This is a genomic window from Streptomyces sp. NPDC048254, assembly GCF_043201895.1.
Taxonomy (GTDB): Bacteria; Actinomycetota; Actinomycetes; order Streptomycetales; family Streptomycetaceae; genus Streptomyces.
On the sequence record NZ_JBICZJ010000008.1, the window covers coordinates 1 to 54,425 of the forward strand.

Genomic DNA, 54,425 nt, shown 5'->3' on the forward strand with positions numbered 1-54,425 from the left:
CGGCCCCACCCACACAGACCCCAGCAACCCCGCACACACACCTCGCCACGGCCCCACCCACACAGACCCCAGCAACCCCGCACACACACCTCGCCACGGCCCCACCCACACAGACCCCAGCAACCCCGCACACACACCTCGCCACGGCCCCACCCACACAGACCCCAGCAACCCCGCACACACACCTCGCCACGGCCCCACCCACACAGACCCCAGCAACCCCGCACACACACCTCGCCACGGCCCCACCCACACAGACCCCAGCAACCCCGCACACACACCTCGCCACGGCCCCACCCACACAGACCCCAGCAACCCCGCACACACACCTCGCCACGGCCCCACCCACACAGACCCCAGCAACCCCGCACACACACCTCGCCGCAGGCCCGCACGAAGGCCTCGCCACAGGCCCGCACCCACGGCTCGCAACGGCCCCGCACGCGCAGCCGACCGCAGGCCCGCAGCCGCGGCCGACCGCAGCCCCGCACCCCCGGACCGCCGCAGCCCCTCACGCACGGATCGCATGGAACAACAGCTCGCTCGACTCGGCCCACCGGTCCACCACGTCCGTCCGGCCGTGCAGCACGTCCGAGATGTGCTGGGCACCGAAGAAGGCCGAGACCAGCACCCGTGCGGCCACCGGCGGCGAGACCCCCTCCCGTAGCTCGCCCGCGTCCACGGCGGCGACCAGCAGGGACTCCAGCAGCTCCGTCCAGTCGACGTACGGCGTCGGCAGTTCCGCGTCGATGTGCGGGCGCTCGATCTGCAGTCGCGCCCCCGCCTGCACGATCACGTCGTCGCGGAAGGCCAGGGCCGCACGCTCCAGCAGCCGGGCGGCGGTGCCGAGCGGCCCGCGCCCCTCCGTCACGACCTGCTCCAGCAGCGCCGGCCACCGGGCGTAGTGCTCCTCCACCACGGCGATCGCGAGGGCCTCCTTGGTCGGGTAGTGGAAGTACACCGCTCCCTTGGTCATCTCCACCCGGTCGGCCACGTCCTTGACCGAGGTATGGCGGAATCCGTGCTGTGCGAACAGCTCGGAGGCCGCGGTCAGCACCAGCTGCCGGGTGCGTGCGGACCGGTCCTGTTTGGGATCGGGCCCTCTTCTGGTGACGATCTTCTTGTGGGCGAACGAGGAATACGCCGACTGCGGCTCCAACAAGGCTCTGTTCCTCTGCGTGTGACGGCTTCCACCGGTTTGGCCCGGCTTCCACGGATGCGGACATGACGTGTACGGCCCGGCGGACGGTTGTGTCCGGCCAGGTTGGCCCAAAAACGTTCTCTACAAGAAACCTTCCGGAAGGTATCTTTCTTCACGTCGCTTCCCGCGGGGGCGGGACGGCAACGGGGTCCCAGCCCCGCTGCCGCAACTTGGGGAGGAAGCAGAACATGCATTTCGTACCACCACTCACCCTGCCGTCGGAACCCCACAGCCTCCAAGAACCCTGGAGGAGTCTCGGTTTCGACCGCCCGGTGCCACGCGAGACGGTACACAAGTACGCCACCGCCGAAGTCCTGCTCACCGATGCGGTACGCCTGGACGCCGAGCGGTTCGCCATCGCCTCCGCATGGCACCGCGACCACTTCCTGGACGACCTGGGCGGCCCGACGTCCGACCCGGTCCTGCTGGCCGAGACGGCACGGCAGGCGGCCATCCACCTCTCGCACCGCTTCCACGAGGTGCCGTACGGCCACCACTTCGTCCTCGGCGAACTCGCCGTCGAACTCGACGGACCGCTGCCCGCACCTGGCGCGGCCGCACCGCTCGCCCTCGGCCTCGACACGCACTGCGAGCACACCGAGCGGCAGCCACGCCGGACCAAGCTGGAGCTGAACGCGGAGGCGTACACGGAGCACCGGCGGCTGGGACGGGCCCGGGTGCGCTGGGAGGCGCTGGAGCCGCGCCGCTACGCGTTGCTCAGGAAGCGCGGCGCCGCGGGCTCCGGCGCGGATCCCGCACCGGAGCCCGTCAGGGCCGTACCCCTGCCGCCGGCCCGGGTCGGTCAGCGTCAGGACCGCGACGTCCTCATATCCGCCGACCCGGCGCGGCGCCACCGGTGGTGGCTGCGGCTGGACGCGGAGCACCCGGTCCTGTTCGACCACCCGTCGGACCACATCCCGGGCATGGCGCTGATGGCCGCGTTCCGGCAGGTGGCCCTCGTCACCGCCACGGACGCGGCACAGTACGTGCGGTCGCTGGTCACCCGGTTCACCTCGTTCGGCGAGCTGGACCTGCCGGTGTCGGTGACCGCGGAGCACCTCGCCGGCACGGCCGGCACCGGGCGCGCGGTCACGCTCCTCCTCCGGGCGGAGCAGGCCGGCCGCGAGCTGGCCTCCGCCCGCGTGGAGTGCGCGCTGCCGTGCGCCGACCGTCAGCTCGCCGGAGCGACATGCTGACCGTGCACACGACGAACGGCACCACGGTCCGGCCGGGCCCGGGACCGGCCGGTCTGACGGCCCTCGCCCGCCGCGAGGCGCCCCGGACGGAGGAGACCCGCAGGCTGACGCCCGAGGTCGCGGCCGCCATCGGCGCCGCCGGCTTCCCGCGCCACTTCGTGCCGGGCCGCTGGGGCGGCGCGGAGGGCGGGTTCGGGGCGCTGCTGACCGGCGTGGCGGAGGTCGGGGCGGCCTGCGGGTCCGCGGCGTGGTGCGCCGCCCTGTATGCCGCGCACGGCCGCCTCGCCGCCTATCTGCCCGCCGAGGGACAGCGCGAGCTGTGGGAGCGGGGCCCCGACGCCCGGATCGCCGCCGCGGTCGTACCGCCCCAGGGCAGTGCGGTGGCGGTGGACGGCGGCTGGCGGCTGGACGGCGAGTGGCGGCCCGCCAGCGGGGTGGACCACGCCGACTGGGTGCTGCTCGCCTCCTGGACGCCCGGCGCGGCCGACCGGGAGCACCGGATCTTCGCCGTGCCGCGCGCGGAACTGACGGTGCTGGACACCTGGCACACCTCGGGGCTGCGCGGCACGGGCAGCAACACCGTGGCGGCCGACGGGGTCCTGGTCCCCGAGCACCGGTCCTTCACGCTGGACGCGCTGCTGCGCGCACGGCCCGACGCGGCCCGCTGCCACACCGTGCCCTACCCCATGGTCGCGGCCCTGATCTTCGCCGCTCCCCTGCTCGGCATCGCCCGGGGCGCGCTGCGCGCCTGGACCGGGGAACGGTCCCGCGCCGCGTCCCCGCACCCGGCGGCACACACCGTACTGACCGAGGCGTCCACGCGGATCCACACCGCGGGGCTGCTCCTCGGCGGCGCGGCCGGGCGGGCCGACCACGCGGAGATCACCCCGCTCGCGGTGGCCGAGAACCGCAGGGACGCGACGGCCGCGGCCGTGCTGTGCCGGGAGGCGGTGGACGGCCTCTTCCGCGCCTCCGGGCTACGGGCCCAGGCGCCGGACCACCCCGTGCAGCGGGCCTGGCGGGACGCGACGGCCGCGGCGGGCCACGCCACCCTCGATCCCGACGCGGCGGCCCGGGCGTACGCGGCCGTGGTGCTGGCGCCGGAGCAGGGCGGTCCGCTGTGAGCCGTGCGCGGGAACGACCGCCCGTCGCCTTCTTCGACGTGGACGAGACCCTGCTGGCCACGAAGACCATGCTCGACTTCTGGGACTTCTGGGCCGCTTCGGGCGCCTGGCCGCTCCCCGCCCGCATGCCCGACCTGCGGGCCCGAGCGGCGGCCGGCGAGGACCGGCACACGCTGAACCGGGAGTACTACCGCCGGTTCGCCGGGGTGCCCGCGAGAACACTGGCATCGGTGGCGTGCCGTTGGTACGACGCCCACCGCCGGGGCCCGCGGGCGTTCGTGACGGCCGCGGTCGAAGCCGTCGAGCGGCACCGGGCCCGCGGCCACGAGGTGGTGCTGGTGTCCGGCTCGCTGCGCCCGCTCCTGGAGGCGGTGGCCCGGAACTTCGGCGCCGCCCAGGTGTGGTGCACCGAGCAGGGCGTGACGGCCGGCGGGCTGCTCACCGGTGAGGTGGAGCGGCCGATGATCGGGCAGGCCAAGGCCGGCGCGGTGGCGGCCGTCGTCGGCGAGCGCGGGGTCCGTGCCGAGGACTGCTGGGCGTACGGCGACCATGTGAGCGACCTCGCCATGCTCCGGTCGGTCGGGCACCCGGTGGTGGTCGGCGGCTCACCCGCGCTGGCGGTGGAGGCCGGGCGGGCCGGCTGGGCCGTGCTCGGCGGGGACACGGGACCGCGCCGGGCGGTCCCGTGCGCCGGACGGTCCGTCGTCACCTCGGGAAACGGCCGATGACCGGCCGGTTTCACCCTCCTCAAAACATTCCTTCGCGAGGGTATGTTTATGCCTTCGCCGAGACTGGAGGGCCCCCGCATGGTCAAGCAGGAAAGGGCGCGGCGCACCCGGGAGAAGGTCCTGGACGCCGCCGCCGAGGAATTCGCCGTCCAGGGCTACAGCAGGGCCACACTCAACGCCGTGGCCGCGCGGACGGGGATGACGAAGGGAGCCCTCTACGGGCACTTCGCATCCAAGGAGGTCCTCGCCGGCGCCCTGCTGGCCCAGTCCCACGAGGTGTGGGAGGAGATGCTGCTGACCCGGAACGCCCCCGGCGTCACCGCCCGGACGGCACTGGAGTCCCTGGTCCTGGACCTCGCCCATCGCCTCAAGGCGGACGTCCGGCTCCGGGCGGCCATGCGGCTGGCCACCGACTGTCCGAGCCTGACCCGCGAACTGCCGGACGTCTCCGAGGACGTACGGCGCGACCTGGTCGAACTCGTCCGGCGCGCACAGCAGGAGGGCGGGATGCCCCCGCATCCGCCCGAGCTCGTCGCCCAGTTGCTGCTGACCGCGATGCACGGCGCGCTGCACGTGTCCTTCGGGCCGAAGGGGTGCACCGACGCCGCGGCCTGGGAGGCGGTGTGGCGGCTGCTCCTCGACGTGCTCGCCGGCGATCTGCGGGCGCTGTCGGGCGAGCCGGAGGCGGAAGGGGACGCGCACGGCTGATGAGCAGTGCGTTGCGGAGCCGTTAAAAATACCTTCCCGAAGGGATGTTTCTGCGATGCTGAGGTGGTCCCGGTCCGTCCGGACCCCTTCGGCACGGTGCCGGACCGGCCGGATCACGGTCACGACACGACATGTGAAGGCTTGAAGGCTCGACACGTGAAGGGGGAAAGCGAATGACTGTGCTGGACGAACGGGTCGGGCCGTTCCCACTCGGCCGGATCGGCACCGGGGACGTCCTCGGTGACCTGTCCCACGAGGGGGTACGGCGCGCCGTCACCCACGCCGAACATGTCGACGACTTCGACATGCGGCACCTTCGGTATTTCCTGACGGTGGTCCGGGCCGGCACCGTGTCCGGTGCCGCCCAGGAATTGCGCATATCCCAGCCGAGCCTGAGTCAGCAGATCAAACGGCTGGAGCAACGAATAGGCGCCCCGCTTTTCATCCGCAGTTCACGCGGTGTCGAATTGACCACGGGCGGTCGGGCGTTTCTGCGGGAAATCCAGAGCATTCCCGGCCAGCTGCGGTCCGCCATCGCGGCCGCCGCGCCGTCTCCGCTGGTCTGGCCGGTGGGCGTGTGCGGCGGGGTGCCCGCCGAGGTGCTCGCCGAGGTACAGCACGGCCTCACCGGGCAGCACACCGACCGCACCGGGGGCCGTACCGAGCCGGTGCTGCGGATGCGCTCGGTCAGCGCGGCGGACCAGCCGGAGCTGCTGCACCACGGCGAGATCGCGTTCGGCATCGTACGGCTGCCCGTGGCCGTGCCCGGTCTGGTCCGGGCCGTGGTCTGGGACGAGCCGCTCGGCGTGGTCATGGACGCCGGCCATCCACTCACCCGCCGCCCCCACCTGACCTGGGCAGACCTCGCGGCCCAACGGCTCCTCTGGTACGACGAGGGATGCGCGCCCGGCTACGCGGACACCGTGCCGGCCCAGCTCGCGGCCCTCGGCTGGAACGCCGTGCTGCACCCCATCGACCAGGACCAGCAGGCCCTGTTCGTGCACGCGCTGCAGACCGCCGGCGAGGTGGTGGCGCTGCGGCCGAGGCTCGCCGTCCAGGGCGACCCCCAGCTCGTCTGGCGGCCACTGCCCACCACCTCGGCACCCCGCGAGCGGCTGGCCGTCACCGCGCTCACCGACAGCCGCTCGGCCCGCCATCTGCGCACGGTCGCCGCCCGGCGCGGCTGGCCGTTCCTCACCTGACCACCGTTTCCCACCCCCCTGATCGGCCCGGAGCCCCCACGGCTCCGGGCCGATCCTTTTACCGGACCGTACCCGGATTTCACCGGACGCCGACCGGAACGTTTTATTCCGGGCGCCTGGGAGTGAATTGCACCACGCCCATAGGCCTGGTCCTATGACCACCACGCGCTTTCCGTCTTGGACACCGGAGAAGACCGGTACCTAGTCTTTGAAACACGAAACCAGTGGACGTGGAAATTATTTCGCGAGCCCTTTGTCTCGCTCAATTCTGATCCGTTCACCGGCCGCGCCGGGAAACAGAGGAGAAGCGTGATCTCGACCAAGCTGACCGAGCTGCTGGGAATCGACCATCCGATCGTCAGCGCCCCGATGGGCGGCGTGTCCGGCGCGCGGCTCGCCACCGCCGTCACCCGCGCCGGCGGGCTGGGCCTGGTGGGCGTCAGCTACGGCGACGCCGCCTTCATCGACGAGCACGTGGCCGCGACGGCCGAGCAGGGCGGTGTCTGGGGCGTCGGCTGTGTGATGTTCACCTTCGACGAGCGCCCCGGTCTGTGGGACAAGGTGCTCGGCTACGCGCCGCCGGTGATCGCCCTCTCGTTCGGCGACGCCGACCAGGTGCGCCGGTACGTGGGCTCCGCCGCGGAGAGCGGGGCGCAGGTGGTGGTGCAGGTGCACGACACCGGGCAGGCGGCGGTCGCGCTGCAGGCCGGGGCATCCGTGCTGGTGGCCCAGGGCGCCGAGGCCGGCGGCCACCACAAGACCCAGGCGACGCTGCCGTTGGTCCCCGCGGTCCTGGACCTCACCCAGGGCGCGGTGCCGGTGGTCGCGGCCGGCGGATTCGCGGACGGACGGGGCCTGGCGGCCGCGCTCGCCCTCGGCGCCGACGGCGTGATGATGGGCACCCGGTTCGCCCTCACCGAGGAGTCCATGGGCACGGCGGGCTTCAAGGCCGCCCTGGTGTCCGGCGCCACCACCGACCTCGTCAACACCCGCTCCTTCGACGTCGTGCGCGGCATTCCGTGGGACGAGATGTACACGGCGCGGTCGGTGAGCAACGCGTTCACCCGCGCCTGGACCGGACGGGACGCGGAACTGGCCGGGCGGCGGGCCGAGATCGAGCCCGAGTGGACGGCGGCGGTCGGCCGCGACGACACGGGGCAGCGGGCGCTGTTCGCCGGCGAGGTGCTCGACCTCGTCGACGAGGTGCGGTCGGCCGGGAGCGTGGTCCACGACACGGTCGGCGAGGCCGAAACGATTCTCCGCCGACTCGCCGGGAGCATCACGCCCGCGCGCTGAACGCCGGTCCCCCTCTTCTCGGCTCTTGTCGGCCCGCACGGGCACGTCCCGGACCGCCGGACAGGCGGCAGCAGAAACGGAGTTACCAGTGATCCACATCCTCACCCTCACCTACCTCGTCCCCCGTGACACCGTCACCGCGCACATGGCCGGGCACAAGGCCTGGCTGCGCGAACACGCCGACCAGGGGCGGATCCTGCTGAGCGGGCCGCGCCCGGACGGCGGCGCCGTCATCGTCACGGCCGACCTCGACGAGGCCACCGTCCGCGAGATGGTCGAGAGCGACCCCTGGACCCGGCTCGGCGTCGCGTCGTACGACACCGTCGCCTTCGAGGGGCGCAACGCGAGCCCCGGTGTGGTCACCGCGGCCGTGCCCGACGAGAGCGTGCTGCTCATCAACGTGGCCACCACCGACGACGCACCCGCCTCGGTCGACGCCCTCGCCTCGGCCGTGCACCACGTCGCCGCCACGGCCGACGGCTTCCGCGGCTCCCGCCTGCTGACCAGCGTCGACGGCGACGCCATGGTCAACTTCGCGGCCTGGACCGACGAGAAGCGGTTCAACGCCATCTTCGACGACCCCGAGTTCATGCGCCGCTACGAGGCCTTCGCGAAGACCACGACCGGCGCCAAGTACCGCCTGTACCGGACGAGCCGGGTCATCACCCCGAACCGCTGACCGGCCCCCCTCTTCAGTTCACCAGCACCGTCACACCCATAGGAGACAGCATGCCCACCTCGTCCACGCCCGCCGGGTACGACCTCGTCGTCGTCGGGTTCGGCGCCGCAGGCCTGTCCGCCGCGCTGTCCTTCGCGGAGGCCACCGAGGGCCGCGAGCGGCCCGTCCGGATAGCGGTGCTCGAACGGGCGGCCGAGAAGGACCGCGGCGGCGCCACCCGCTGGACCGGCGCCTTCCTGCGGATCGACCAGGAGCGGCGGTTGGACACGGACTGGGCCGAGCACGTCGGCCGGGTCTCCGGCGGCCTGGCCGACGTCGACTACTGCCGCACCGTCGAGCGGGAGGCCCCGGGGACCCTGGCCTTCGTCGAGAAGCACGGTGTCGAGATCGCCTTCGCGGACTTCCCGCTCCCCCACACCTTCGAGGCCGGCACCCCGTCCATGACCCCGCCGGCCAGCCCCCGCGGCGGCGGCGCCTCGATCGTCGAGCACCTGGGCGCCGCCCTGGAGAGCGACCCCCGCGTCGAGATCCACTACGAGACGGAGGCGCTGCGCCTGACCACCGCCGAGGACGGCTCCGTGGACGGCGTCGTGGTCCGCGGCTCCGACGGCCGCACCCGCCGGCTGTCCGGCCGTGCGGTGGTCCTCGCCTGCGGCGGCTTCGAGGGCAACGCCGAGATGCTCACCCGCTACCTCGGCGACCGCGCCTGCGACCTCCCGCTGATCGCGCCGGGCATCGCCAACAACCGCGGTGACGCGCTGCGCATGGCGCTGGACCTCGGCGCGGACACGGCCGGGCAGTTCGACGGCATCCACGCCGAACCGGTCGACCGCCGTACGACGAAGGCGGACTCGGTGCTCTACGGCTTCCCGGCCGGCATCTTCGTCAACGGCCGTCTCGAGCGCTTCTTCGACGAGGGGCGCGACACCTGGGACAACACCTTCGAGCACATCGGGTACGAGATCTGGAAGAACCAGGACCAGGAGGCGTACTGGATCGCCGACGCCAAGACCCTGGCCATCCCCGGCATCATGAACTCCCTGCTCAGTGACGTGCCACCGGAGCAGGCGGACACCCTGGAGGAGCTCGCCGGGAAGCTCGGGATCGACCCGGAGGGCCTGGAGAAGTCCGTCGCCGAGTTCAACGCGGCCGTCGCCCCCGGGGAGTTCGACCCGACCCGCCTGGACGGCAAGCACACCGTCGGCATCACCCCGCCGAAGTCCAACTGGGCCACCCCGCTGGACACCGCGCCCTTCGTCGGCGTCCCGGTGACCGCCGCGATCTGCTTCACCTACGGCGGTGTCCGCACCGACCTCGACGCCCGTGTCGTCACCCCGTCCGGCACCGCCATCCCCGGCCTGTACGCCGCCGGCGAGGCCACCGGCCTCTTCTACCACGCCTACCCGCCGGCCACCTCGGTCCTGCGCTCGCTCATCTTCGGACGGCTCGCCGCCCACCACGCGGCCGCCGCCCAGCGGACCGTCTGACCCCACCCCACGTCAGCAGCTTCTGGAGACTCCATGAGTATCGTCAACATCGACGTCACCCTCCGCGACGGCGGCTATCGCAACGGCTTCGCCTTCCCGCTCGAGTACGCCCTGAAGCACGCGAAGCTGAGCGTCGAGGCCGGCTTCGACTGGATCGAGATCGCCTACCGCAAGGGCTCCCTCGCCCCGATACCCAACCTCGGGCTGACCGGCCGCGGCGACGACGAGTTCATCGCCGCGATGGCCCAGGAGATCGGCCCGGAGCGGGTCGCGATGATCCTGCACCCGAAGAACATCACCCGCGCCGACCTGCCCGCCATGTACGCGGCCGGTGCCCGCCTGGTCCGGATCATCCTGCCCGCCAAGGGCTACGAGACCGGCCTCGACTACATCCGCCAGGCCAAGGAGACCGGCTTCACGGTCGGCGTCAACTTCGCCCGGATCAGCCAGTGGCCGGGCCGGGACGTGGTCGAGGTGGCGACCGCCGCCACCGACGCGGGCGCCGAGTTCGTCTACCTCGCCGACTCCAACGGCAGCCTCTCCCCCGTCGACACGACCGACCTGACCACCCTGACCAAGTCGGTCACCGGCGGCCCGGTGGGGCTGCACGCCCACAACAACCTGGGGCTCGCCCTGGCCAACGCGATCAGCGCGGCCGCGGCCGGCGCGACCTGGATGGACTCCTCGATCCAGGGCATGGGCAAGGGCCCCGGCAACCTCATCGCCGAGCAGTGGCTGGCCCACCTCGACCGGACCGACCCGGAGTCCGCCGCGCGGCTCGACCTGGCCCCGGTCCTGGAGCTGGCCGACCTGCTGCTCGCCAACATCCCCGAGGGCACGCCCTCGCTGCCGCTGCCGGACCTGGTCCTGGGCCGCTACGACCTGCCGGTGGAACACCGCAAGGACCTGCTCGGCGAGCACGGCGAGGCCATCGCGACCGCGCGCAACCTCGCCGGCGTCCGGTGACCCACGCCGGACCGGTCGTGCCGACGGCGGTCTTCGGACCGGAGACCGCCGTCGGCGCGCCCCACGCCCTCGTCCTCGCCCCCGTCACACCGCGCTGGGACGAGGGGGCGTTCTTCGCCCCGGTCATCCGGACCCTGGCCGGCGCCGGGCTCCGGGTGACCGTGGTGGACACGCTCTCCCTGTGGGACGAGGAGGCGGACTCGATGGCCGCCTTCGTCGCCCGATGGCGCGCGCTGCTGCCGGACTTCGGCCGCGTCGACCTGCTCTGCGGGAACGCGCTGGGCGGCGCGGTGGCCCAGGCCCTGCTCCCGGACTGCGCGCCCGACACGGCCGCGCTGCTCGTCTCGGGCCCCGCCCGCACCGACCCGCTCCTGGAGGAACGGCTCACCCGGATCGCGGACCTGGCCGCCTCCGGCCGTCCCGGCGCCGCACTCGCCCTGCTCGACCAGCGCGTCCTGCCGCTCGGCGCACCCGGCGCCGATGTCACCGCCGCCGCCACCGCGGACGCCGACACAGCTCCCGTCGACGTCGAGGCCGACACCGCCGCGGGGCGCAGGCTGGCCGCAGGGATGCGGCTGCTGTGCGGGATCGACGTCACCGACGCCGTACGCAACCATCCGGGCCCGCTGCTCCAGATCGTGGGCAGCCACTCCCAGCTCGTCACCCGGCGGCACACCGCCGCCGCCCCGCACCACAGGGTGCACGTCGCCCCCGGGGCCGGCATGCGCCCCCACGCCGAACAGCCCACCGAGGTAGCCGCGTTGATCGAGGCCTACCTGTGGGAGAAGGGACTCCGATGAAGTCGGCTCCGAGGAAAAGCGTCGCCGTCCTGCCCGGTGACGGCATCGGCCCCGAGGTCGTCGCCGCCGCCCTCGACACCGTCGAACGGCTCGGTCTCCCTCTGGACTTCCGGTTCGGGGAGATCGGCTGGGAGTGCTGGCGCCAGGAGGGCGACCCGGTCCCCCAGCGGACCTGGAAGCTCCTGGAGGAGACCGACACCTGCCTGCTCGGTGCCATCACCAGCAAGCCGCTGCGCGAGGCGGAGGCCGAACTCTCGCCGCCGCTGCGGGGCACCGGCCGGAAGTTCGTCTCCCCGGTCATCCAGCTGCGCCAGCGGCTCGGCCTGTACGCCAACATCCGCCCGGTCACCGACCTGGACCACGGCCGGTTCGACTTCACCGTCATCCGGGAGAACACCGAGGGCCTGTACGCCGGGTTCGACGTCCACGGGCTCGACGACGCGCTGTGGAACGCGGTGCGCGAGCACCCCAACGCCGAGGCCTCCGGCCCCGACGAGAGCAGTGTCACGCTCCGGCTGCAGACCCGGTTCGGCATCGACCGGCTGCTGCGCTTCGGCTTCGCCCACGCCGAGGCCCACGGGCAGCGGCGGCTCACCGTCGTGGACAAGCCGATGGTGCTGCGGCAGAGCGGCAACCACCTGCGCGAGCGTCTCGAACTGATCTCCCGGGACCACCCGGACATCGAGACCGAGATCCTCAACGTCGACGCCGTCGCCCTGTGGATGGTCCGCAGGCCGGAGCGGTTCGGTGTGCTCGTCGCCGAGAACATGTTCGGCGACATCCTCTCCGACCTCGGCGCCGGCGTCATGGGCGGACTCGGACTCGCGCCGAGCGGCAACATCGGCGACCACGGCAGCTACTTCGAGCCGGTGCACGGCAGCGCCCCCGCCATGGCGGGCCGGGACCGGGCCAACCCGATGGCGATGCTGCTCACCGTCGCCCAGATGCTGGACCACCTCGGCCTCCCCGTACCCGGTGCGGAACTGCGCGACGCCGTCCGCACCGTGGCCCGCGCCCGTACGACGGTCACCTACGACCTGGGCGGCAACGCGGGCACCCGCGAGGTCGCCGAGGCCATCACCGCCGAACTGCCGGGCGGTAAGGCGGAGTCGGCATCGTCCGAACTGCCGGGCGGGGACGCCGAGTCGGTGTCGCCCGAACTGCCGGACACGGACGCCGAGTCGGTGTCGCCCGAACTGCCGGACACGGACGCCGAGTCGGCTGTGGACGCGGGCAAGGTGCCCGTCGTGCCCGCGGACGTGGTGGACCGGCTGGCCGCGCTCGACACCGCCTCCGTCTCCGACGCCCTGGACAGCCTCGGCATCCCCGGAGTGCTCGCCGGGATCAGCGCGCGCGTGCCCGGCGCCCGTACCGCGGGCCTGGCGTACACCGTCACCTACCAGCCGGTGGACCGATCCGACGGGAGGTTCCGCAACGCGGCCAACTACCTGGACGACGTGCCCGACGGCTCCTTCGTCGTGGTCGACAACGGCGGCTCCACCACCTGCACCAACTGGGGTTCGCTGCTCACCGCGGTGGCCCGGAGCCGCGGGGTGCGCGGCACCGCCCTGCACGGCTCGGCCCGCGACCTCGCCGAGATCCGCGCCACCGGATACCCGCTGTTCAGCACCGGTGCCACCATGGTGAGCGGCAAGAACCGGGTGGAACTCGCCGCCACCGGACGGCGGATCACGATCGGCGAGGTCACCGTCCGCCCCGGTGACGTGATCGTCGCCGACGACAACGGCGTCCTCGTCGTACCCGCCGAACAGGCCGCCGAGGTCGCGGACCGCGCGGAACGCGTCGAAGGGACCGAGTCGGCCATCGCCGAGGCGGTCGGCACCGGCCTGCGCCTGGACGAGGCCCGCCGCCGGTTCGGCTACGCCAAGCCGTGGGAGGGCCCCGCCGACCCCGAGTCCCGTGATGCGTGACCTGGTACGACGGGTGGTGGACGTCCACTACCACGCGGGGCCCGACCTGTACCGGCGCCGGCTGACGACCGCCGGCGCCGGGCGGGCCTACGCGGAGGTCGACGGCTGGGCGGTGATCAAGAGCCATCTGGGGTCGACGGCGGCGAGCGCCTGGGAGGCCCGGCAGGAGGGTCTGCCCGTCTCCGGCGCGGTCGTCCTCAACGACCTGGCCGGCGGGGTCCGCCCCCGGGTCGTCGAGCAGGCCGTCTACGCCCACGGACCGGACAGCCCCGCCCGGCTGGTCGTCCACCTCCCCACCCTGGTCGGCCCCGGGCACCGGTCGGCGCTGCGCCGGGAGCCGTTCCACCCCCGGCTCGACCCCGAACACTGGCGCGCCGACCGCGTCCTGGACGGCACCGGCCGGCTCCGCGAGCCGGTGCGCGAGGTACTCCGGGCGGCCCGCGACCTGCCCGTCGTCCTCGCGAACGGGCACTGCGACCGGGACGAGACCCTACGAGTGATCGACGAAGCGGTACGCCTGGAACTCCCCCGGCTGCTGCTGACCCACGCCACCCACCCCATGTCCGGCCTCACCCCCGCCGACCTGGCCCAACTGGCCCAGGTCCCCGGACTGTACGTCGAACTCACCGCCCTGACCCTGCTGTTGGGCCACCGCGACACCCGGCACCTGGCCGAGGTGGTGCGCACCCATCCCCGGGTGGTGTTCAGCTCCGACCTCGGACAGCCGGACCAGCCGGACCCCGCCGGCTGGCTGGCCACGAGCCGACGCTGGTTCGGCGAAGCCGAGTTGACGTCCGATCAGTTCCGCGCCGTCACCTCGGTCAACCCCGCGGCGCTGCTGGCGCCCTGACCGGCGACCGCCCACTCCCCGGGAGTACCCGCACGCCCGCATCCCGAACGGCCGCCCTGCGCGCCGACATCCGTCGGCTGGGTGACCTTCTCGGCGAGACCCTCGTCCGGCAGGAGGGCCCCGAGCTGCTGGACCTCGTCGAGCAGGTGCGCCGCCTCACCCGCGAGGACGGCGAGGCCGCCGCCGAACTGCTGGGCCGCACCGATCCGGAGACCGCCGCCAAGCTGGCCCGCGCCTTCGCCACCTGCTTCCACCTCGCCAACGTCACCGAACAGGTGTACCGGGGGCGGGAGTTGAGGGACGCACGAGCACGCGAGGAGTCGGCGCTGGCCCGGGTGGTGCGCGAAGGAGCGGACCAGGCCCCCGAGTTGCTCGCCCAGGCGGACGGCCACCTCAACGTCCGTCCGGTGTTCACGGCGCATCCCACACCCCTGTCCTCAAGCAGACCTTCGGCATCCGCGACGCCTACCTCGACCCCATCTCCTACCTCCAGGTCACCCTCCGCAAGCGCCAGCGCGACGCGGCCACCACCGGCGCCGAACCCGACCCCCTCCTCGCCCGCGCCCTCCTCCTCACCGTCAACGGCGTCGCAGCCGGCCTGCGCAACACCGGCTGACCAGCCCCGTAAACGCCGCCATCGTCGGGGAAGCCGAATCCCCCCTCCACCACAGGAGTTCCGCCATGCCCCATAACCCCGGCCTCCCGCGCCGCAGGGTGCTGCGCACCGCACTCGCGACCACGGCGGCGCTGTCCGCCCCGCTCGTGGAAGCCACGCCCGCACTCGCCGCCCGCCCCCGGATCGGCAGGCTGAGCGACCAGTCCGCCGTGCGTTCCTTCACGTTGGGGGACACCAGGCTCACCTACGTCGTGGACGCGGCGATGGAGCTGGACCCGGCCGGCTTCCTCCCGGCCGTCCCCACCGACTACTGGCGGGAGCACCCCGAGGCGCTCACCCGCTCCGGCCGGATCGCCGCCTCGGCCGGCGGTGTGCTCGTCGAACGCGGGCGGCACAGACTGCTGATCGACGTGGGCCTCGGAAGCAACGTCCTGTCGCCCACGCTCGGCGTCTCCCGCGGGGGCGCCCTGCTGAAGACCCTGCGGGGGCTCCGGGTGGCCCCGGAGTCCGTGGGCACCGTGGCCTTCACCCACCTGCACACCGACCACACCGGAGTGGGCTTCGTCCCGGACCGGCAGCAGGAGCTGCACAAGGCGTTCCCGTGCGCCGACTACCTGGTGGCGGCGGCCGAATGGGGCCCGTTCTGGCGGGGCGAGATCAAGGTGGGGGCGCCGTCCTGGGACGGCTTCATGGTGCCGATGTCCCGCGTGCTGCGGCAGTTCGAGGACGGCGACGAGGTGTGGCCGGGCGTCACCGCTCTGATCACCCCGGGCCACAGCCCAGGGCACACCACGTACGTCATCTCGGCGTCACGCGGCCGCCGGATCCTGGTCCTCGGGGACGCCTTCCACACGCCCGCGCAGCTGACCCACCCCGAGTGGCCCTCCGGGCCTGACGTGGACGTCGAAGGGGTGCTGAAGGCCCGCAGGACGCTCCTGGAGCAGCTGCTGGCACCCCGCACCTACGCCTTCGCGTTCCACTTCGGGGACCAGGCCTTCGGCCGCGTCGTGCGGGACGCGGCCGGAGACGTCCAGTGGCGGCCGGCCCCGGCCCGGGCACTCCTGCCCAGCCCGGTCCGGCTCGCCTGACCTACCGCTGATCCACCGCGCTCTCAGCTCTCGTCGGCGGTCAGCCGCAGCGAGATCGAGTTGATGCAGTACCGCTGGTCGGTCGGGGTCGCGTACCCCTCGCCCTCGAAGACGTGCCCGAGGTGCGAACCGCACCGCGCGCACCGCACCTCGGTGCGCACCATCCCGTGCGTGCGGTCCTCGACCAGCTCGACCGCGTCGGTATCCTTCGGGTCGTAGAAGGACGGCCACCCGCAGTGGGACTCGAACTTCGTGGTGGAGGTGAACAGCTCCGCACCGCAGGCGCGACACGAGTACACGCCCTTGGTCTTGGTGTCGGTGTACTCACCGACGAAGGCCGGCTCGGTCGCCGCCTGACGCAGCACGGCGTACTCGGCCGGCGTCAGCTCCGACCGCCACTGCTCGTCCGGCTTGTCGACGTCGTACGACATGACTCTCAGCCCCTCACTTCGCCAGGCGTTCCAGGGTCCTCGGGCCCAGGTCGGTCACATCTCCCGCGCCCATGGTGAGAACCAGATCACCGGGCTTCGTCATTCCCGCGACCACGGCGGGGACCTCGTCCTTGTCGTGCACGGCGGTGACGTCGGCGCCCGCGGCCCGCGCCGCCTCGATGATCAGCTCGCTGGTGACGCCGGGGATCGGGTCCTCGCGGGCCGGGTAGATGTCCAGGACCACGGACGCGTCCGCGAGCGCCAGCGCGTCGCCCATCTCCTTGCCCAGCTCCTGGGTGCGGGAGAACAGGTGCGGCTGGAAGACGACCAGGATCCGGGCGTCCCCGGCGGCGGCGCGCATGGCCTCCAGGTCGGCGGTCATCTCGGTGGGGTGGTGGGCGTAGGAGTCGATCACCTGGACGCCGGCCGCCTCGCCCTTCAGCTGGAGGCGGCGCTTGACGCCCGTGTACGCGGCCAGCGCGGGCGCCAGCTCGGCGGCCGGGACCCCGAGGGCCACGCCCGCGGCGAGCGCGGCGACGGCGTTGTGCGCGTAGTGCCGGCCGGGCACGGAGACCGTGAAGGTCAGCTCGGTCCCGTCCAGCGCGACGGTGACCTCGCTCTTCAGCCCCTGCGGTACGACGGACAGCACCCGGACGTCGGCGTCGGCGGCGTCGCCGTAGGTCACCGTCCGCACCTTCCCGGCCAGCCGCCGGGTCAGCTCGCGCGCGCCCTCGTGGTCGGCGTTGATCACCAGCGTGCCGCCGGGCACGATCCGGCCGGCGAAGGTCTCGAAGGACTCGTAGATCTCTTCCATCGAGGCGTAGTTGGCGTGGTGGTCGAGCTCCACGTTCAGGACGATGGCGACCTCGGGCGCGTACTTGTGGAAGCTGCGGTCCGACTCGTCCGCCTCGGCGACGAAGATCTCGCCCTCGCCGTGCAGGGCGTTGGAGCCGGGGGCGTCCAGGTCGCCGCCGATGGCGTACGACGGCTCGCGGCCCAGCGCGGTCAGCGACACGGCCAGCATCGAGGTGGTCGTGGTCTTGCCGTGGGTGCCCGCGACGGCGATCGGCCGCGCGCCGTCCATCAGGGCGGCGAGGGCGTCCGAGCGGTGCACCACGGGGATGCCCAGCTCGGCCGCGCGCGCCAGCTCGGGGTTGTCCTTGCGGATCGCCGACGACACGACGACACAGCTGGCGTCGTCGGCCAGGTACTCCGCCGCGTGCCCGATGTGCACGGTGGCGCCGAACGCCCGCAGCGCCTCGACGGTGGCCGACTCCTTGGCATCGCTCCCGGCCACCTCCGCACCGCGCTGGGCGAGGATCTTGGCGATCCCCGACATACCGGCGCCGCCGATCCCGATGAAGTGCGGTCGCTCCATGGCGGAAGGAAGGCCGGGTGCCATGTGTTTCTCCCAGAGACGGTGACGTGCGAAAGCGTGCCTAGCCTATGTGCTCGAACTCGCTTCACTCCGCAACGGGCGGCGTGCCCACCCACCCGGGGGCGCGGGGCTGTGTTTGATATGCGGCTCCGCCGCGTGGGCGCGACCAGCCACCACACACCCGCGCCCGCCGGCGCACCGCACCCGCACCCGCACCCGCACGGCGCCTACGCCTTACTGTGCGAGAACAGCTTCAGCACCGGCACCCCCACCTTGTGCCGCGCCCGGGACGCCCAGTCCCGGTGGAAGAACTCCTCCACATAGTGCGGATCGGTCAGCACGATCACCTCGTCCGCGCCGACCTCTTCCACCACCGTCTTCAGCGCGTCCAGCGGGTGGTTCTCGACCATCCGCCCCTCCGCCGTGCTCCCCGCCGCCCGCAGGGCCGCCAGGGACACGTCCAGCGCCTGTTCGGCCGGCCCCTTCGCCTCGTCCCCCTCGGGCGTCTCCCGCTCGCGCGCGGCTTCGTCCAGTTCGCCGAGCGCGATGTCGTCGATGGCCCGCAGCAGGCGGTCCGCCTGGTCGCCGCGCGGCTGGAGCAACACATGGAAGGAAACCTGCTCGTCCCCGTGCAAGGTGGTGACGAACTCCACGTCGGCAGACGTCAGGGCCTTCTCGATCATCAGAACGCTTGTGAACACCAGGCGCCTCTTCTCCTGAGAGGGCCACTCGGACCCTCTGTCCTCCCTGGGGCCTAGCAGCCCTGCGGAAACCATCCTGCCCCGTGAACGCACGGGTACTGCCGGATTCAGTGTGCCCGCCGGAAGCTAAGCGGAACGGTAGATTCCGCCGAATTCAGGACCGCCGATAGCGACCGAACAGGAATCCGGCTTCCTCCAGCAGGGACACTAGTTCGAAACGCCTGGGTACGGTCACACCGGGTCCCCCGGAAATGCGCTGTGCTCCGCCTGCCGTGAGCATCGGCGACATCGTGAGGCACAGCTCGTCGAGGACATCGGCGGCGATGAACTGCCCGAGCAGCCGGGGCCCGCCCTCGGTCAGCAGCCGGGTGTGACCCAGGCCGGCGAGGGCGCTCACCGCGCGGGCGGGGTCGACGCCGGCGCCGTCACCGGCGATCACCACCCGGGCGCCGGCCCGCTCGGCGGCGGCGACACGGTCGGGGGCGGCCGCCGCGCCGGTGAGGACCAGCGTGGGGACGAGGGGCGAGGTGAACAGCGGGAGCGAGAAGTCGAGGTCCAGGCTCGCGGTGACGACGGCGATCGCGGGGGCCGCGTCCTGCCCCGCCGCCGCTCGGGCCCCGGCGAACTCGGCACGCGCACGGGCCGGCCGGTAACCCTCCTGCCGTACCGTTTCCGCTCCCACGACCACCACATCCGCGAGCGCCCGCAGGGTGCCGAAGATCCGCATGTCGGCCGCGCCGGAGATGGGCTGCGACCGCCCGTCGTGCTGACCGGCGCCGTCGAGCGTGGACACCATGTTGGCCCGCAGCCAGACCCCACGCCCGGCGGGATAGCCATAGGCGACCGCAAGCTCGGCGAGACTCCACTCCCGCTCGTCCCCCTCGTCCCCCTCGTCCCCGTCGGCCCCCTCGGCCGGTCCGCCGGAGGCCGGGGCCGCTGTCTCTTCGGTCACAGGGAACAGGCGTCGCATGTCGTGCAGTGTGGCACGGCAACTACCATGGACAACCGTGTCGTCTTCTCCCGCCGCTTCCGAGGTCAGCCCCATAGCCGACGCGGCCCCGCTGTCGCTGTGCGCCCGCTCGCCGCGCGTCCCCGCGGACCGGCTGGTCGCCGAGATGGTGCCGCCGCCCCGCTTCGACTCGGTCCGCTTCGCCACCTATCTGCCGGACCCGAACCAGCCGAGCCAGACCGAGGCCGTACGGATCCTCGAAGGCTTCGCGGCCGGTCTGGGCGGCGCGCACGCCGCGGCCGGCGGCAGGCGCGGTTTCCTCGGCTTCGGGAAGGCCAGGGCGCCGAAGACCCCGGCCGGACCCCGCGGGGTCTACCTCGACGGCGGGTACGGCGTCGGCAAGACCCACCTGCTCGCCTCCCTCTGGCACGCCACCCCGGCCGAGCCCGCGCTGAAGGCGTTCGGCACCTTCGTGGAGCTGACCAACCTGGTCGGCGCCCTCGGCTTCCAGCAGACCGTCCAGACCCTCTCCGGCCACCGTCTGCTGTGCATCGACGAGTTCGAGCTGGACGACCCGGGCGACACGGTCCTGGTGTCGACTCTCCTGGGCCGGCTCGTCGACGCCGGTGTCGCGCTCGCCGCCACCTCCAACACGCTGCCGGGCAAGCTCGGCGAGGGCCGGTTCGCGGCGGCCGACTTCCTGCGCGAGATCCAGGGCCTGTCGGCCCGCTTCCGCGCCCTGCGCATCGACGGCGAGGACTACCGGCACCGCGGCCTGCCCGAGGCACCGGCGCCGTTCTCCGAGGAGCAGGTGGCCAAGGCGGCGTACGCCACCCCCGGCGCCTCGCTCGACGACTTCCCGCACCTGCTGGACCACCTGGCCAAGGTGCACCCCAGCCGGTACGGCGCGCTGACCGACGGCGTGACGGCGGTCTGCCTCACCGATGTGCGGCCGGTGCCGGACCAGTCGACCGCGCTGCGGCTGGTGGTCCTCGCGGACCGGCTCTACGACCGTGAGATCCCGGTCCTGGCCGCCGGACTGCCGTTCGACAGGCTGTTCAGCGAGGAGATGCTGAACGGCGGCTACCGGAAGAAGTACTTCCGCGCGATATCCCGGCTCACCGCCCTGGCCCGGGACGCCAAGGGGCTCGTCGCCGGCGAGTAGGCCCCTCTATTCGATCAAGATCGCCGGGTCAAGAGCTCGATCGAGCCACCCCACCGGCATTTTTCACGCTCTCTTCGGTTCGCAACACCGAGTTAACCCTGCAAACGACTTTGCAGGGTTAACGTGTTTCTTGACCAACCATTGACCTGTGCTTGGTGCACACAAGAGGCGTGAACTGCCGCGAGGGGGGCTCATGTTCCGAGGTACGACGGCCCGGACCGTGTTCTCGCTCCTGGCCGCCGCCCTGCTCGCCGTCCAGTTCTTCGCGCCCGCGGCAACATTCGCAGCCGCGCACACACTCAGTCATGCCGAGGCCAAGGCCCAGCCCGGTCCGGGGCCCTCGGCGAAGCCGGTGCGCGACGGCTCGCACACCCTCCGCGCCCACGGCCTCTGCGGGGAGCCCACCAGCCCGCCGCGGACCGCCGACCGCCACCGCAGCGCCACCGCCGGCTGGGCCGACGACCGTCCGCCCACCGCCCGGCACACCGAGGCGATACCCGCCTCCGCGGCCCTCGCGGCCAAGCATCAACGCACGTCAAGACCGTCCAGAGCCCACTCGCCGGCCGCGCTTCAGGTCTTCCGCTGCTGAGCGACGGGTTCTGCCCCGGCTCGTCACCCCCCACGACCGTCGTGCAAGCCCGACGCGCCGCTGCGGCGCGCCAGGAGGAGTCCACACATCATGCAGCCCCTCATCGACAACGCCCGTACGTTCGGACAGCGCCCTGAGGAGTTCGCCAAACTCGCCGAAGGCCAGTCCCCGCAGGTGCTGTTCATCACCTGCTCCGACTCCCGGGTCGTCCCGGCCCTGATCACCGGCGCCCGCCCGGGCGAGCTCTTCGAGCTGCGCACCGCGGGCAACATCGTCCCCCCGTACGCCTCGGAGCACCCCACCAGCGAGGCGGCCACCATCGAGTACGCCGTGGAGGTGCTGGGCGTCCGCGACATCGTCGTCTGCGGGCACTCGCACTGCGGCGCCGTCGGCGCGCTGGTGCGCGGCGACGACCTGACCGCCGTACCCGCCGTACGGGACTGGCTGGCCCGTGCCGAGCCGCGCCCGACCGGGGCGGTGGAGGACCCGGCCGTCGCGGAGGGCGTGCAGAGCCATGTGCTCGCCCAGCTGCTGCGGCTGCGCTCCTACCCGTTCATCGACAGGAAGCTGGCGCGGGGCGAACTGACCCTGCGCGGCTGGTACTACGAGGTCCACACCGGTGCCGTGCGCGAACACCGCGCCGACACCGACGCGTTCGAGACCCTGTGAGCGTCGCGATGACCAAGTTCCCTTACCTGAAGCAGGACTTCACCGCCTCTCTCGTCGTCTTCCTGGTCGCGCTCCCGCTGTGCGTGGGCGTGGCCGTCGCCTCCGGTGTGCCAGCCGAACTCGGCCTGGTCACCGGCATCGTGGGCGGTCTCGTCACCGGCATGCTGCGGGGCAGCAGCCTCCAGGTGTCGGGGCCGGCCGCCGGTCTGACCGTGCTCGTCTTCGAGGCGGTGCAGGAGTTCGGGCTGCCGGTGCTCGGCGTGATCGTGCTCGTCAGCGGCGTGTTCCAGATCGCCATGGGTGCGCTGAGGCTGGGCCGCTACTTCCGGGCCATCTCGGTCTCGGTGGTCGAGGGCATGCTGGCCGGAATCGGTCTGGTCCTGATCGCCGGCCAGCTGTATCCGGCGCTCGCCGCCAAGGCCCCCGAGTCGGGGCCCGGGAAGATAGCCGGACTGCCCGGGGCGTTCGCGGACGCCCTCGGGGACGGGGCAGCGCTGGCCTCGCTCGCCCTCGGCGCGGGCACCGTCGCGGCCCTGGTGCTGTGGAAGTACCTCCCGGCGAAGGTGCGGACGGTCCCGGGCCCCCTGGCCGCCGTCGGCCTCGCCACCCTGGCCGCGTTCCTGCTGAGCCTCCCGGTCGCCGCCGTCGAGGTGCACGGCCTGCTGGACTCCGTCCAGCCGCCGCCGCTGAGCGCCTTCGGCGAACTGGCGGGCTTCGGCGTGATCGGCACGATCGTCGCGTTCACGCTGATCGCGTCCGCGGAGTCGCTGTTCAGCGCGGCGGCCGTGGACCGCCTGCACAAGGGTCCGCGCACCAAGTACAACCAGGAGCTGATCGCCCAGGGCGCGGGCAACGCGCTCTGCGGAGTGCTCGGCGCGCTGCCGATGACCGCCGTGATCGTGCGCAGCGCGGCCAATGTGCAGGCGGGCGCCCGGACGAAGGCGTCCCGGGTGCTGCACGGCGTCTGGCTGCTGCTGTTCGCCGCGCTGCTGCCAGGAGTCCTCGGCTACATACCGATCCCGGCGCTCGCCGGAATCCTGGTCTACTCGGGCGCCAAGCTCATCCCCGTCCGGGCGCTGGCCGCGCTCTGGCGCGAGCACCGGGGCGAGGCGCTGATCCTGGTCGTCACCGCGGTGTCGATCGTCGCGGTCAGCATGTTCGAGGGCGTGCTCATCGGACTGGCCCTGTCCATCGTCAAGACCGCGTGGGAGGCCTCGCACATCAGGCTGGAGGTGATCGACAAGGGCGCGGGCCCGATCGACGCCCATCTGACGGGCAACGCGACCTTCCTGCGGCTGCCCAAGATCCTCGACAGTCTGGAGGCGCTGCCCCAGGACCGCCCGATCCGGGTGGACCTGTCCGGGCTGCACCATCTCGACCACGCCTGCCGGACCGCGCTGGAGGGCTGGGCCGAGCGGCACAGCGACGCCGACACCGAACCGGTGAAGGTCACGGCCACCACGGCCGCGACCACCCGAGTCACGGCCGTCTGAACCGGCGGCCGCTCCGGGCCGGGATGCCGACGCCCCTCGGCATCCCGGCCCGGACCTGCTCCCCCGGCAGCCCATGGCCCCGAACCACCCGCCGGGCATATCGTTGCAGCATCAGACATACCGGACCTCTCTGGCTGGGGGTCATGATGGTTCAGGAGCTGCTGGTCGCGGTGGTGGCGGCGCTGTGCGTCGGTGCGCTGTACCTGGCCGCGGGGGCGCGGGTCATCAAGCAGTACGAACAGGGTGTGCTGTTCCGGCTCGGCCGGGTCACCGGAGCCGTACGACAGCCCGGCTTCAACATGGTGATCCCGTTCGCGGACCGGCTGCACAAGGTCAACATGCAGATCGTCACGCTGCCGGTCCCCGCCCAGGAGGGCATCACCCGCGACAACGTCACCGTGCGCGTGGACGCGGTCGTCTACTTCCGGGTGGTCGACGCGGTGAGCGCGCTGATCAAGGTCGAGGACTACAAGTTCGCCGTCTCGCAGATGGCCCAGACCTCGCTGCGGTCGATCATCGGCAAGAGCGACCTGGACGACCTGCTCTCCAACCGCGAGCAGCTCAACCAGGGCCTGGAGCTGATGATCGACAGTCCGGCCGTGGGCTGGGGTGTGCAGGTGGACCGGGTCGAGATCAAGGACGTGTCGCTGCCGGACACGATGAAGCGCTCGATGGCCCGCCAGGCCGAGGCCGACCGGGAGCGCCGGGCCCGGATCATCAACGCCGACGCCGAGTTCCAGGCCTCGAAGAAGCTGGCCGAGGCGGCCCAGCAGATGGAGAAGACCCCCGCAGCCCTGCAACTGCGGCTGCTCCAGACGATCGTGGCGGTGGCGGCCGAGAAGAACTCCACTCTGGTCCTGCCCTTCCCGGTGGAGCTGCTGCGCTTCCTGGAGCGGGCCCAGCAGCCCGCGCCGGACGACAGCGCCCCGCACGTTCCCCCCGATCTCGCCGGGCTCGCCGAACTCTCGGAACCCTCCGAACCCGGACACCCGGACCCCAGCGAAAGGCGTGCCCGTGCCGAGGAAGCACCCGAAGCGTACGGACGACAGCGACCCCGCTCTGCGTGACCTGCTCCGGCTCCCGGTGGGCGAGCGCCCCGGCCTGGACGCCCACCCGGCCGACGACCGTCCCGCCGGGCCCGACGGCAAGGCCGCCGCGCGCACCGCGACGGCCGAGCTGAGCGAGCGCCTGACCGACCTTCAGGAACGGCTGTGGGCGGCGGGCACGGCCGGTGACCGGCGCCGGGTCCTGCTGGTGCTCCAGGGCATGGACACCAGCGGCAAGGGCGGCACGGTCAGGCACGTCATCGGCCACCTCGACCCGGCCGGCTGCCGGGTCCGCGCCTTCAAGGCCCCCACCGAGGATGAACGCCGCCACGACTTCCTGTGGCGGGTGCGCCGGGTGCTCCCCCAGCAGGGCGAGATCGGCATCTTCGACCGCTCGCACTACGAGGACGTCCTGGTCGCCCGCGTCCACGGCCTCGCCCCGCCCACGGAGATCGAGTCCCGCTACAGCCGGATCAACGCCTTCGAGCAGGAGCTGACCGACGCCGGCACGACCGTCGTCAAGTGCTTCCTGCACCTCTCCTACGGCGAGCAGAAGCGCCGTCTCCTGGCCCGCCTCGACAACCCCGACAAGCACTGGAAGTTCAGCCCCGAGGACATCGAGGACCGGGCGCTGTGGCCCGCCTTCCAGGAGGCGTACGAGATCGCCATGGAGCGGTGCTCGACCCCGGCGGCGCCCTGGTACCGGGTCCCGGCCGACCACAAGTGGTACCGCAACTGGGCGATCGGCCGCCTCCTCCTGGAGCACCTGGAGCAGCTCGACCCGCGGTACCCGAAGGCGGACTTCGACGTGGCGGAGTGCCGGGAGCGGCTGCTGAGGGCACCGTGACCGGACAGCCGCCGCCCGGGTGACCCCGGCGGCCCCGGCGCCGCGCCACCGGGAACCACCGGACAATCCGACCTACGTTCATAGGGTGATCCGATCAGTACGCCGTCTCACCGGTATGACCGCCGCCTGCGTCGCCCTGGGCGCCGCGCTCGCCGCCTGCGGCACCGCCCAGGCCCCCCACGCCGGCCACCCGGCCCCCGCCCGGCCCGCCCCCGCCGCCGCCAAGCCGCCCACCCTCCCCGCGGGCCCGGGCGGCCTGGCCCCCGTCTTCTCCAACGGTCCGCGCACCCTGGGCAAGACCGTCGCCCTGACCTTCGACGCCGACATGACCGCCGACCAGGGGGCCCGCGCGGCCGCCGGCGAGCACTTCGACAACCCCGCGCTGATCACGACCCTGCGCCGGCTGAAGGTGCCGGCCACGGTTTTCATGACCGGCCGCTGGGCCGACGAGTACCCGGACCAGGCCCGCTCCCTCGGCCGCGACCCGCAGTTCGAGGTCGCCAACCACTCCTACAGCCACTACGCGTTCACCGGCGACTGCTACGGCCTGCCGACCGTCTCCGCCGTGAACATGAAGTCGGACGTGGAGCGCGCCTACGCCGCGCTGCTCAGGGCGGGAGTGCCGCATCCGATGCCGTACTTCCGTTTCCCCGGCGGCTGCTACGACCGGCAGGCGCTGCGCGCGGTCGGCGCGCTCGGGGTCACCGCGGTGCAGTGGGACGTGGTGAGCGGCGACGCGTTCGCGACCGACGCCGACGCCGTGACCAAGCAGGTTCTGGACGGGGTGAAGCCCGGCTCCGTGGTCGTCATGCACTGCACGCGCAGCGCCGCCCCGACCACCGAGCGGGTGGTCCGCAGCGTCGTACCGGAGCTGCGCAAGCGGGGCTTCCGGTTCGTGAAGGTGTCCGAGCTGATCGGCGAGACACCCGGTCATCGCTGACCGTCCTACGCTGGAGACATGAGCGACGAGGGCTACTGCACGATCTCCGAGGCCGCGAAGCCGCCGACGGCGGACGGACCGCCGTACGCCGAGTGCGTGCTGTGCCGGGAGCCGACCGAGTACCCGGAGTCGTACCAGGGGATCACGATGTGCCCCCGGTGCGAGTGGCTGGAGGCGCAGCGGAGCGCCTGCTCAGGTTGAGCGGCGGCCGTTGAGGACGCAGGCCACGGTGAAGGCCGCGGCGGTGAGCAGGGCCGCCGCGGCCAGGGGCAGGGGCGACACCGGGACCCGGCCGGACTCCGAGCCCGAGACCAGACCGCTGACCGCCGCGTGCGCCGGGGAGCCCGCGACCACCACCGCGAGCAGCGCGGCCAGCAGCATCGTGGGCACCGCCCGGCCCGGCGAGCGCAGCAGCGGCCGGTTGGTGAGCGCACCGACGGCACTGCCGAGCAGCGCGCAGGCGAGGGCCGCGAGCAGACCTGCGGCCCCGGCCCGCAGGGGCGGTACGGCGAGCTGCTGGTCGTTGGTGGCGTGCCGGCTGATCACGGTCACGATCAGGGTCGCCGCCGTGCCGAGCAGCGCGGCGGCGGCGAGGGCGGTGAGCAGGGCGGCCAGATGGGCCCTGGCCGGGCCCCGCGCCGCCGTGACACAGGCGCGGGCGGCCGGCGGTTCGCCGGTGACACAGATCCGTACCAGCCAGGCGGCCACCGGCAGCAGCGCGGCGGCCGTGTAGCCGAGCGAGTCCAGCACCGGCTGACCGCTCTGCACGCCCACGCCCAGGAACACGGCGTACAGGATCACCGGGGGCAGCCAGCGCTGGGAGCGCAGGAGGAGTGCGGTCTGGTAGCGCAGGAGTGCGGTCATGGGCGGTCTTTCTCGTCCGGTGGGACGTCCGAGGGACTGACGGCGACCACGTGCCACGGCGGGTGGGCCGTGAGAAGGGCACGCAGCACCACGTCCGAGTGGGACGCGGGAACCGTAAGACGGTAGGTGCCGGGGGCCGGTTCCTCGGCGAAGGCCGCCGTGCGGGTCGCGTCGGCGGGGAGACGTCCGCCGGCGGGGCCCCGGACGGTGACGACGGTGTGCGGGCCGACGGGTGGAGTCATCTGCGCGGCAGCGGGCTTGAGGGTGCCGTCGACGACCTGGTAGGTCGCGTCGGGTGCACCCGCGAGGCGCCGTGGATCGTGATCGACGAACACGACGGCACCCCCGGCCGCGGTCCGCTCGGCGACGGCCCGCTCCAGCTCCGCGCGGGCCTCGGCGTCCAGGCCGGTCCATGCCTCGTCGAGGACGAGCAGCCGGGGGTCGGCGAGCAGGGCCTGGGCGACCGCGACCTTCTGGCTGGTGCCCTTGGAGAGCTGGGCCATGGGCGTGGCCGCGTAGGCCGCGGCGCCGAACCGCTCCAGCCAGTCCGCTGCGCGGGCGGCGGCCGACTTCCGGGAGAGGCCGTGGACGGTGCCGAGGTGGGTGAGGTAGCCGGAAGGGGTGAAGGGGAGGGCCGAGGGGAAGCGCTCGGGCACGTACGCGGTGCGGGGGCGGCCGGTGATACGGCCCTCGGTGGGGGTGTCTATGCCGGCGATGAGGCGGAGCAGGGTGGACTTGCCGGTGCCGTTCGCTCCTTCCACCCGGGTGAGGGTGCCGGGGGTGAGGGTGAGGTCGACGCCTCGTAAGACCCAGGGGCCGCGTATGCCGTAGCGGCGGCCTACGCGGGCCAGTTCAAGATCGCGGTGCATGGGGTCATTGTCGTGCCGGGAGGGGGCGGGCGGTGCGCATCGCTGCGGGGTGCCGGTCGTATGTGGCTGGTCGCGCCCGCGCGGCGGAGCCGCGAATTGACACAGCCCCGCGCCCCTTAAGGTTGGTGCGGTGAGCGCTCCTTTCCAGGTCTCGGCGAACAGTCGGGACGAAGCACCCCAGTTCGTACTGCCTCTTGTCGTGCGGATCGAGAAGGCGGCTCCACCCGCCCGTACCGATGCTCTCGAGACCGCCGCGCGGGCCGTGCTGACCATGCTCAGTGATCCGCGCTCGCTTGGGGACGGGGAATGGGCTCAGGCGATGCGGGACTGGGAGGACGCGCGGATCCGCAAGGTCGTGCGGCGGGCCCGGGGGGCCGAGTGGCGGCGGGCCGGGGAGCTGCCCGGGATCACCCTCACGGGGAAGTCCGCCGAGGTACGGGTGTTTCCGCCGGTTCCCCTGGACGGGTGGCCCAAGGAGCTGGCGAAGTTGCAGGTGTCCGGGACCGAGCTGGACGACCCTGAGCCGCCCGCCGGCCCCGACCGGACGGGGGCCGTACTGTGGCTGAACCCGGAGCTGGACATGTCGGCCGGGAAGGCGATGGCACAGGCCGGGCACGGGGCCCAACTGGCCTGGTGGGCGCTGCCGGAGGAGGAGCGGGAGGCCTGGCGGGAGGCCGGGTTCCCGCTCGCCGTGCGGACCGCCGATCCGGCCGAGTGGCGTGAACTGACGGATAGCGGGCTGCCGTTGGTGCGGGACGCCGGGTTCACCGAGATCGCGCCGGGCAGTTGCACGGTGGTCGCGGATCATCCTCGGTCGCGCCTACGACGACCGTGAACAGCTGCTTTATGTAGGTGTCTCCGACAGTCCACCGGCGCGCAGCCAGCGCTCCGTGGGCCGGGTACCTCATGTCTGGAACATCGACGGCGAGCCCGTTCGCCGGTCCCTGCGGATGGATGAAGGCGTACCCGGACGGAAACCCCGACGCACAGCCGCACCGGCCGGTCCCTCTCCTCCTGACATTGCCCCGCCAAGTCTTGAGGCTTCCGGACCTCTACCCTGGCGGGGCGGGGGGGACGGCACCAACTTGAGACCGGAACGACCGACTTAGCACCCCTGCGACATATTTACCCGGTGCCCACCGAACGCACCCCGTGTGAGCCCCCGCCCGGCGGTACGCGGCGGGCACAGCCCGTCCCGCCGAACTCTGTCCGGGCCCTTTGGGCATCAACCAGGAGCGGTTAGCGGAGTTCACGGTCATTGGCCGGCGCACCATCCAGCGCATCGAGCCGGCGAAGGCGACCCCGTTTACAGCGAACTGGTCCGCATTGCCACCGCCCTCCGCGAAGACGTGGCTGTACTCATCAGCGGCTCAGCGCAAGGCCCCGCCCGGCCACCACAGGAGTAGCGGACGGACGGGGCCGTCGCAAGCTGGTCACACCGGCCACGCCTTCTCCGGTGAGTCCAGCCACGCCATGTGCTCGCCGTCCCAGGTGACCGTTAGTCCGAGCCGGTCGTAGTCCGGCTCGCCGAGGTCCTGCCACCAGCTCAGGGCGCTCTCGACTTCGTCCCACAGCCGGCGCGGTCCGGACTGCCAGACGTCTGTCGCTCCGCTCTCGCGGAACATGACGCACGCCCAGGAGCGGTCGTCCAGCCCGTAGAACCAGACCGGCCGGTCGCCCCCGCGTCTCGCGGCCGTCACCTGGTAGCAGCTGTTCACGTGCAGGCCGATGGCGAACGTCCGGGGATCGAACCGGTCCGCGCCGAGCAGGTCGGCCTCGGTGACCTTCGTCATCGACCGGTCGGCGCCGGCGATGCCGTCGGCCGGAACGTACGCCGAGTGCCCGTCGAAGCGGCGCCTCTGTGCACGCAGCTTCATGAACTCCGCGGGCCGCATGAACCGGCCCTCGACACCGACCTCGCAGCGGGAGAGCCGGACGATGGCGTCCCCGTTGCTGTAGTCGGTGCCCCACGGGGTCACGATCATCCCGTCGAGCCGCAACTGCTCCAGCCACGCGGTCGGGATGCGCCGCAGACCGGCCGTGGCGATGATCCGGTCGTATGGTGCTCCGGCCGGATCCCCGATCGCGCCGTCCCGGGTGAGGACGGTGCCCAGCAGGTTGTGTGCTGCGAGACGGTCCCTGGCCGCGTTCGCCACCTTGGCGTCGATCTCAATGCTGGTGACCTGCTCCGTACCCAGTCGGTGCGCGAGGAGACCGCAGTTCCATCCGGTACCCGTACCGATCTCCAGCACCCTGTGCCCGGGCTGGACGTCCAGATCGGCCAGCATGCGGAAGACCACCGACGGCATCGACGCAGACGAGGTGGACTCACCACCGGGACCCGCTCCGGCTCCGTCGTCCCACTGTGTGACGATCGGGACGTCCTCGTGGGCGTACCGGTGCCACGTCTCCGGTTCCTGGCGCCGGTCGACTTCGACGGCCCGCCGGGTGTCCATGTCGAACGGCCAGATGACGTCCGGGAGGAAGTCGGCTCTCGGCACGGCAGCGAACGAGCACTGCCAGTCGGGAGACATGGCCCCAGTACTCAGGAGCGAGCGGGCGAGAGCGGCCCGCTCCGCCGACATGACGGTCGGTGCCATCAGCCGATGAACCGGGGGCCACCGTCAGGGGACGGCGGGTCGGACGGTCCCGGCCACGGTTCGCCGGGCAGGCCGTCGCCGTCGCCGTCTCCTCCGCCACCGTTCGCGAGGTGCTTCATCTCCATGTCGACTCCTTCTGCGGTCTGTCTCATCGTGGCCCTTCCCGGCGGTCCCGGGAAGGAGGTGCCCGCTCCGCCGGACTCTTCCGGAGACCCGACGGAGCGAGCGGTCCCGCCTCACCGCGCACGACGGATGCACGATGCGGCGAGTCTTGGGTGCGGCCCTGACCCGGAGCGGCCGCCATGGGGGTGCATCAGGTCGGCGTCCGAGCCAGCACCAGGGCGCGGAGCGGCAAGGCCATGTGGCCCTACGAGGTAGCTCGGGCGGCGCGGTGGCAGGAACAGGAGCACCGGCGGATGAGCAGGATCCCCACGGAGTGAGGCAGCGGGATGTCCTTGGTCTGCCGGCACTGCTTATGTAGGTGCCTGCTGTCCGGCCGCTGCGCCACTGCGCATTCCGCGGACAGGTTCTGGGTGTCGGCCGCGGCGGTCACCACAGGGCACCTCGCGATCGGGCGTTCTCGGTAGCCACGACGCCGCGCAGAGCGTCGGCGGCAGAGACCGGCCTCAGGTACTCCGGGCTGGCGTCCCACTCCCGGCCGCCCCCGATGGGGCGCAGCTGCACGTAGCCGCCGACGGCGCCCATCACCTTGCCGATCCGGTACCGGGCGGTGTCTTCCACCGTGTCGCCCAACGTCGGCTCGTACTCGGCGGCCGGCCGAACGGGCCCTTCGGATACGGGCGGGCGCGCTGTACGGTGCGTCATGTCGACTCCTTCGCAGTCGGCCACGCCCCGGGGCCCTGCCAGGCCGCCGGGGTCTTTGCGTGGTGCCTATCCACCCTTGCGAGTTGACCGGTGCGTTCCTACTGCGTCCCGGGGTCGTTAGGCACGGAGTTGCCTTACGCTTTGAAGCGTTCCAAACGTCCTCGGGGGTACTCGTGAACGAAGCGCTGCGTCACGCCATGGCCGAAGCGCGTCTGACTGACCGCGAGTTGGCCGAACAGTGCGGCGTCGATATCAAGACGATCGGCAGATGGATCACGCAGCCCGGGCGCGTGCCTCACGCACGGCACCGCTGGGCCATCTGCGAGGCGCTTGGAGAGGACGAAGCGGTGTTGTGGCCGGCGGCGGCAAAAAAGGCGATCAAGGTAGGCCCTGACCGGGAGGTGGTCTCCGTGTACCCGTACCGCTCGGGCTGTCCGGCCTCTCTGTGGCGGTCGCTGATCACGAAGGCCGAACGGGAGTTGACCTTCGCCGGGTACACCAACTACTTCCTCTGGCTCGAACAGGCCCGCTTCGGTACCGCGCTACGCCGGAAGGCGACAGGCGGCTGCCGCGTCCGCTTCCTCGTCGGAGATCCAGACAGCGAGCTGACGCGGTCGCGCGAGGAGGACGAGGGGGTTGCGCTCACGCTGTCGACGCGCATTCGAGTGACGCTCGCCGAGTTGGAGAAGATCCACAGCCAACCGGGCATCGACGCGCGGTACAGCAGCGGTCACGCACACCTGTCGGTGTTCCGCTTCGACGACGACATGATCGTCACCCCGCTCCTGCCACACAGCGTCGGACACGACGCACCGACACTGCACCTGCACCGCCACCAGGACGACGGCATGTTCGACCGCTTCGCATCGCACGTCGAGGAACTCTGGAGGCGGGGAACACCGGTATGGGAAAGGGAGATTGATGGGCAGGCGTGACTACGAGGACGACCCGGACGCGCCGCAGGCCAACAGCCTCGTGCCAGCGGCGTCCGTCGTCGTGACCGATAGTGCGGGGCGCATCCTGCTTCAGCGTCGGACCGACAACGGCATGTGGGCACTCCCCGGCGGAGCCATGAACATCGGTGAGTCGCTGCCCGGTTGCGCCGTCAGGGAGACCCGCGAAGAGACCGGCCTGGACGTGGAGATTATCGGAATCGTCGGCACCTACTCCAACCCGGGCCACGTCTTCGCCTACGACGACGGCGAGGTGCGGCAGGAGTTCTCGATCTGCTTCCTCGCGCGACCGGTGGCCGGTCAGCTCACGGTGTCCGACGAATCCACCGACGTGCGCTGGTTCGAGCCTGCGGAAGTTGACGTGCTCCCCATGGTCTCTAGCATCCGGAAGCGCGTGGATGACTGGCGAAGCGGCCGCATGCCCTCTCTCGGGTAACAGTCGCCGTACGCCCATCTCCGGCCCCTTCGGCTCGCCGTCGGTCACGGGGGCCCCCGAGGCGGCGAGATCGGCCGGGAGGCGCCAGCGCGGCCACGGTGCACGCGCCGTCCGACCGGGCCGGTCAGCTCGGCATTGGCGGCCACAGACGGGCGCGCGCGGCGAGGTCCACGGCTTCGCCCCACTCAGCCGCGGGCACGGCCCGCTCGGTCACGTACCAGGCGCCCGGGTCACCGTTGTACGGCCGGTCGCCGCCGAGCGTCCAGTGCGTCTCCACGGGCATGTTCCGGGCCAGCCACGGCCGCCACGCGAACACGTCCGCCTCGGGGATGTCGACGCGCAGCCGTATGCGCCGATCCTGGAGCCCGCCCGGGAGGGCGCCCGGGTCCGGGCTGGTCGTGAAGTGCGTGGTCCGGCACTCCTCGGGTCCGACCGAGTAGCCGGTCAGTGCTCCTTCGGCCAGGTGTCCAGCTCCTGGCCGGTCTCCTCGTCGGCGAGCGTGATCCGGGCGTCCGGGGCACTCCCGCGCTCGCCGATCCAGACTGTGAATTTGCGGCGGGCCGTCTCTTCGGCCGTCCACCAGCCGTTGCATCGTGGACCGGCCCCTGATGGCGAGGGTCAGGTGAAATCTCGGAGCATCGCAGATTTACCGTCGCCCGGGACATTGATGGCACTCGTGTACAAATCGAAGCCAGCGTTGTTGATGTCAGCGTTCTGCGCATCTCAGGCCTGACATTCGGCCCAGCGCCCCTCTACGCCTGGCGGCATCAGCGGGCATCTGTACCTCGACGGGCACGCTCCACATCGAACCTGGCCGCCCGAATTGCCGGCCCCACCCGACCGCATCTGCGTGACGAGTGGGCAACCCTGCTTCACGGCAGCCCAGAGGACGGCTTGAGGCTGTCCCCCACGCGCCAGCGAATGATGGCACTCGGCTTCCTCGTCGCCGCGCTGCGAATGCGCCTGCATGACCTGACCCGTCCCGTATGGCATCCAATCGACTGGCTGCTGAGAACAGCGAACCGCACGAACGGGTTCATCACGGCTGTGGTCGGCGCGCAGGCCATCTACATCGTGGACGACGGCGGTCTGGCTGCCCTCGTCGCGGAAGTCTGGGAGCCGTGCGGCGGCGCCACAGTTGCTCTGTACGGTTTGTCGCGCTGGCTGCGGCGGGTTCGAGGAATCGAGCTGGCGGGTCCGGAGCGTGAAGGCGCCAGCGAGTGAACTGACCGCGCTCGCCTCACCAGACATGCGGATAGGCCCCGTTGCCCAGGCGACGGGGCCCTTTCGGTCTCCACCTGTTACGGATTGACGTGGGCCCAGGTCACTCGCCGAAGAACCTGGCCAACTGCATTCTGCGACACGCCGTACTCTCGGGCCAGCTCCCGCTGCGTAACTCCGCCCGCGGCATACCGCTTACGGAGCTCGCGTACGACGTCTTCCGAGAACCGGGCGCTCGCCACAGCCGTCCCAACTCGCGGAAGCAGCGCTCGGCCTGCAGGGCCGAGCCATGAGAAATGTTCGGGTTCCCTTTCCCGTACGCGGCAAGGTACTGATCCGCGGTCGACCGTACCCCCTCGTACACCCCGAGGTCCTGGTTGCACTTCACGCACAGGAGTCCTTCTCCGAACTACCGGTTCGGCACGAGGGTGCGCGTTGAGTCAGGAGCGTCCCGGCTCCCGGTTGCGTTCGTGGTAGGCGCGGAAGTCGAAGAAGCGCAGACCGTCGATCACTGCTCCGGAGTGGATTTCCTGCACGGTCCAGGGGTGGGCGGAGTAGTCATCGATCGCCACGCCTCCATGTTCGAGTAGCAGCGCGATCAGCTGGTGAACTTCTGCGGTGCCGTCGATCCGACCGGAGATGTCGATCTGCACTGCCCAGGTGGGGTGGAATCCGACGGCCCCGTCGAGGACCGCCACGTCGTCGGGCTCCCAGTCAGAGAAGAGGCAGCCGTTCTGCTCTTCGTCGATGTCGATGTAGAGGTTGCCGTCCAGGGTCCAGGGATGGCGCTGCTGGTTCAGGTGTCGATCAAGTGCGGCGATGGTCTCAGCTCGCTCACCTGCGGGGAACACGAACACTGTGCGCATGGCTTGGAGCCTAGGCGGTCCGTCTTCGAGGCGGCTACGCGCATTCAAGGCTGGTCCGGGGCCGGTGGGGAGGTGCGTCCGGCGATGTTGGCGAAAGGAGGCAGGCCCAGGTGCGTGACCGTGGGCTTGAGAGCGGCGTCGAGCTGAGACAGTTTGTCTTCGGCGCCGGCGAGGCTGATCTCGAGGCCTTCGACTTCGCCGAGCCAACCCTCTCGCTGGGCCTCGGCGATCCTGTCGATCAGGTTGTCGCGGATCTCGATCAGTCGGTCTCGCTGGGAGGGTTCGGGGCGGAGGAGCGAGCATCGGACGCAAGCGTGCTCGTGGATGCACGAGGTTCCGAAGGCCCGAGCGCAGGTTCCCAGAGAGAGCTTGCGCTTCTCGAAGTGGGCGAGGAAGGCGTCCCACTCCTCGTTCGTCGGGGTCCGGTATTCCTCGCTGGGACGAAGCGATCGACGACGGGCGATGAACGCGCGGTGGGCTTCGATGGCGTCCGTCGGGTAGATGGCGTTGTAGCCCATCGTGGTGTTGATGTCGGAGTGACCTGCGAGGACCTGCGCGATGTGGGGCGGCAGGCCGCTGCGGATTGCGTCGGTGATGAAGATCCTTCGGAAGTCGTGCGGAGCGAAGTCGAGGGGCTGGCCCGCGGAGTCGGTGAGCCCTGTTCGTTCCAGGACCTCGTTGAGACCGTTGCGGATCAGTTGGCGGGACACCGGTGTGCGCTGGCCTCCGTATGTCCACTGGAACAGCAGTGGCATCGGCGGGTTCCAGATCTTCTCCGCGACGTCGTAGTTGGGCAGCATCGGGATCGCGCCTGTTCGAGGGTCACGGACGCGGGCAATGATCGTGCTGAGGACGTCGGCCAGTTCTGGGCTGACGAGGAGAAGCCGTTCCTCGTCGGTTTTCGAGGGAGCGACCTGGAGCAGAGGTACCACTTCACCGGTGGTGGGCAGTTTGTACTGGATCAAGGCGTGATGGCTGGCCTCCAGCATCTCCTCGATCCGGACGCCAGTGTGCTGCAGGAATTCGATCGTGGCCCAGGCCCAGAACGCCCGTTCCTCGAGCAGTCCCAGATGGACGCGTCGGCCGGACTCGTCGTAGGCCCGGAACGGAGTCGATGAGTCCTTCTTCTGGCGCGTGTAGGTTCTGCCCCTGAACGTGAACTGGCCGCCGAGTGGGGCGGCCTGCAGGGCGTCCATTACCTCCCGGGCTTCCGTCCAGTTTGCCCTGGCGGCGCGGACGACGGTGGACAGCGCGGGTAGTCGTTCACGGGTGCGCTGGTCCATCTTCGCCTTGCGGCGCTTCTGGTGCTTGGAGGTACTGGCATCGGCGGCGCTGACCGGGCAGGGAGCAACCCACGGTCCCCAGCGTTCTGGTTCTTCGACGGCCCAGTGGGCCAGGTCGAGGTATAGGGCTCGAACTCCGATCATGAGGCTGCCGTAGTTGGCGCGCTCTGTCACTGCCTCGTGGACTGTGCCATCGGGCAGCCGACGGCGCGTGACTTTCGTCCGGCTGGCCTGCTTCCATGCGCTCACGACTTCGGGCAGCAGTCGGAGTGTGTTGATGCCGGGCTGGATGCGCTCGATCTGCAGCCAGAAGTTCCTTACGAGCGTCCGGGACGCGTCCTCCAAGGACGTGTAGTCCATGGTGGGCTGGCGTTCCTTGAGGTACTCGACCAGCAGGTCCCGGATGGGCTTGGACTGCGGTCGGTAGCGGTCGACGAGCTGCTCGACCGAGACCTGGCCGGACGTTCGGTGCAGGAGCCTCAGTGACACAGGCGCGTCGGGCGGCAGGTGACCCAGGTCCCTCAGCCAGGAGTAGAACAGGCTCTGACCGCCCGACGTGGCCCGCTGAGCTCGATGCGCCTCCATGTACTCAATGGCGTCTCCGACATTGATGTCGGCCAGACCCCCGCCCTTGGCGATGACCAGCTTGACCAGCACGTTCTTGGCGAGGATGCCGAGGTGAGAGGACCACGCTTCTGGGCCCACCAACTCCTGAAGGCGGGCAAATCCCTCAGGGTCACGGTACTGGCAGATGATGGCACGCAGATTGGTCGAGGTCCGGGTGAGCTGCCAGTGGAGCGATGGCCGGAGCACATCGGCGCAGACCAGGGCGAACAGGCCCGTGTTCAGGATGCCGTTCGCATTCGCCGCGTCGTAGCCGACCCAGCTGGCGTTGAGCTTGTTCCACTGTGCCCCGGTCGAGGTTGCGGCGGGAGTCGCGTTCCATCGTTGTTGCCAGGTGGCGCCCGGCTGGTCCAGGAGCCATCGGAGAATCAGCGTTGCGCCCCGGCGCCGGTAGAAGTGAGTGGACTCGCTCGCGGCCCGTAACGGAGGCCGGTTCAGCCGGGCCACGACCTCCTCGTAGGACTGGCTGGTGGCAGGCCAGGCGTCCTCGTAGGGCCGCGGCGGGAAACGCTTCTTGGCGGCCCGGAGGGCCTCGCCGGCGAGTGGCTGTGCATCTCGGATGGCGGCCGGCGCGCGCAATGTCTCTGTGCTCGTCACCATGAGTTCCCGAAGAGAGTCTTCAGCGAGTCGGGGCTGTAGCCGGGGGCCGGTGGCGCGGGCGGTCGGTCACGCTGCTCTGCCCGGCGTGCATGATGGGCGCGGACGCGTTCGATCACTTCGTCTTGGCTGGCCGGAAGGTAGAGCTGTGTGGTCGTCAGATGCGCATGACCGAGGACCCATTGGACGTCGGTCAGGGGCATGTTGGGGTCGCGGGCGAGCCGGTAGGACGCGGTGTGGCGTAGGTCGTGGAGCGTCCAGTTTGCCCCGAGGAGATCGTTGGCCCGGTTGAACATCGCGCGCGCCGCGTCGTAGTTCAGCGGTCGCCAGGGCCGCCTCAGGGTCCACCACAACGGCAGGTTCTTGCCCCGCGGGATGCCGTCTCGCCGTGTTTCCTCTTGGTAGAGGCGCAGCCAGACGAAGGCGTCGGTTGAGCAAGGAAGCTGCTGGTAGGCGCGGGTTCCCTTTCGGATCACGCCGACCAACTGCTGTCCGGGGAGGGCATCGCGCTGCCGACTGGTGAGCAGTTCTTCTGCGCGGGCCCCGTTGGAAACCCAGAAGGCCAGTAGAGCGCGATCTCGGTTGTGCCGGAGGGCGGCGAACAGCGCGTTGAACATCTCGTCCGGGATGCGCCGGGGCGCACGTTTCGAGATGGTCGGCCGGTAGCGGCCTGTCCGCTCTTGGGCAAAGGGCCGGTCAGGCGTGTGGTGGGCGTTCGCGCGGCCGCTGCGACGCGAGCGGTCGAGCGGAAACGGGTTGATGATCGGCCCGGTGCCCTCGTCCCGGTGGAAGTCGTAGAACGTGCGGAGCACGGTTTCGCAGTGCGCGCGCGTCCTCGCGGCGTACTGCGGGCCAGGTGAGACCTTGCCCGTGATGGCGTTCGGCGTACCGGGGATCTTCTTTCGGGTCGTCCGCGGCTTCGGCGCCGTCTCCTCGGAGTGGCCCGCCTTCCGGTGTCGCCAGTGCAGGCGCTGGGGCTTGTTCGCGATCTGCATCCACCGAATGAAATCCCGTGCATCCATACGCGTTGCCCGGTTCACTCGATGTCGAGAGCCCACAGGAACCGCCACCAGCGCAGCAGGTCCATGCCATATGAGCGGACCGTGGAGGCAGGTTTGTCCTCTGCCCGCAGTTCGGCGAAGAAGACGCGGACGGGGTCGACAACAACGCCATCCTGGTCGAGCAACTGGTACGGCGCCCACTGATTGCCGGTCTCGTGCAGCCTGCCTAACTCGGGCAGGGCAAAGGCCGTCAAGTCCCGCTCGGGGACATCACCTTGAAGCATCCCGAGAAGCTAGCGGAAAGGCCATCTGACCTGCAAGAACTCACGAGTTAGTTCGGTTAACGGGCCTCGAACACGCCCGCTCACGTGGCAGTGGTCAACAGCCGGTCGGCACCCTGTCTGGCAGGTCAGACCGCACATGGCGCATCCGCCCTTCTGGGCCGTAAGCATGGCTTCGTATTCGGCTTCGGTCAGGCCGTAGCCGGAAAGCAGAGAGCGCCGCCGGTACTCGCTGTCCAGTGAGCACGGTGACGTCGATGTTCAGGGCCTTGGCACAGGCGGCGACGAAGTCCGCGGTGGCCGGGCGTAAACCGCATTCCACAGAGTTCAGCAGAGCATACGAGAAGGGCAGCCGATCAGCGAGTTGTCTCTGGGTGAGCCTGGCGAGTCTGCGCTGTTCCTTGATGCGCGCGCCCGTGTGGTTGTCGTCCAGTGTTGACATACTGGTCTCCGTTCTAAGCACCCACTTAGGACTGTATTCGCCCCCGACTCCCTTCGGAGCGGGGGCGGTTACATGTGGTCGGATAGGGCCATGACGAAACACGACCGTGTGATCTACCTGTTCGGCTCTGCTGCCCCGCCCGTCTTCGACATCGCGAAGGTGATCGAGGACGCCCAGGCCCGCAGCTTCGACGTGTGTCTCGGCCTCACCCCCACCGCTGCGCGCTGGCTCGCGCCGCAGCTCGCCGAGCTGGAACGACTGACCGGTCACCCCGTGCGCAGCGAGTACAAAATGCCCGGCGAAGGAGACGTATGGCCGGAGGCGGACGTGATCGCCGTAGCGCCGGTCACCTTCAACACCTTGAACTCGTGGGCGCTTGGCCTCACGCACGACTTCGTCGTCGGGGTGGTTGCCGAGGGCATCGGCAAGAGCATCCCCACGGTCGCCATGCCGTGCGTCAACGCCGCCTACGTACGCCACAACCAGTTCGAACGGAGCGTCGCCGAGCTGCGCGCCATGGGCGTTCGCGTCTTGTACGGCAAGGACGGCTTCGTGCCTAATCAGCCGGGTCAGGGCAAGCCGGAGGAGTACCCCTGGGACCTGGTGCTCGACGCGGCCGACGAGCTCGCCGGCGCCTGACGTCTCGGTGGACTCCACCATCGCCCGCGCCCACCAGCATGCGGCGGATGCCCGCCAAGGCAGCGATCTGCCGGGCTGACCTGGACTCTTTTACCTTTCCTTGGAAACTTTGCCGTTTGTTTGAACACCGCCGCCGTCACACCCGTACGTCCGGTCACTGAACCAGCGACACGGGGAGGGACCCCTTGCGGCGTTTCAACGGTACGGCCATGATCCTGGCGGCCCTCGCCACCACGCTCGGCGCGCTCGCCTATCCCGTGTGGTCGTACGGCGACCGCTCCGGCACCGGGCAGGCGAACCTGGCGGCGGGGACCGTGGCCACCCAGTGGGGTCCGCTGACCGCCTCGGACCGCGATCTGATCGTGCGGGTCCGGCTGGCCGGGCTGTGGGAGCTGCCGGCCGGGCAGCAGGCCATCGACCGGGCGCCGAGTGCGGCGATCAAGGAGGCCGGCGACCATCTGATCGTCGGCCACACCGACCTGGACCGGCGGGTCCGGATCGTCGCGGGGCAGCTGGGCGTCGAGCTGCCCCACGTACCGAACGAGCAGCAGCAGGGCTGGCTCCAGGAGATGTCGGCGGCCACCGGAGGGGAGTACGAGTACAAGTTCGTGAACCTGCTGCGCGCCGCGCACGGCAAGATCTTCCCGGCGATCGGGACGGTACGGAACACCACCCGCAACACCCTGGTGCGGCAGCTGGCCTCGGACGCCAACCAGACCGTGCTGGACCACATCACCATCCTGGAGAAGACCGGGAAGGTCGACTTCGAGGCGATCGCCAACGAGATCGCCAACTCCACCACCGCGAGCCCGACCGGCCCGGCGGTGCCGGCGCCGGGGGTGGTGGTGCCCTCCGCTCCGGCCGCGCAGGCCAGCGGTGACGTGCGGGTCACGTCCCGGCCCTCGCCCGGCGCGCCGGGCACGGTGAACACCGCACGCCCGGACCCGGTGGACTCGCTGGGCGTGCTCGGCGGATAGCCGGTTCAGCTCCCCGGAGCGCGGCCCCGAACCTCAAATGTTGCTCTGAAGCGGCAGGCAACGCGGTTCGCGGACGCGCTCCGGGGCCATACCCCCGTCAATCGGATGAGGAGGGGGAGTGCCATGACCATGGAGCGGCTGGGAACGGGCATCGGCTGGCGGCCGGAGATCGCCGACGCCGTGGAGCGCATGCCCGGTATCGACTGGGTCGAGGTCGTGGCCGAGAACACCTGCCCGGGCCACCTCCCCGAGTCGCTGCGGCGGCTGCGCGAGCGCGGGGTGACGGTCGTACCGCACGGTGTCTCCCTGGGCCTCGGCGGCGCGGACCGCCCGGACGAGAACCGGCTCACCGCGCTCGCCGAGCGGGCGGAGGCGCTGGGTTCCCCGCTGGTCACCGAGCACATCGCGTTCGTCCGCGCGGGCGGCCCGCTGACGGCCTCGCCGCTCCTGGAAGCGGGACACCTCCTCCCCGTCCCCCGCACCCGGGACGCGCTCGACGTCCTCTGCGAGAACATCCGCGTCGCGCAGGCCGCACTGCCCGTGCCGCTCGCCGTCGAGAACATCGCCGCGCTCATCTGCTGGCCGGGCGAGGAGATGACCGAGGGGCAGTTCCTGTACGACCTCGTCGACCGCACCGGCGTACGGCTGCTGATCGATGTGGCGAACCTGCACACCAACCACGTCAACCGCGGCGAGGACCCGGCCAAGGCGCTCGCCGAACTCCCCGTCGAGGCCATCGCCTACGTCCATGTCGCGGGCGGCTTCGAGCGGGACGGCGTCTGGCACGACAGCCACGCCCACCCGGTGCCCCCGGCGGTCCTGGACGTCCTGACCGACCTCGCGTCCCGGGTCACGCCGCCGGGAGTGCTGCTGGAGCGGGACGAGAACTTCCCCGAACCGGGCGAACTGGAGCGGGAGCTGGCGGCGATCCGCGGGGCGGTGGCGGCGGGGGGCGCGGACACCGGCCGCCGGTTCGATCCCCCGGCGCGGCCGACCGGGCCCGAGGTGACCGACGCCACCCGGCAGCGCGTCGGGCTCGCACAGACCGCGGTGCTGTCCGCACTGGTCGCGGGGACTCCGGTGCCGGAGGGGTTCGACCGGATGCGGATGGGGGTGCAGGCGCGGGCACTGGCGTCGAAACGGGCGGACGTGGTGGCGAAGGTGGCCCCGGAACTGCCGGAGATCCTGGGGGCGGGGTATCGGGCGGCGTTCCTGGCGTATGCGCAGGAGCAGCCGATGACCAGGGGTTACCGGCGGGACGCCCTGGACTTCGCGGGGGAGCTGCTGCGGGCGGGGCGGCTGGGGGACGGGGGCTCTCGTCGGCGGCTGGAGGAGTGGTGGCTGGAGCGGGCGGGGTCGGCACCTCGGCGGTCGCTGGCGCGGAGGGCGCTGCTGCGGCGGGGGTAGCGGCCGGGGGGAGGCACGACTGACGCGGCTGAGCAGCGCCCCGTCAGGGGCGCGGGGCTGTATCGACATGCGGCTCCGCCGCGTGGGCGCGACCAGCCCCCACGCACCCGCAGCCGAACGACCATTCCCACCCCCTCGGTAATATGCCAACCCCGTACGGCAAAGCTCCACCGTGCGGTGCAGGAGGCATCATGCGCGCGCGTCCCCGACCCCCCGTCCAAGGCCGAGGCATATTCACCGGTACCGGGCTGATCATCGCCTGTCTCGCGGCGACCCTCGCCGCCCTGGTGTTCCCGATCTGGTCGTACGCCGACCGCTCGGACCCGACCGGCACGGTGAACGTGCTGAGCGCCCAGACCGTGTCGACCCGCTACGGCCCCCTGTCGGCCCAGGACCGGGACTTCATCGTCAAGGTGCGGCTCGCCGGGCTCTGGGAGCTGCCGGCCGGGGAGATGGCGGAGCAGAAGGGCACCACCCAGGCCGTACGGACCGCCGGCCGGCACCTCGTCGACGGTCACGCCGCCCTCGACGCGCACGTGCGCGACGTCGCCGCCCAGCTCGGCGTGCCGATTCCCAACCAGCCCAACGACCAGCAGCGCCAGTGGCTCGCCACGCTGACCGAGGCGCAGGGGCAGGACTTCGACCGGCAGTTCGCGAACATCGCGCGGCTGGCCCACGGCCGGGTCTTCTCCGTCGTCGCCCAGATCCGCGCCGGCACCCAGAACACCCTGGTCCGCGATCTCGCCGACGACGCCAACACCACCGTCCTGGACCACATCAAGGTCCTGGAGGCCACCGGGTACGTCGACTTCGCCGCCCTCGCGCAGCAGTTGGCGGTCACCCCCTCCCCCGCCGCCTCACCGCCGGTCTTCGCGCCGAGCGACGCGATCCCGGTCGTACCGTCACCGGCACCGGCCCCGCCGTCGGACTCGACGTACCCGCTGCCGCCCGCCGCCTCCAGTCCCCCGCCTCCCGACAGCCCCTGACCTGCACGGGAAACGGAACGTCACGTACCGACAACACTCGGTCCGGAATATGAACAGGGCATGGCGTTTCCCAAGCCCCTGGCATAGAAACGCGTCATGTTCTGGGTCCTTCTCCTGCTCCTGGCCTGGGCCGTCGCCGGCACCGCCTGCACTCGGCTGTGCCTGGCCGCCGTACGCACCGCGGCCACCGACACGGACCCGGGCCGGGAACACGGTCTGACGTTGTACGAGGCCGCTTTCCTGTCCGGCGGACCCGCACGGGTCGCCGATCTGACCCTGGTGTCCATGGCCCGCCAGCAGCGGCTGCTGCTCGCCCACACCGGCTGGGCGACCGTCGTGGACCCGCTCGCGCGGGACGAGATGGAGCGCTCGGTGATAGGTGCCATCGGGCCGGAGGGGCAGTCGCGGATAGCGCCGGTGCGCTCGGCGGCGGCCGGCGCGGACGCCGTGCGGAGTCTCGGCGAGGGGCTGGTGCGGGCCGGGCTCGCGGTGCCGGACGTGGCGGCGCGTACGACGGTCGCGGCGGGCGTGCGTCAGGTCCGGGCCGCCGCGCTCGCCGTGTTCGGCCTGGGGGTGGTCGCCCTCGCGCTGCCCGCCCCGACCGAGATGCCCCGCGACCTGGTCGCGATGTGGTTCGCGCTGCCCCTCACCCTGACGTTGAGCTGCCTGGCCATCGCCCGGGTCGAGGTGCACCCGTACGCGCGCTGGGCCTCCCCGGCCGGGCAGCGGCTGCTGGGCGGGCTGCACCGGCGGGCGAACCGGGCGGCCGACGACCACTCGCTGCTCGCCTCCGTCGCCGTCCGCGGTATCCGCGCGATCGGTGAACCGGAGCTGCGTGCGGCCTTCGCACACCGGGACCAGCTCCCGCGGGAGTGAGCGGGGGCGTATAGGGGCATTGGGGCCGACACCGGCCGATGGTGCTTGCCTTCGCCGACAACCGGTCGAAATATCCCTTTTACTGCTGCCGTGCAGTCGCTGCGGTGCCGTTGCTGCCGCGCCACGCAGCGACCGCACCGAAAGGGATACGCCATGAGAGCCCCCGTCCTGTATTCGGCAGCCGGGTCCCTGATCCTGACCACCCTGGCCGCCGCCCCGGCCGGGAGCGCACCCCGCGTCCCGGACGCGGCGACCACCGAACTGCGCGGTACCGCCGTGGCCGCCGCCCGGGCGCGCGCGGAGGGCATCGACTTCGGCAAGTGCGCCGCGGGCCTGGACTTCCCGAGCACCTTCCAGTGCGGCACGCTGAGCGTCCCGCTGGACTACGCGCATCCGGACGGCAAGCAGATCAGACTGACCGTCAGCCGGGTACGGGCCACCCACAAGGACCCGCACAACAGCAAGCGCAAGGTGCCCCGGCAGGGCACCCTGGTCTACAACCCAGGCGGCCCCGGTGCCTCCGGCATGGCCTTCCCGATGGTCGGCGCACTGCCCGAGTGGAAGCGTCTGGCCGCCGCCTACGACCTGGTCGGCTACGCCCCTCGCGGGGTGGACCGTTCGGCGCCGCTGTCCTGTGTGGACCCCAAGCGGTTCTTCAAGGCGCCCTCCCCGTCACCGGCGCACCCCTCGGCGGCGTACAAGAAGGCACGGGTCGCGGAGGCGAAGGCGTACGCGCGCGGCTGCCTCAAGCGGTCCGGGAGCAGGCTGAGGTACTTCACCTCGCTCAACAACGCGCGTGACCTGGACGTGCTGCGCGCCGGGCTCGGCGAGAACCGGCTGACCTTCATGGGCGCCTCCTACGGCACCTACTTCGGCGCGCTGTACGCCACCCTGTTCCCCTCGCACGTACGGCGGATGGTGCTGGACTCGGCGGTGAACCCGGACCCGGCGCAGATCTGGTACCGCTCCAACCTGGAGCAGTCGGCCGCGTTCGAGAGCCGCTGGGCGGACTACCGGGAGTGGATCGCCAGGCACGACGACGTGTACGGGCTGGGTGACACGGCCGCGAAGGTGCAGGCGAGTTACGACCGGGCGAGCAAGCGGCTGGCCAAGAAGGCGGCCGGCGGGAAGGTCGGACCGGGGCAGCTGCAGGGCGCGTTCCTGTCGGCCGGGTACTACGACGACTACTGGCCGAGCCGCGCGGAGGCGCTGTCGAAGTTCCTGAAGGGGGACGCGAAGCCGCTGGTCCGGCTGGCGGCGCCGACGCCGGCGACGGCCGCCGCGGCGGAGAACGGCAACGCGGTCTACACGGCCGTCGAGTGCAACGACGCGGCCTGGCCGACGGACTTCAGGACCTGGGACCGGGACAACACCCGGCTGGCGCGGGTGGCGCCGTTCGAGACCTGGGACAACGCCTTCATGAACCTGCCCTGCGCCTACTGGCCGGTGCCCCGGCAGAAGGCCCTCGACGTCCGGACGGGTCCCGGTGAGCTGCCGCCGACGCTGATCCTGCAGGCGGAGCGGGACGCGGCCACGCCCTACGCGGGCGCGTTGGAGATGAACCGGCGGCTGGCCGACTCGGTGCTGGTGACCGAGCGGGACGCGGGCACCCACGGCATCGGCGGCGGCCCCAACAAGTGCGTCAACGGCTATCTGGAGGCCTACCTGCTGGAGGGCCGGCTCCCGGACCGGCGGGCGTCCTGCACGGGGCACCCGGAGCCGAAGCCGGCCGGCCACGCCCCGCAGAAGAAGCTGCGGGACTCCCTGAAGGGCAAGACCGGCCGGCGCTGAGCGTCGTCAGGCGAGGCCCGCGACCAGCTCCGCGACGTCCTTGCGGCGGCCCGTGTAGAAGGGGACCTCCTCGCGGACGTGCATCCGGGCCTCGGAGGCGCGCAGATGACGCATGAGGTCGACGATGCGGTGCAGCTCGTCGGCCTCGAAGGCCAGGATCCACTCGTAGTCGCCGAGCGAGAACGAGGCGACCGTGTTGGCGCGCACGTCCGGGTAGCCGCGGGCCATCTTGCCGTGGTCGGCGAGCATCCGGCGGCGGTCCTCGTCGGGCAGCAGGTACCAGTCGTACGAGCGGACGAACGGGTACACGCTGACGTAGTTGCGCGGCGTCTCGTCGGCGAGGAAGGCCGGGATGTGCGAGCGGTTGAACTCGGCGGGGCGGTGCAGCGCCATGTTCGACCAGACCGGCGTGAGGGCACGGCCCAGCCTCGTGCGGCGGAAGAGGTTGTACGCCTCCTGGAGCTGGTCGCTGTCCTCGGAATGCCACCAGATCATCAGGTCCGCGTCGGCGCGCAGACCGGAGAGGTCGTAGGTGCCGCGCACGGTCACGTCCTTGGCGGCGAGCTGGTCGAACAGCTCCTGGACCTCGTCGGCGTAGCCCGTGCGGTCCTCGGGCAGCACGTCCTTCAGCTTGAAGACCGACCACAGGGTGTAGCGGATGACCTCGTTGAGGTCCTTGGCCAGCTTGCCCTTGTTCGGGATCCGCTCGGGGGCGGTGGTGGGGGCGTCGTCACTCATGGTCCTTATTCTCCCGCTCCGCCGTGCAGGCTCTGCACCGGGTTGGCGGTGAGCTCCCGCACCGCCGCCAGGTCACCGCCCAGCTGGTCGACCGCCGCGTACGCGCTCGCGATGCAGGCGGGGATGCCCACCCCGTCGTACTGGGCGCCGCAGACCGCCAGGCCCGGGAGTCCGGCGACGTGCTCGCGGACGCGGGCCACGCGCGCGTGGTGGCCGACGGGGTACTGGGGCAGGCCGTCGGTCCAGCGGGTGACACGGGTGGCGAGGGGGTCCGCGGCCAGGCCGGTGGCGGCGCGCAGGTCGTGCCGGGAGACGTCGACGAGGTCGCCGTCCGCGCGTCCCAGCACCTCCGTCTCGCCGTACCGCCCGACCGAGGTGCGCAGCACGACGACGTCCGGGTCCTCGTCGGCGATCCAGCCCCACTTCTGGGAGGCGAAGGTGGCGGCCTTGATGGTGCGGCCGTCGACGGGCGGCACCAGGAAGCCGCTGCCCTCGGGAAGGGCGAGGTCGGCACGACGGTAGGCGAGGGTGATCAGGGCCATCGAGGCGTACTCGACGGCGGCCAGTTCGGCCGCGGCGGCGGGCGCCTCGGCACGCAGCAGGCGGGCGGCGACGGGAGCCGGGACGGCGACGATCACGGCGTCCGCGTACCGCACCCGGTCACCGGCGACGACCCGCCACCCGGTGCCCGGGCCGCCGCGGCCCGCCTGGCGGTCCCCGTGATCCGCCGCCCCGGCGCCCGCCCGCGCGGGGCCGGATCCGCCGGCCGGTGAGCCGTCGTGGCCGAAGTCCCGCGCCGTGCCCGGTCCCACCCTGCGCAGTTCGGTCACGGGTGCCCCGGTGACGATCTCGCCCCCGCGTGCCCGCACCGAGTCGGCCACCGCGAGCGGCAGGGTGCCGACGCCGCCCTCGATGCCCATGAACACCGGGCCCGTCTGCTGGTTGGCGGCCGCCTTGGCCTGGATCTCGCGGACGGCCTCGGTCAGCGAGTCGTGCGTCCTGGCGGCCTGGTAGAGCTGCGGGACCGCCGAGCGCATCGAGATGCGGTACGCGTCGCCCGCGTAGACCCCGCCGAGCAGCGGCTCGACGAGCCGGTCGACGACCTCCCGGCCGAGCCGCCCGGCCACGTACTCCCCCACCGCCACGTCGTCGCCGACCTCGGTGCGGGGCAGGTCGGCGTCGCGCTCGATCCGCGCGAGGCCCTCCTCGGACAGCACACCGGACAGGGCGGCGGCGGTGCCGGGGACGCCCATGACGTGGCCCTTGGGCATGGGGCGCAGGGCACCCCGGGTCCAGATCGAGGCCGTGGCGGTGGCCGGCGGCCGCAGCCGGTCGCCCAGCGCCACCTCGCGCGCGAGGGCGACCGCCTCGGGCCGGCGGGCCAGCATCGACTCGGCGCCCAGGTCGACCCGCACACCCGCGATCTCGCCGGGCAGCAGCTTGCCGCCGACTCTCTCCGAGGCCTCCAGCACGGTCACGCGCACGCCGCGCTCCAGCAGCCGGTGGGCCGCGGCGAGCCCCGCGATCCCGGCGCCGATGACCACGACGTGCCGCCCCGTGCCCGTAACCGTTGCGCTCATGACCCCCACTCTCTCAGACCCCTCTGACACTCCCGCCCGGGCCCGGTGACCCGTACGCGTCCGGACCGTGACCGCATCGGGATCACCGCGGCCAAACGTCCGGCCCCGCCCCGGCGTCGAAGGAGCATCAGTCATCACGTCCCCCGGGGGAAACCATGCGACATCCCGTACGACCCGTCCTCGCCGGCCTGCTGCTCGCCTGCGCGCTCGTCCTCACCGGCTGCGGCGCCGGTGACGACTCCGGCGGGTCCGCCGGCGACTCCAAGGCCGACCTGGGCAGCACGGCCCAGGACGCGGCGGGCTCGGCAGGCGCCAAGGAGAGCAGCGGCAGGGGCACCGACAAGGCCCCCACGCTCACGGTCAACCACATCATCCGCACCGCCTCCCTGACCGTGCAGGTCAAGGACGTGCCCAAGGCCCTCGACGAGGCCCGCACCACGACCGAGAACGCCGGCGGCTACGTCGGCAACGAGACCACCACCCGGGGCTCCCAGGGCCACGAACGCACCCGCGTGGTCCTCCGGGTCCCCACCGAGAAGTACGACGAGGTGCTCACCGACCTCCAGGGCGCGGGCAAGCTGCTCGACCGCACCGCGAAGGCCCAGGACGTCACCGACCAGGTGGTGGACGTGGACAGCCGCATCAAGTCGCAGCGGGCCAGCGTGGCCCGGGTCCGCGAACTGATGGACCGGGCCACCAAGCTCAGTGACGTGGTCACCCTGGAAGGGGAGTTGAGCAGCCGGGAGGCCGACCTGGAGGCGCTGCTCGCCCAGCAGGCGTCCCTGAAGGACCGCACCAGCCTGGCCACCATCACGCTGTCGCTCACCGAGACGCCGGTGAAGAAGGCCGCGAAGGACGACACTCCCGGGTTCGTGGACGCGCTGGCCGGCGGCTGGCACGTCTTCGTCACGATGCTGCGCTGGATCGCCCTGGCGCTGGGCGCGGCCCTGCCGTTCGCGGCACTGGCGGCCCTGGTCGCGTTCCTGTGGTGGCGGGTCGTACGCCGGCGCCGTACGCCCGGTGGGGAGGCCTGAGCACGCCCGAAATTCCCTCGCCCCGTAGCGTGTTCGCATGGACATGAGCGGTGGACGGGAACGACTGGTGGTGATCGGCGGGGACGCCGCGGGCATGTCCGCGGCGTCCCAGGCACGCCGGCTGCGGGGACCGGACGAGCTGGAGATCGTGGCCTTCGAGCGCGGCCACTTCAGCTCCTACTCGGCGTGCGGCATCCCGTACTGGGTCGGCGGTGACGTGGCGGAGCGGGACCGTCTGATCGCCCGCACGCCCGAGGAGCACCGGTCCCGGGACATCGATCTGCGGATGCGCACGGAGGTCACGGAGATCGACGTGGCCGGGAAGCGGGTACGCGCGCGTGACGTCGATTCCGGCGCCGAGTCCTGGACGTCGTACGACAAGCTCGTCATCGGGACCGGCGCCCGCCCGATCCGCCCCGACATGCCGGGCGCGGACGCGCCGGGGGTGCACGGTGTGCAGACCCTCGACGACGGCCAGGCCCTGCTCGACACGCTGGCACGCACGCGTGGCCGGCGTGCCGTGGTCGTCGGCGCCGGCTACATCGGCGTCGAGATGGCCGAGGCGATGATCAGCCGGGGCTACGAGGTGACGGTCGTCAACCGCGGCAGCGAGCCCATGTCCACGCTCGACCCGGACATGGGCCGCCTGGTGCACGAGGCGATGGAGGGCCTCGGCATCACCATGGTCAACGACGCCGAGGTCACCAAGGTGCTCACCGGCCAGGACGGCAGCGTCCGCGCGGTGGCCACGGAGGACGGCGAGTACCCGGCGGACGTGGTGATCCTGGGCATCGGCGTGCGCCCGGAGACGAGCCTCGCCCAGGCGGCGGGCCTGCCCGTCGGCGAGCACGGCGGCCTGCTGACCGACCTGGCGATGCGGGTCCGCGGCCACCAGGACATCTGGGCGGGCGGCGACTGCGTGGAGGTCCTGAACCTGGTCTCGGGCCAGGAGCAGTACATCCCGCTGGGCACCCACGCCAACAAGCACGGCCAGGTCATCGGCACCAACGTGGGCGGCGACTACGCCACGTTCCCGGGTGTCGTCGGCACGGCGGTGAGCAAGGTCTGCGACCTGGAGATCGCCCGCACCGGCCTGCGCGAGAAGGACGCCCGGCGGGTGGGCCTCCGGTTCGAGGCGGTCACCATCGAGTCCACGAGTCGCGCCGGCTACTACCCCGGCGCGAACCCGATGACGGTCAAGATGCTCGCGGAACGCCGCACGGGACGCCTCCTCGGCATGCAGATCGTGGGGCGGGAGGGCGCGGGCAAGCGGGTCGACATCGCGGCGGTGGCCCTGACGGCAAAAATGACGGTGGACCAGATGACGGCCCTGGACCTGGGCTACGCACCCCCGTTCTCACCGGTGTGGGACCCCGTACTGGTGGCGGCGAGAAAGGCGTCGGCCAAGGTACGCAAGGGGACTTCCTGAAAGAGGGCGCGGTCACTTGTCCAGGGGCGCGGGGCTGTGTCGACATGCGGCTACCGCCGCGCGGGCGCGACCAGCCACAGCGCACCCGCACCCCGCGACGACGATCAAGCCGTCCCGCTGATCCTCGGCAACGAAGTCACCCCCGCACCACCCGGCGCAGCCGCGGCAGCCGGCTGCTCGGCCCCCGGCCGCGCGTGCGCCGCCGCCGGCCGGGTCGACCGCAGCCGGTTGCTCACCGCCTCGTCCAGCGTCACCGGCCGCTGCATCTGCGCCGCCAGCCGCCCTGCCTCCTGGCCGAGCCGTGCCACGTCCTCCCAGGGAAGCCGCACCACAAGAGAGATCTCCGCCTCGCCGTCGGGCATGGCCTGCATGGGAGGGAACCCCTGGGAAGCAACCCGCTCGTTCATCGCCTGATCCTCACATCGCCTGAAACATCACCTGAAGCTCATCGGTCGCAAGGACATACGCACCCGCGCGTGCCGACGTTCACCGAGCCGCTCCGCGCTTCGGGCGCCCCCGCCCTGGGCACTAGTCAGCTGTGGTCATCCCCGTCCATGACGTCAATCCGGTGCGGCGCACGCCGTACGTGACGTACGCGCTCATCGCCGCGAACGTCCTCGTCTTCCTCTTCACGCCCGGCATAGCCGGCTCCGTGGCCGGCGGCAGCGATCTGGCACAGCTGTGCCATCTGCAGGCCTTCACGGACCACTACGCGGCGGTCCCCAGAGAGCTGATCCACCATCAGTTGCCGGGGCTGGTCCCGACCGGCGCCGTGGGCATCGGCCAGAACGGCCCCGGCTGCGTCGTCGGCCCGCCCTCCTACGACAAGTCGCCGGTGCTGTCCGTCTTCACGGCGATGTTCCTGCACGGCAGTTGGCTGCATCTGCTGGGCAACATGCTGTTCCTGCTGATCTTCGGCAACAACGTCGAGGACCGGATGGGCCACGTCCGGTACTTCCTCTTCTACGTCGTCTGCGGCTACGCGGCCGGCTACGGCTTCGCGCTCCTCAACGACACCTCGGCGGACCCGCTGATCGGCGCGTCCGGCGCGATCGCCGGCGTCCTGGGCGCCTATCTCGTCCTCTACCCGAAGGCCAGGGTCTGGGTGCTGGTCCCGTTCCTGGTCTTCCTGCCGCTGCGGCTGCCGGCCTGGCTGGTGCTGGGCTTCTGGTTCGTGCTCCAGGCGGTGTACTCGTCCGGCGAGGGCGTCTCCGACGCGGGCACGGTGGCGTACGCGGCGCACATCGTCGGCTTCCTCGTGGGCATGCTGCTCGCCTGGCCGCTCAAGCCGGGCACGCCCCCGCCGCCGGAACCGCGCGGCCTGCTGTTCGGCAGGCGGGCCCGGCCCCGGCACGGCTGGTAGCGGACGGGGTCAGCGGGCCGTCTCGGTGTGGACGTACTCGGTCAGCCGGGTCAGCGCGTCCGGGTCGGTGGACGGCATCACGCCGTGGCCGAGGTTGAAGACATGGCCCTCGAGACCGGCGGCCGCGTCGAGCACCTCGCGTGCCTTCGTCTCCACCGCGTCCTTGCCGGCGAACAGGACGGTCGGGTCGATGTTGCCCTGGAGCGCCTTGCCGGGGCCGACACGGCGGGCGGCCTCGTCGAGCGGGACCCGCCAGTCGACGCCGACGACGTCCGCGCCGGCCTCGCCCATGAGCCCCAGCAGTTCGCCGGTGCCGACGCCGAAGTGGATGCGCGGGACGCCGTACCCGGCGACGGCCTCGAAGACCTTCGCGGAGGCGGGCAGTACCGAGCGGCGGTAGTCGGCGGGGGCCAGCGCGCCGGCCCAGGAGTCGAAGAGCTGGACGGCGGAGGCGCCGGCCTCGATCTGCACCTTGAGGAACGCGGCCGTGATGTCGGCGAGGCGGTCGAGCAGGTCGGCCCAGAGCTCCGGGTCGCCGTACATCATCGCCTTGGCGTTCTCGTACGTGCGGGAGGGGCCGCCCTCGACGAGGTAGCTCGCGAGGGTGAACGGGGCGCCGGCGAAGCCGATCAGCGGGGTCGGGCCGAGCTCGGCGGTGAGCAGGCCGATCGCCTCGGTGACGTAGGAGACGTCATCGGGGGTCAGGTCGCGGAGCTGGGCGAGGTCGGCGCGGGTGCGGATCGGGCGCTCGACGACCGGGCCGACGCCGGGCTTGATGTCGAGGTCTACGCCGATGGCCTTGAGCGGGACCACGATGTCGCTGTAGTAGACGGCCGCGTCCACGTTGTGCCGGCGGACGGGCTGGAGTGTGATCTCGGCGACCAGCTCGGGCCGCGTGCACGACTCCAGCATGGGGATGCCCTCGCGCACCTTGCGGAACTCCGGCAGCGAGCGACCGGCCTGCCGCATGAACCACACGGGGGTGTGCGGCACGGGTTCACGCCTGCACGCCTTCAGGAAGGCACTGTCGTACGTCGCTGTCGGCTGCTGGCCCGCTGGGCTTCCGTTCGCACTCACGACGGCAAGTCTCGCACGCCCCGGAAGCCGACCCGGCCGCGCCCTTACGTGGTCCTTAGGTGGTGTCTCTCCCTGCGCGAAGGCGTCGTTCCCCTTACTCTTCCCCGCATGGCTGCGGCTCAGGGACGACTGTCGGACGGCGCTGGCGGGATGGGCGAGGGGAAGGACAACGGGGAGGGCGAGGGACATACGGGGAGTACGGCGCCACCGGCCTTCCGGGCCGCGGTCGACGCGCTGCGCGGCGCACGGCTGCGGCCGCAGGTCGAGGTGGAGCCGACGCCCGCACCGCAGCGTCTGGCCCCGTTCGCGTACGCCGTGGAGGCGGCGGTGGTCGACGGCGAGCAGGACCTCGCCGACGGCCGTCTGGTACTGCTGCACGACCCGGCCGGGCACGACGCCTGGCGTGGCACGTTCCGGCTGGTCACGCTGGTGCGCGCGGAGCTGGAGCCGGAGATGGCGGCCGATCCGCTGCTGCCGGACGTCTGCTGGTCGTGGCTCACCGGTGCCCTGCAGGCGCGCGGTCTGTCGTACGGGGAGCCGAGCGGGACCGTCACCCGGGCGAGTTCGCACTACTTCGGCGGGCTGTCCGAGCGCCCCGCCGCCTCGCAGATCGAGATCCGGGCCTCCTGGACGCCCCGGGAGGGCCGCACCGGGGTTCCGGACACGGCGGCGCACCTCGCTTCCTGGTGCGACCTGCTGGCGCAGGTCGCGGGACTGCCGCCGGCCGCCCCCGGAGACGCCTCGGTGGTCACGCTGCCGCAGCGCCGCGACCCGCAGGCGCGCTAGCCACCCCGCCCCGCTATTTCCGTCATGTCCGACATTGACGGAGGACTCGTCCACCCGAGTCCCGTCGACTCACCCTTCGTTGACCATCTCTTTGTCGATACGGCCACTTTCTGTCCCGTACGACAACGGCCCGAACCGATTCGATCTTCGGATGATCGATCGCGTGTCCGAATTGCACGTATTGTTACTCACCAGATCGTGATCATTCTCTAAAGGCGGACGGGTTTGATGCCGAAGACGACTGTGACCTTGAAAGCACGGTTCGTCCCGGCTTCTTCCCCACAAGCCGGCCCCCGTCCCCCACCCCAGGAGGCCTGGTGTCCGTTCTCCTCGAGCAGCCCGCAAGCCTGGTCGCCTACCGCCCGAACAAGCCCACCGCCATGGTGGTCGTGGCCGACCCGCGCGTCCGCTCCACCGTCACCCGCCACCTGTGGGCGCTCGGCGTGCGCGATGTCATCGAAGCCTCGTCCATCGCGGAGGCTCGTCCCCGCATCGGCAACCCCCGCGACATCTGCGTCGCCGACGTCCACCTCCCCGACGGCTCCGGCCTGACCCTCCTGTCGGAGACCCGTGCCGCGGGCTGGCCCAACGGCCTGGCCCTGTCCGCCGCCGACGACATCGGCGCCGTGCGCAACGCCCTGGCCGGCGGGGTCAAGGGCTACGTCGTCACCGGCACCCGCACCAACATCGGGCTCCCCACCCGGCCGGGCGCCGCCCCCATCGGTTCCGCCGCCGCCCGCATGCACCGCCGCCCCCCGGGTGCCCCGAACCACCCGGGTGGCTACCGCGAGCTCTCCGGC

Annotated in this window: 58 protein-coding genes and 1 pseudogene (1 of these 59 running past the window's edge); 38 read left to right on the forward strand and 21 right to left on the reverse strand. The window is 71.6% G+C overall.

Annotation, left to right across the window (positions count from 1 at the left end):
* Nucleotides 1-511: 511 nt before the first annotated feature.
* The gene (locus ACGFZQ_RS22730; RefSeq protein WP_393841820.1) at nt 512-1,162 is read right to left on the reverse strand and encodes a ScbR family autoregulator-binding transcription factor; all 651 of its coding nucleotides are present in this window, start codon (nt 1,160-1,162) and stop codon (nt 512-514) included.
* A gap of 311 nt (nt 1,163-1,473) precedes the next feature.
* Between ACGFZQ_RS22730 and ACGFZQ_RS22735 the strand changes: the two genes are divergently transcribed.
* The 15 genes and pseudogenes from ACGFZQ_RS22735 to ACGFZQ_RS22805 all read left to right on the forward strand — a co-directional run bounded on the left by ACGFZQ_RS22735 (nt 1,474) and on the right by ACGFZQ_RS22805 (nt 15,872).
* The gene (locus ACGFZQ_RS22735; RefSeq protein WP_393841821.1) at nt 1,474-2,397 is read left to right on the forward strand and encodes a ScbA/BarX family gamma-butyrolactone biosynthesis protein; all 924 of its coding nucleotides are present in this window, start codon (nt 1,474-1,476) and stop codon (nt 2,395-2,397) included.
* On the forward strand, nt 2,391-3,521 hold the full coding sequence (locus tag ACGFZQ_RS22740) for an oxidoreductase (RefSeq protein WP_393841822.1): 1,131 nt from the start codon (nt 2,391-2,393) through the stop codon (nt 3,519-3,521). Before ACGFZQ_RS22735 ends, ACGFZQ_RS22740 begins: the two co-directional genes overlap by 7 nt.
* On the forward strand, nt 3,518-4,249 hold the full coding sequence (locus tag ACGFZQ_RS22745) for an HAD family hydrolase (protein WP_393841823.1): 732 nt from the start codon (nt 3,518-3,520) through the stop codon (nt 4,247-4,249). Before ACGFZQ_RS22740 ends, ACGFZQ_RS22745 begins: the two co-directional genes overlap by 4 nt.
* A gap of 78 nt (nt 4,250-4,327) precedes the next feature.
* Entirely contained in the window at nt 4,328-4,957 is a 630-nt protein-coding gene (locus ACGFZQ_RS22750; RefSeq protein ID WP_393841824.1) for a TetR family transcriptional regulator, read from the forward strand.
* A 173-nt stretch (nt 4,958-5,130) separates the two neighbouring features.
* Nucleotides 5,131-6,159 carry a LysR family transcriptional regulator gene (locus ACGFZQ_RS22755; RefSeq protein WP_393841825.1) on the forward strand — a complete coding sequence of 343 codons (1,029 nt, stop codon included), beginning with the start codon at nt 5,131-5,133 and terminating at the stop codon, nt 6,157-6,159.
* Between the two features lie 309 nt (nt 6,160-6,468).
* Nucleotides 6,469-7,455, forward strand: coding sequence for an NAD(P)H-dependent flavin oxidoreductase (locus tag ACGFZQ_RS22760; protein WP_393841826.1), 987 nt, complete (start codon nt 6,469-6,471; stop codon nt 7,453-7,455).
* An 88-nt stretch (nt 7,456-7,543) separates the two neighbouring features.
* Nucleotides 7,544-8,134 (forward strand): YciI family protein, encoded by a 591-nt coding sequence (locus tag ACGFZQ_RS22765; RefSeq protein ID WP_382531252.1) that lies wholly within the window; start codon nt 7,544-7,546, stop codon nt 8,132-8,134.
* A gap of 50 nt (nt 8,135-8,184) precedes the next feature.
* Nucleotides 8,185-9,621: an FAD-binding protein gene (locus ACGFZQ_RS22770; protein WP_393841827.1), complete on the forward strand. Its 1,437-nt coding sequence runs from the start codon at nt 8,185-8,187 to the stop codon at nt 9,619-9,621.
* A gap of 33 nt (nt 9,622-9,654) precedes the next feature.
* The gene (locus ACGFZQ_RS22775) at nt 9,655-10,587 is read left to right on the forward strand and encodes a hypothetical protein (RefSeq protein WP_351729071.1); all 933 of its coding nucleotides are present in this window, start codon (nt 9,655-9,657) and stop codon (nt 10,585-10,587) included.
* Entirely contained in the window at nt 10,584-11,387 is an 804-nt protein-coding gene (locus tag ACGFZQ_RS22780) for an alpha/beta fold hydrolase (protein WP_393841828.1), read from the forward strand. Before ACGFZQ_RS22775 ends, ACGFZQ_RS22780 begins: the two co-directional genes overlap by 4 nt.
* Nucleotides 11,384-13,318, forward strand: coding sequence for an isocitrate/isopropylmalate family dehydrogenase (locus tag ACGFZQ_RS22785; protein ID WP_393841829.1), 1,935 nt, complete (start codon nt 11,384-11,386; stop codon nt 13,316-13,318). Before ACGFZQ_RS22780 ends, ACGFZQ_RS22785 begins: the two co-directional genes overlap by 4 nt.
* On the forward strand, nt 13,311-14,168 hold the full coding sequence (locus tag ACGFZQ_RS22790) for a DUF6282 family protein (protein ID WP_393842090.1): 858 nt from the start codon (nt 13,311-13,313) through the stop codon (nt 14,166-14,168). Before ACGFZQ_RS22785 ends, ACGFZQ_RS22790 begins: the two co-directional genes overlap by 8 nt.
* Nucleotides 14,165-14,596: pseudogene (locus ACGFZQ_RS22795) on the forward strand (phosphoenolpyruvate carboxylase); the annotation flags it as partial. The gene ACGFZQ_RS22790 and the pseudogene ACGFZQ_RS22795, both read left to right, overlap by 4 nt.
* A 50-nt stretch (nt 14,597-14,646) precedes the next feature.
* A complete protein-coding gene (locus ACGFZQ_RS22800; protein WP_393842091.1) occupies nt 14,647-14,784 on the forward strand; it encodes a phosphoenolpyruvate carboxylase in 138 nt (45 codons plus the stop codon).
* A 65-nt stretch (nt 14,785-14,849) separates the two neighbouring features.
* The gene (locus ACGFZQ_RS22805; RefSeq protein WP_393841830.1) at nt 14,850-15,872 is read left to right on the forward strand and encodes an MBL fold metallo-hydrolase; all 1,023 of its coding nucleotides are present in this window, start codon (nt 14,850-14,852) and stop codon (nt 15,870-15,872) included.
* Between the two features lie 23 nt (nt 15,873-15,895).
* Here ACGFZQ_RS22805 and msrB read toward each other — a convergent pair whose 3' ends face one another.
* The 4 genes from msrB to ACGFZQ_RS22825 all read right to left on the reverse strand — a co-directional run bounded on the left by msrB (nt 15,896) and on the right by ACGFZQ_RS22825 (nt 19,352).
* On the reverse strand, nt 15,896-16,303 hold the full coding sequence (gene msrB / locus ACGFZQ_RS22810; RefSeq protein WP_351729064.1) for a peptide-methionine (R)-S-oxide reductase MsrB: 408 nt from the start codon (nt 16,301-16,303) through the stop codon (nt 15,896-15,898).
* Nucleotides 16,304-16,316: 13 nt separating this feature from the next.
* Nucleotides 16,317-17,705 carry a UDP-N-acetylmuramate--L-alanine ligase gene (gene murC, locus ACGFZQ_RS22815; RefSeq protein WP_393841831.1) on the reverse strand — a complete coding sequence of 463 codons (1,389 nt, stop codon included), beginning with the start codon at nt 17,703-17,705 and terminating at the stop codon, nt 16,317-16,319.
* 203 nt (nt 17,706-17,908) lie between these two features.
* Nucleotides 17,909-18,364: an indole-3-glycerol phosphate synthase gene (locus tag ACGFZQ_RS22820; protein WP_393842092.1), complete on the reverse strand. Its 456-nt coding sequence runs from the start codon at nt 18,362-18,364 to the stop codon at nt 17,909-17,911.
* Nucleotides 18,365-18,536: 172 nt separating this feature from the next.
* The gene (locus tag ACGFZQ_RS22825) at nt 18,537-19,352 is read right to left on the reverse strand and encodes a pyrimidine reductase family protein (RefSeq protein ID WP_393841832.1); all 816 of its coding nucleotides are present in this window, start codon (nt 19,350-19,352) and stop codon (nt 18,537-18,539) included.
* A gap of 37 nt (nt 19,353-19,389) precedes the next feature.
* Here ACGFZQ_RS22825 and zapE point away from each other — a divergent pair, with 37 nt between their 5' ends.
* From zapE to ACGFZQ_RS22865, 8 genes are all read left to right on the forward strand, one after another.
* Nucleotides 19,390-20,496 carry a cell division protein ZapE gene (zapE, locus tag ACGFZQ_RS22830; RefSeq protein WP_393841833.1) on the forward strand — a complete coding sequence of 369 codons (1,107 nt, stop codon included), beginning with the start codon at nt 19,390-19,392 and terminating at the stop codon, nt 20,494-20,496.
* A 193-nt stretch (nt 20,497-20,689) separates the two neighbouring features.
* Nucleotides 20,690-21,085 (forward strand): hypothetical protein, encoded by a 396-nt coding sequence (locus ACGFZQ_RS22835; RefSeq protein WP_393841834.1) that lies wholly within the window; start codon nt 20,690-20,692, stop codon nt 21,083-21,085.
* 90 nt (nt 21,086-21,175) lie between these two features.
* A complete protein-coding gene (locus ACGFZQ_RS22840) occupies nt 21,176-21,754 on the forward strand; it encodes a carbonic anhydrase (RefSeq protein WP_351729051.1) in 579 nt (192 codons plus the stop codon).
* A gap of 8 nt (nt 21,755-21,762) precedes the next feature.
* On the forward strand, nt 21,763-23,247 hold the full coding sequence (locus tag ACGFZQ_RS22845; protein ID WP_393841835.1) for a SulP family inorganic anion transporter: 1,485 nt from the start codon (nt 21,763-21,765) through the stop codon (nt 23,245-23,247).
* Nucleotides 23,248-23,393: 146 nt separating this feature from the next.
* A complete protein-coding gene (locus ACGFZQ_RS22850) occupies nt 23,394-24,314 on the forward strand; it encodes a slipin family protein (RefSeq protein ID WP_393842093.1) in 921 nt (306 codons plus the stop codon).
* Nucleotides 24,262-25,140 (forward strand): polyphosphate kinase 2 family protein, encoded by an 879-nt coding sequence (locus ACGFZQ_RS22855; protein WP_393841836.1) that lies wholly within the window; start codon nt 24,262-24,264, stop codon nt 25,138-25,140. Before ACGFZQ_RS22850 ends, ACGFZQ_RS22855 begins: the two co-directional genes overlap by 53 nt.
* An 85-nt stretch (nt 25,141-25,225) precedes the next feature.
* Nucleotides 25,226-26,080 carry a polysaccharide deacetylase family protein gene (locus tag ACGFZQ_RS22860; RefSeq protein ID WP_393841837.1) on the forward strand — a complete coding sequence of 285 codons (855 nt, stop codon included), beginning with the start codon at nt 25,226-25,228 and terminating at the stop codon, nt 26,078-26,080.
* Nucleotides 26,081-26,098: 18 nt separating this feature from the next.
* A complete protein-coding gene (locus ACGFZQ_RS22865; protein WP_393841838.1) occupies nt 26,099-26,281 on the forward strand; it encodes a hypothetical protein in 183 nt (60 codons plus the stop codon).
* On the opposite strand, the gene ACGFZQ_RS22870 is transcribed toward ACGFZQ_RS22865, so the two are convergent.
* Entirely contained in the window at nt 26,273-26,944 is a 672-nt protein-coding gene (locus ACGFZQ_RS22870; RefSeq protein WP_393841839.1) for an ABC transporter, read from the reverse strand. The genes ACGFZQ_RS22865 and ACGFZQ_RS22870 overlap by 9 nt on opposite strands.
* Nucleotides 26,941-27,813 carry an ATP-binding cassette domain-containing protein gene (locus ACGFZQ_RS22875; protein WP_393841840.1) on the reverse strand — a complete coding sequence of 291 codons (873 nt, stop codon included), beginning with the start codon at nt 27,811-27,813 and terminating at the stop codon, nt 26,941-26,943. Before ACGFZQ_RS22875 ends, ACGFZQ_RS22870 begins: the two co-directional genes overlap by 4 nt.
* A 130-nt stretch (nt 27,814-27,943) precedes the next feature.
* Between ACGFZQ_RS22875 and ACGFZQ_RS22880 the strand changes: the two genes are divergently transcribed.
* Complete coding sequence (locus tag ACGFZQ_RS22880; protein WP_393841841.1) at nt 27,944-28,648, forward strand: peptidyl-tRNA hydrolase; 705 nt, start codon at nt 27,944-27,946, stop codon at nt 28,646-28,648.
* A gap of 598 nt (nt 28,649-29,246) precedes the next feature.
* Here the strand turns inward: ACGFZQ_RS22880 and ACGFZQ_RS22885 are convergent.
* From ACGFZQ_RS22885 to ACGFZQ_RS22895, 3 genes are all read right to left on the reverse strand, one after another.
* A complete protein-coding gene (locus ACGFZQ_RS22885) occupies nt 29,247-30,413 on the reverse strand; it encodes a methyltransferase domain-containing protein (protein WP_393841842.1) in 1,167 nt (388 codons plus the stop codon).
* Entirely contained in the window at nt 30,413-30,538 is a 126-nt protein-coding gene (locus tag ACGFZQ_RS22890; protein WP_393841843.1) for a hypothetical protein, read from the reverse strand. The genes ACGFZQ_RS22885 and ACGFZQ_RS22890 overlap by 1 nt, the downstream gene beginning before the upstream one ends.
* Nucleotides 30,539-30,962: 424 nt before the next feature.
* On the reverse strand, nt 30,963-31,238 hold the full coding sequence (locus tag ACGFZQ_RS22895; protein ID WP_393841844.1) for a hypothetical protein: 276 nt from the start codon (nt 31,236-31,238) through the stop codon (nt 30,963-30,965).
* Nucleotides 31,239-31,411: 173 nt separating this feature from the next.
* Between ACGFZQ_RS22895 and ACGFZQ_RS22900 the strand changes: the two genes are divergently transcribed.
* Nucleotides 31,412-32,173: an XRE family transcriptional regulator gene (locus ACGFZQ_RS22900; protein WP_393841845.1), complete on the forward strand. Its 762-nt coding sequence runs from the start codon at nt 31,412-31,414 to the stop codon at nt 32,171-32,173.
* Nucleotides 32,160-32,627 (forward strand): NUDIX domain-containing protein, encoded by a 468-nt coding sequence (locus tag ACGFZQ_RS22905; RefSeq protein ID WP_393841846.1) that lies wholly within the window; start codon nt 32,160-32,162, stop codon nt 32,625-32,627. Before ACGFZQ_RS22900 ends, ACGFZQ_RS22905 begins: the two co-directional genes overlap by 14 nt.
* Before the next feature lie 124 nt (nt 32,628-32,751).
* Here ACGFZQ_RS22905 and ACGFZQ_RS22910 read toward each other — a convergent pair whose 3' ends face one another.
* Nucleotides 32,752-33,207 (reverse strand): hypothetical protein, encoded by a 456-nt coding sequence (locus ACGFZQ_RS22910; protein WP_393841847.1) that lies wholly within the window; start codon nt 33,205-33,207, stop codon nt 32,752-32,754.
* Between the two features lie 341 nt (nt 33,208-33,548).
* On the opposite strand from ACGFZQ_RS22910, the gene ACGFZQ_RS22915 reads away from it, so the two are divergent.
* Nucleotides 33,549-33,851, forward strand: coding sequence for a hypothetical protein (locus ACGFZQ_RS22915; protein ID WP_393841848.1), 303 nt, complete (start codon nt 33,549-33,551; stop codon nt 33,849-33,851).
* 437 nt (nt 33,852-34,288) lie between these two features.
* Here ACGFZQ_RS22915 and ACGFZQ_RS22920 read toward each other — a convergent pair whose 3' ends face one another.
* Genes ACGFZQ_RS22920 through ACGFZQ_RS22945 form a run of 6 tightly spaced genes read right to left on the reverse strand, consistent with a single transcriptional unit; the run spans nt 34,289 to nt 38,942 of the window.
* A complete protein-coding gene (locus tag ACGFZQ_RS22920) occupies nt 34,289-34,714 on the reverse strand; it encodes a hypothetical protein (protein ID WP_393841849.1) in 426 nt (141 codons plus the stop codon).
* 44 nt (nt 34,715-34,758) lie between these two features.
* The gene (locus ACGFZQ_RS22925) at nt 34,759-37,221 is read right to left on the reverse strand and encodes a tyrosine-type recombinase/integrase (RefSeq protein WP_393841850.1); all 2,463 of its coding nucleotides are present in this window, start codon (nt 37,219-37,221) and stop codon (nt 34,759-34,761) included.
* Nucleotides 37,215-38,213, reverse strand: a complete 999-nt coding sequence (locus tag ACGFZQ_RS22930) for a tyrosine-type recombinase/integrase (RefSeq protein ID WP_393841851.1) — start codon at nt 38,211-38,213, stop codon at nt 37,215-37,217. Before ACGFZQ_RS22930 ends, ACGFZQ_RS22925 begins: the two co-directional genes overlap by 7 nt.
* Before the next feature lie 41 nt (nt 38,214-38,254).
* Nucleotides 38,255-38,503, reverse strand: coding sequence for an integrase (locus ACGFZQ_RS22935; RefSeq protein ID WP_393841852.1), 249 nt, complete (start codon nt 38,501-38,503; stop codon nt 38,255-38,257).
* Between the two features lie 9 nt (nt 38,504-38,512).
* Nucleotides 38,513-38,671, reverse strand: a complete 159-nt coding sequence (locus tag ACGFZQ_RS22940; RefSeq protein ID WP_393841853.1) for an endonuclease domain-containing protein — start codon at nt 38,669-38,671, stop codon at nt 38,513-38,515.
* On the reverse strand, nt 38,598-38,942 hold the full coding sequence (locus tag ACGFZQ_RS22945; protein ID WP_393841854.1) for a helix-turn-helix domain-containing protein: 345 nt from the start codon (nt 38,940-38,942) through the stop codon (nt 38,598-38,600). Before ACGFZQ_RS22945 ends, ACGFZQ_RS22940 begins: the two co-directional genes overlap by 74 nt.
* 90 nt (nt 38,943-39,032) lie before the next feature.
* On the opposite strand from ACGFZQ_RS22945, the gene ACGFZQ_RS22950 reads away from it, so the two are divergent.
* From ACGFZQ_RS22950 to ACGFZQ_RS22975, 6 genes are all read left to right on the forward strand, one after another.
* Complete coding sequence (locus ACGFZQ_RS22950) at nt 39,033-39,581, forward strand: flavoprotein (RefSeq protein ID WP_393841855.1); 549 nt, start codon at nt 39,033-39,035, stop codon at nt 39,579-39,581.
* Between the two features lie 185 nt (nt 39,582-39,766).
* Nucleotides 39,767-40,558 (forward strand): DUF4142 domain-containing protein, encoded by a 792-nt coding sequence (locus ACGFZQ_RS22955; RefSeq protein WP_393841856.1) that lies wholly within the window; start codon nt 39,767-39,769, stop codon nt 40,556-40,558.
* Nucleotides 40,559-40,687: 129 nt separating this feature from the next.
* Nucleotides 40,688-41,965, forward strand: a complete 1,278-nt coding sequence (locus tag ACGFZQ_RS22960; RefSeq protein ID WP_393842094.1) for a DUF692 domain-containing protein — start codon at nt 40,688-40,690, stop codon at nt 41,963-41,965.
* A 191-nt stretch (nt 41,966-42,156) separates the two neighbouring features.
* Nucleotides 42,157-42,951 (forward strand): DUF4142 domain-containing protein, encoded by a 795-nt coding sequence (locus ACGFZQ_RS22965; RefSeq protein WP_393841857.1) that lies wholly within the window; start codon nt 42,157-42,159, stop codon nt 42,949-42,951.
* Nucleotides 42,952-43,047: 96 nt separating this feature from the next.
* A complete protein-coding gene (locus ACGFZQ_RS22970) occupies nt 43,048-43,827 on the forward strand; it encodes a TIGR04222 domain-containing membrane protein (protein ID WP_393841858.1) in 780 nt (259 codons plus the stop codon).
* A 153-nt stretch (nt 43,828-43,980) separates the two neighbouring features.
* On the forward strand, nt 43,981-45,618 hold the full coding sequence (locus ACGFZQ_RS22975; RefSeq protein ID WP_393841859.1) for an alpha/beta hydrolase: 1,638 nt from the start codon (nt 43,981-43,983) through the stop codon (nt 45,616-45,618).
* 6 nt (nt 45,619-45,624) lie between these two features.
* Here the strand turns inward: ACGFZQ_RS22975 and hemQ are convergent, their stop codons facing one another.
* Nucleotides 45,625-46,356 carry a hydrogen peroxide-dependent heme synthase gene (gene hemQ / locus ACGFZQ_RS22980; RefSeq protein ID WP_351729024.1) on the reverse strand — a complete coding sequence of 244 codons (732 nt, stop codon included), beginning with the start codon at nt 46,354-46,356 and terminating at the stop codon, nt 45,625-45,627.
* A 5-nt stretch (nt 46,357-46,361) separates the two neighbouring features.
* The gene (hemG, locus tag ACGFZQ_RS22985) at nt 46,362-47,936 is read right to left on the reverse strand and encodes a protoporphyrinogen oxidase (protein ID WP_393841860.1); all 1,575 of its coding nucleotides are present in this window, start codon (nt 47,934-47,936) and stop codon (nt 46,362-46,364) included.
* 155 nt (nt 47,937-48,091) lie between these two features.
* Between hemG and ACGFZQ_RS22990 the strand changes: the two genes are divergently transcribed.
* Entirely contained in the window at nt 48,092-48,970 is an 879-nt protein-coding gene (locus ACGFZQ_RS22990) for a DUF4349 domain-containing protein (RefSeq protein ID WP_393841861.1), read from the forward strand.
* Between the two features lie 37 nt (nt 48,971-49,007).
* On the forward strand, nt 49,008-50,399 hold the full coding sequence (locus tag ACGFZQ_RS22995; protein WP_393841862.1) for an FAD-dependent oxidoreductase: 1,392 nt from the start codon (nt 49,008-49,010) through the stop codon (nt 50,397-50,399).
* Between the two features lie 104 nt (nt 50,400-50,503).
* Here ACGFZQ_RS22995 and ACGFZQ_RS23000 read toward each other — a convergent pair whose 3' ends face one another.
* Nucleotides 50,504-50,770, reverse strand: a complete 267-nt coding sequence (locus ACGFZQ_RS23000; protein WP_351710377.1) for a hypothetical protein — start codon at nt 50,768-50,770, stop codon at nt 50,504-50,506.
* Nucleotides 50,771-50,937: 167 nt separating this feature from the next.
* On the opposite strand from ACGFZQ_RS23000, the gene ACGFZQ_RS23005 reads away from it, so the two are divergent.
* Entirely contained in the window at nt 50,938-51,762 is an 825-nt protein-coding gene (locus ACGFZQ_RS23005; RefSeq protein ID WP_351729014.1) for a rhomboid family intramembrane serine protease, read from the forward strand.
* 9 nt (nt 51,763-51,771) lie between these two features.
* Here ACGFZQ_RS23005 and hemE read toward each other — a convergent pair whose 3' ends face one another.
* Nucleotides 51,772-52,839 carry a uroporphyrinogen decarboxylase gene (hemE, locus tag ACGFZQ_RS23010; protein ID WP_393841863.1) on the reverse strand — a complete coding sequence of 356 codons (1,068 nt, stop codon included), beginning with the start codon at nt 52,837-52,839 and terminating at the stop codon, nt 51,772-51,774.
* Between the two features lie 108 nt (nt 52,840-52,947).
* Here hemE and ACGFZQ_RS23015 point away from each other — a divergent pair, with 108 nt between their 5' ends.
* Nucleotides 52,948-53,625: a DUF3000 domain-containing protein gene (locus tag ACGFZQ_RS23015; RefSeq protein ID WP_382538276.1), complete on the forward strand. Its 678-nt coding sequence runs from the start codon at nt 52,948-52,950 to the stop codon at nt 53,623-53,625.
* A gap of 317 nt (nt 53,626-53,942) precedes the next feature.
* Nucleotides 53,943-54,425, forward strand: the 5' portion of a protein-coding gene (locus tag ACGFZQ_RS23020; protein ID WP_351710385.1) for a response regulator transcription factor. The gene runs 180 nt beyond the window's last position; the window shows 483 of its 663 coding nt (coding positions 1-483); the start codon lies at nt 53,943-53,945; its stop codon lies beyond the right edge, outside the window.

What these genes read in the sequence shown, in the direction of transcription:
- ACGFZQ_RS23015 (WP_382538276.1), top strand. Translation starts at nt 52,948, where the DNA reads ATGGCTGCGGCTCAGGGACGACTGTCGGACGGCGCTGGCGGGATGGGC.
- ACGFZQ_RS22825 (WP_393841832.1), bottom strand. Translation starts at nt 19,352, where the DNA reads ATGCGACGCCTGTTCCCTGTGACCGAAGAGACAGCGGCCCCGGCCTCC.
- ACGFZQ_RS22850 (WP_393842093.1), top strand. Translation starts at nt 23,394, where the DNA reads ATGGTTCAGGAGCTGCTGGTCGCGGTGGTGGCGGCGCTGTGCGTCGGT.
- ACGFZQ_RS22740 (WP_393841822.1), top strand. Translation starts at nt 2,391, where the DNA reads ATGCTGACCGTGCACACGACGAACGGCACCACGGTCCGGCCGGGCCCG.
- ACGFZQ_RS22885 (WP_393841842.1), bottom strand. Translation starts at nt 30,413, where the DNA reads ATGGCACCGACCGTCATGTCGGCGGAGCGGGCCGCTCTCGCCCGCTCG.
- ACGFZQ_RS22995 (WP_393841862.1), top strand. Translation starts at nt 49,008, where the DNA reads ATGGACATGAGCGGTGGACGGGAACGACTGGTGGTGATCGGCGGGGAC.
- ACGFZQ_RS22905 (WP_393841846.1), top strand. Translation starts at nt 32,160, where the DNA reads ATGGGCAGGCGTGACTACGAGGACGACCCGGACGCGCCGCAGGCCAAC.
- ACGFZQ_RS22920 (WP_393841849.1), bottom strand. Translation starts at nt 34,714, where the DNA reads ATGCGCACAGTGTTCGTGTTCCCCGCAGGTGAGCGAGCTGAGACCATC.
- ACGFZQ_RS22820 (WP_393842092.1), bottom strand. Translation starts at nt 18,364, where the DNA reads ATGATCGAGAAGGCCCTGACGTCTGCCGACGTGGAGTTCGTCACCACC.
- hemQ (WP_351729024.1), bottom strand. Translation starts at nt 46,356, where the DNA reads ATGAGTGACGACGCCCCCACCACCGCCCCCGAGCGGATCCCGAACAAG.
- ACGFZQ_RS22990 (WP_393841861.1), top strand. Translation starts at nt 48,092, where the DNA reads ATGCGACATCCCGTACGACCCGTCCTCGCCGGCCTGCTGCTCGCCTGC.
- ACGFZQ_RS22870 (WP_393841839.1), bottom strand. Translation starts at nt 26,944, where the DNA reads ATGACCGCACTCCTGCGCTACCAGACCGCACTCCTCCTGCGCTCCCAG.
- ACGFZQ_RS22890 (WP_393841843.1), bottom strand. Translation starts at nt 30,538, where the DNA reads ATGGAGATGAAGCACCTCGCGAACGGTGGCGGAGGAGACGGCGACGGC.
- ACGFZQ_RS22970 (WP_393841858.1), top strand. Translation starts at nt 43,048, where the DNA reads ATGTTCTGGGTCCTTCTCCTGCTCCTGGCCTGGGCCGTCGCCGGCACC.
- ACGFZQ_RS22930 (WP_393841851.1), bottom strand. Translation starts at nt 38,213, where the DNA reads ATGCAGATCGCGAACAAGCCCCAGCGCCTGCACTGGCGACACCGGAAG.
- ACGFZQ_RS22790 (WP_393842090.1), top strand. Translation starts at nt 13,311, where the DNA reads ATGCGTGACCTGGTACGACGGGTGGTGGACGTCCACTACCACGCGGGG.
- ACGFZQ_RS22835 (WP_393841834.1), top strand. Translation starts at nt 20,690, where the DNA reads ATGTTCCGAGGTACGACGGCCCGGACCGTGTTCTCGCTCCTGGCCGCC.
- ACGFZQ_RS22965 (WP_393841857.1), top strand. Translation starts at nt 42,157, where the DNA reads ATGCGCGCGCGTCCCCGACCCCCCGTCCAAGGCCGAGGCATATTCACC.
- ACGFZQ_RS22770 (WP_393841827.1), top strand. Translation starts at nt 8,185, where the DNA reads ATGCCCACCTCGTCCACGCCCGCCGGGTACGACCTCGTCGTCGTCGGG.
- ACGFZQ_RS22805 (WP_393841830.1), top strand. Translation starts at nt 14,850, where the DNA reads ATGCCCCATAACCCCGGCCTCCCGCGCCGCAGGGTGCTGCGCACCGCA.
- hemG (WP_393841860.1), bottom strand. Translation starts at nt 47,936, where the DNA reads ATGAGCGCAACGGTTACGGGCACGGGGCGGCACGTCGTGGTCATCGGC.
- ACGFZQ_RS22940 (WP_393841853.1), bottom strand. Translation starts at nt 38,671, where the DNA reads ATGCTTACGGCCCAGAAGGGCGGATGCGCCATGTGCGGTCTGACCTGC.
- murC (WP_393841831.1), bottom strand. Translation starts at nt 17,705, where the DNA reads ATGGCACCCGGCCTTCCTTCCGCCATGGAGCGACCGCACTTCATCGGG.
- ACGFZQ_RS23000 (WP_351710377.1), bottom strand. Translation starts at nt 50,770, where the DNA reads ATGCAGGCCATGCCCGACGGCGAGGCGGAGATCTCTCTTGTGGTGCGG.
- ACGFZQ_RS22945 (WP_393841854.1), bottom strand. Translation starts at nt 38,942, where the DNA reads ATGTCAACACTGGACGACAACCACACGGGCGCGCGCATCAAGGAACAG.
- ACGFZQ_RS22935 (WP_393841852.1), bottom strand. Translation starts at nt 38,503, where the DNA reads ATGCTTCAAGGTGATGTCCCCGAGCGGGACTTGACGGCCTTTGCCCTG.
- ACGFZQ_RS22915 (WP_393841848.1), top strand. Translation starts at nt 33,549, where the DNA reads ATGATGGCACTCGGCTTCCTCGTCGCCGCGCTGCGAATGCGCCTGCAT.
- ACGFZQ_RS22750 (WP_393841824.1), top strand. Translation starts at nt 4,328, where the DNA reads ATGGTCAAGCAGGAAAGGGCGCGGCGCACCCGGGAGAAGGTCCTGGAC.
- ACGFZQ_RS22925 (WP_393841850.1), bottom strand. Translation starts at nt 37,221, where the DNA reads ATGGTGACGAGCACAGAGACATTGCGCGCGCCGGCCGCCATCCGAGAT.
- ACGFZQ_RS22960 (WP_393842094.1), top strand. Translation starts at nt 40,688, where the DNA reads ATGGAGCGGCTGGGAACGGGCATCGGCTGGCGGCCGGAGATCGCCGAC.
- ACGFZQ_RS22875 (WP_393841840.1), bottom strand. Translation starts at nt 27,813, where the DNA reads ATGCACCGCGATCTTGAACTGGCCCGCGTAGGCCGCCGCTACGGCATA.
- ACGFZQ_RS22950 (WP_393841855.1), top strand. Translation starts at nt 39,033, where the DNA reads ATGACGAAACACGACCGTGTGATCTACCTGTTCGGCTCTGCTGCCCCG.
- ACGFZQ_RS22865 (WP_393841838.1), top strand. Translation starts at nt 26,099, where the DNA reads ATGAGCGACGAGGGCTACTGCACGATCTCCGAGGCCGCGAAGCCGCCG.
- ACGFZQ_RS22785 (WP_393841829.1), top strand. Translation starts at nt 11,384, where the DNA reads ATGAAGTCGGCTCCGAGGAAAAGCGTCGCCGTCCTGCCCGGTGACGGC.
- ACGFZQ_RS22845 (WP_393841835.1), top strand. Translation starts at nt 21,763, where the DNA reads ATGACCAAGTTCCCTTACCTGAAGCAGGACTTCACCGCCTCTCTCGTC.
- ACGFZQ_RS22840 (WP_351729051.1), top strand. Translation starts at nt 21,176, where the DNA reads ATGCAGCCCCTCATCGACAACGCCCGTACGTTCGGACAGCGCCCTGAG.
- ACGFZQ_RS22775 (WP_351729071.1), top strand. Translation starts at nt 9,655, where the DNA reads ATGAGTATCGTCAACATCGACGTCACCCTCCGCGACGGCGGCTATCGC.
- ACGFZQ_RS22895 (WP_393841844.1), bottom strand. Translation starts at nt 31,238, where the DNA reads ATGACGCACCGTACAGCGCGCCCGCCCGTATCCGAAGGGCCCGTTCGG.
- ACGFZQ_RS22755 (WP_393841825.1), top strand. Translation starts at nt 5,131, where the DNA reads ATGACTGTGCTGGACGAACGGGTCGGGCCGTTCCCACTCGGCCGGATC.
- msrB (WP_351729064.1), bottom strand. Translation starts at nt 16,303, where the DNA reads ATGTCGTACGACGTCGACAAGCCGGACGAGCAGTGGCGGTCGGAGCTG.
- ACGFZQ_RS22975 (WP_393841859.1), top strand. Translation starts at nt 43,981, where the DNA reads ATGAGAGCCCCCGTCCTGTATTCGGCAGCCGGGTCCCTGATCCTGACC.